Source organism: Halococcoides cellulosivorans (assembly GCF_003058365.1).
In the GTDB taxonomy this organism is placed as follows: Archaea; Halobacteriota; Halobacteria; order Halobacteriales; family Haloarculaceae; genus Halococcoides; species Halococcoides cellulosivorans.
Genome location: NZ_CP028858.1, coordinates 1,900,115 through 1,954,137 on the forward strand (window position 1 = coordinate 1,900,115; position 54,023 = coordinate 1,954,137).

Below are 54,023 nucleotides of genomic sequence, written 5' to 3' on the forward strand. Positions count from 1 at the left end.
CGCCGGCCAGGAGCCCGTGCGGACGTCCGCGAAAGCGACCGTCGGTGAGTTCGACATTCGCCAGGGCGACCCGATCGGCGCGAAGGTCACGCTGCGCGGCGAGGACGCCGAGGAGTTCCTCGAAACGACCTTCGAGTTCACCGAGCTGTCAGCGAGTCAGTTCGACGAGACCGGCAACGTCAGCTTCGGCGTGGAGGAACACACGGAGTTCCCCAGCCAGGAGTACGACCCCGAGACGGGGATCTACGGGCTCGACGTGACCGTCAACCTCGTCCGACCGGGCTATCGCGTCGCGAAACGCGAGCAGGCCAGTCGGGCGATTCCGGACGGCCACCAGTTGACGCCGGCGGACGCGATTCAGTTCGTCGAGCAGCGGTTCGACACGGAGGTTACAGATGAGTGAGAGTGAGAGTGACGCGACGGGCGAGCAAGCCGCCAAGCGCACCGGTTCGCGTGAGGCCTGCCAGCGGTGTGGCCGCGAGCAGGGCCTGGTCGGGAAGTACGACATCTGGCTCTGCCGGCAATGCTTCCGCGAGATCGCTCGTGACATGGGCTTCGAGAAGTACAGCTAACGATGACATCTAACGATCCACTCAGCGACGCGCTGTCGGCGATCGACAACGCCGAGAGCGTCGGTAAGCTGGACCAGCGAGTGACGCCCGCCTCGGACGAGATCGGGTCAGTCCTCGAAGTACTCTACGACCGCGGCTACGTCGCGGGCTTCGAGTACGTCGAGGACGGCACGAGTAGCGCCTTCGAGGTCGAACTGAACGGTGCGGTCAACGAGTGTGGCTCGGTCACGCCCCGCTATTCGGCGGGGGCCGACGAGTTCGAGCGCTGGGAGAAGCGCTTCCTCCCGGCACGTGACTACGGCACACTCGTCGTGACCACCAGCCACGGGATCATGAGCCACTACGAGGCCCGAGAGGCGGGCATCGGTGGCCAGGTGATCGCGTACGTCTACTGACAATGCCACGAATCGAATGCGAACTGCCGGACGCAGTCGACGCGACGGTCGATCACCTCGACGTGACCGTCGAGGGCCCCGAGGGGACGGTCTCGCGACGGCTCTGGTACCCCGACGTCTCGGTCTCGATCGAGGACGTTCCGACGGAGTCCGACGAGGACACCGTCGACGCGGTCGTCATCGAGTCCGAGGAGTCTGACGCCGAGACCCGCGCGACCCTGGGGACCTTCGAGAGCCACGTCGAGAACATGATCCACGGAGTGCAAGAGTCCTGGACCTACGAGATGGAGGTCTACTACTCGCACTTCCCGATGCAGGTCTCCGTCGAGGGAGACGACGTCGTCATCGAGAACTTCCTCGGTGAGGCCGCCCCGCGTCGCACCGCGATCCACGGCGACACGACGGTCGAGGTCGAGGAGGATCGAATCACCCTGTCCGGGCCCAACATCGAAGACGTGGGCCAGACCGCAGCGGACATCGAGCAGTTGACCCGCGTCACCGACAAGGACGCGCGGGTCTTCCAGGACGGGGTCTACATCACCGAGAAGCCATCCCGAGGTGAGGTCTGATGAGTACACCCGAAACGATCGACGACATCAGCGGCGTCGGTGAAGCCAAAGCCGAGGCGCTCCGCGAGGCGGGCTACGACTCCGTCGAGGCGGTCGCCGCGGCCGAACAGGAAGAACTGGCCGACATCGAGGGAGTCGGGAACGCTCTCGCAGCCCGGATCAAGGCCGATCTGGGCGACCTCGAGGTCGACAGCGATGCCGACCCATCGGACGACAGCGATGCCGACGAGGATGCCACGGCAGACGCCACGGACACCGAGTCCGACGCAGACGCCGAGGAGTCCGAACCGGACGACCAGCCCCAGACGCTCACCGACATCAGCGGCGTCAGCGACGAGCGCGCCGCCGCACTGGACGAGGCGGGCTACGAGTCCGTCGCGGACGTCGCGAGCGCCGACCAGGAGGATCTGGCCGAGGTCGAGGGCATCGGCAACGCCCTCGCGGCGCGGATCAAAGCCGACCTGGGCGATCTGGACGTCGAGGACCGCGAGGTCCCCGAACCGGAGTCCGAAACCGAGACCGAGGAGGTCGAGACCGAACTCCGAGCGCGCGGGCTGACCGAGAAGACGCCCGACCTGGACGGCGAGACCGAGCGCCTGCTGGCCCAGCGCCAGCGGGTCTCGAAACCGCAGTTCAACCGCCAGGACTACCACAAAAAACTGCGCGTCCCGACCTCCTGGCGGAGTCCCAAAGGCGACCTCTCGAAACAGCGCCGCGGGATCAAGGGCAAAGGCGACACCGTCGAAGCGGGCTTTCGATCACCGAAAGCGACGCGTGGCCTGCACCCCAGCGGCTTCGAGGAAGTCCGGGTCCACAACACCGACGACCTCGAGGGCGTCGACCCCGACACCGAGGCGGTCCGTATCGGTTCGACGGTCGGCGACCGGAAACGCGAACGCATCGAAGAGCAGGCCGAGGACGCCGAGATTCGCGTCCTGAACCCGACCTACGTCGAAGTGGAGGTATCAGAATGACTGACCTGAGCGCACAGAAGCGCCTCGCCGCGGACGTCCTCGACGTGGGCAAGAACCGACTCTGGTTCGACCCCGACGCCCAAGACGAGATCGCCGACGCGATCACCCGGGCGGACATCCGCGAGCTGATCGACGACGGGACGATCCAGGCCGACGAGCCGGAAGGCAACTCCCGTGGTCGGGTGCGCAAACGCAACGCCAAACGCGCCGAGGGCCACCGGAAAGGCCACGGTACGCGGAGCGGAACCGCCGGCGGGCGCGAGGATCCGAGTGCGGTGTGGACCTCGACGATCCGCGCGCAGCGCAACCGGCTGCAGGAACTTCGCGACGACGGCGACCTCGATCGGTCGACGTATCGCACGCTGTACGACCGGGCGAGCGGCGGCGAATTCGACAGTGTCGCTGACCTCGAACGGTATATCGACGACAACTACGGTGACTAATATGGCAACAGGACCACGCTACACGGTGCCGATGCGGCGCCGCCGCGAGGGCCGGACGGACTACCATCAGCGGTTGCGCCTGCTGAAATCCGGCAAGCCGCGGCTCGTCGCGCGGACGAGCAACGCGGCAGTCAGGGCGCAGCTGGCGACCCCGACCCCCGACGGCGACGAGACACTCGCAGCGGCCGTCTCGACCGACCTCGCGGAGTACGGCTGGGAGGCGCCGACGGGCAACCTGCCCGCGGCGTACCTCACGGGCGTCCTCCTGGGGCGGCGCGCCCAGGCGATCGGGATCGAAGAGGCCGTGCTCGACATCGGCCTCAACACCCCGACGCCGGGCAGCAAGGTGTTCGCAGTACAGGAAGGTGCAATCGACGCTGGGCTCGACGTTCCCCACAACGACGACGTCCTCGCAGACTGGTCACGCACGCGCGGCGAGCACATCGCCGCGTACGCCGACCAGCGTGAGGAGGACCTCTACAGTGGAGACTTCGACGCCACGGAGCTGCCCGCACACTTCGATTCGATGCGGGAGCAACTGCTCGAGGAGGACATCGAACTATGAGCGCAGACGGATGGGAACCACAGACGCGCCTCGGTAAGCAGGTTGCCGAGGGCGAGATCGACTCGATGCGCGAGGCCCTGAACGCCGGGCTCCCGCTGAAAGAACCGGAGATCGTCGACCAGCTCGTCCCCGGGCTGGAAGACGAAGTCCTGGACATCAACATGGTCCAGCGCATGACCGACTCCGGCCGCCGGGTGAAGTTCCGGTGTGTCATCGTCGTGGGCGACCGCGACGGGCTGGTGGGGTACGCCGAGGGGCGTGACGACCAGGTCGGCGGCGCGATCCAGAAGGCCATCGAGATCGGGAAGCTGAACCTGATCGACGTCTCCCGCGGCTGTGGGTCGTGGGAGTGTGGCTGTGGCCGACCGCACACGGTCGCGCTGCGCACGAAAGGAAAGGCCGGGTCGGTCGAGGTCGAACTCCAGCCCGCGCCGCGTGGGCTCGGACTCGCGGGCGGAGAGACCGTCCGACACGTCCTCGAACTCGCCGGCATCGAAGACGCCTGGACGCGATCCAGTGGGAACACCCGGACGACGGTCAACTTCGCGAAAGCGACGTTCGACGCGCTCCGGAAGACCGCCGAGGCGCGCGTCCCCGAGCGAACGTTCGAGAAACGCGAGGTGATCGAGTGATGGAAGCGCTCGTCCAGCTTCGCGGCGAGGTCGACATGACCGGCAAGACCCAGGACACCCTGGAGATGCTCAACCTCGGGCGCGTCAACCACGCGACGGTCGTCCCCGAGACCGACGCCTACAACGGTATGATCGCAGTCGTCAACGACTACGTCGCCCACGGCGAGCCCTCCGCGGACGTGCTCGGGACAGTCATCGAGCGCCGCGGAGCGGCCACCGAGGCCGACAGCGTCGAGGCGGCCCTCGACGCGGCCGGCTACGACGACGCGACCGCGGCTGCCGAGGCCCTCCTCGACGAGGAGACGACGCTTCGCGACCTCGGTCTCGAACCGACGCTGCGCCTGCACCCGCCGCGCGGCGGGCACGACGGCATCAAACAGCCGAAACAGACCGGCGGCCAACTCGGACCGGCCGACACCGACCGAATGGACGACCTGCTGGAGGCGATGCGATGACGTCCAAGAAACGACGCCAGCGCGGGAGTCGAACCCACGGCGGCGGATCCCAGAAGAACCGGCGCGGTGCGGGGCATCGCGGTGGCCGCGGCGACGCCGGACGGACCAAACACGAACAACTGATCCACGACCCCATCGGCAAGTCGGGCTTTACCCGCCCCGAGAAGGTCACCGACGACGTCGCGGAGGTCTCACTCCAGAAGCTGGACGAGGACGCCGCGCTGCTCGCGGCCGACGGCCTTGCCGAAGAGGTTGAGGGCGGCTACCGGATCGACGCCCGGGAGATTGCCGACGATGACGAGGCAGACTTCGTGAAGGTACTCGCCACCGGGCAACTCCGACGCGAACTCGAAGTCGTGGCCGACGCGTTCAGTGACGGGGCCGAGGAGGCCATCGAGGCCGCCGGCGGCACCGCCGAGTTGACCGACCTGGGCCAGGATCGCCAGACAGAAGACGACGGCGAGAGCGACGACTAGCGATGAGCTGGAAGGACACCGCCGAACCGGTCCTCACGCGGATGCCCACAGTGCGGCGTCCACAGCGACACGTCCCGTTCAAACGGAAGCTGATGTGGACGGCCGGGATTTTGGTGCTGTATTTCTTCCTGACGAACGTCCACCTGTTCGGCATGCCGGTCGATCCAGAGGCGGGCGACGCGTTCGGCCGGTTCCGGTCGATCCTGGCCGGTGGGGCCGGGACGATCATGCACCTCGGGATCGGGCCGATCGTCACCGCGAGCATCGTGTTGCAGTTGCTCGGCGGGGCGGACTTACTCGGCCTCGACACCGAGAACAACCCCCGCGATCAGGTGCTCTACCAGGGCCTTCAGAAGTTCCTGGTACTGGTGATGATCTGCCTGACGGGCCTGCCGATGGTGTTCGCGAGCGACTACCTGCCCGCGAGTAGAGCGGTGCAGGAACTGCTCCCCATTGGAAAAATGGGACTGAAGTGGCTCATCTTCGCCCAGATCGCACTCGGCGGTGTCCTGATCCTGTACATGGACGAGATCGTGAGCAAGTGGGGCGTCGGCAGCGGTGTCGGCCTGTTCATCATCGCTGGCGTCAGCCAGCAGCTGTTCGGTGGACTGACCATCCGGCAGTTCGGCGACGCCGGATCGTTCGCAGACCTCTCACTGGGGCTCATCCCGCGATGGGCCGGCTTCGTCTCGAACTGGCTCAATCTCGGTGTCGGAGAAGTCGAGTTCCCGACGACAGTGAGTGGGTGGCTGTTGACCGACGCCGGACTGGAGATCATCCCGATCATCACGACGATCCTGATCTTCGTGATCGTCGTCTACGCCGAATCGGTCCGCGTGGAGATCCCGCTGAGTCACGCCCGCGTGAAGGGGGCCCGTGGACGGTTCCCCGTGAAGCTGATCTACGCGAGCGTCCTGCCGATGATCCTCGTCCGGGCGCTCCAGGCCAACATTCAGTTCCTCGGCCAGATCCTCCACCAGCAGTGGGCCGGCATGCCTGGCTGGGTCGGCCAGTACGCCGACGAGGGGGCCCAGGTCACCGGTGGCGTGTTCTACTATCTCGCGCCGGTCCAGAGCCGTCAGGAGTGGATGTGGTGGCTCGGTGGTCAGGCCTCGAACATGGAGCCCTGGCAGATCTTCCTCCGGGTCGGCATCGACCTCGGAATCATGGTGTTCGCCGGTGGGCTGTTCGCGATCTTCTGGGTCGAGACGACCGGGATGGGCCCGGAATCGACCGCCCAGCAGATCCAGAACTCCGGGATGCAGATCCCCGGGTTCCGCCAGAACCCGTCGGTCCTCGAAAAGGTGCTCGAACGGTATATCCCGCAGGTGACGGTCATCGGCGGGATGCTCGTCGGGTTCCTCGCCGTGATGGCGAACCTGCTCGGCACGATCGGTGGCGTCTCGGGGACGGGACTGCTGCTGACCGTGAGCATCACCTACAAGATCTACGAGGAGATCGCCGAAGAGCAACTCATGGAGATGCACCCCATGATGCGCCAGATGTTCGGCTAACAGCGCCGGCCATCACCCCGGCCGACTACTCGACGATCGACGGCTCTTTTCCGGCGGCGACATAGTACAGCGCCCCGCACAGCGCGATCGCCCCGCCGACCGCGAGTGCGACCGGTGGCGCGACCCACGTCCAGAGCGCGCCACCGAGCGCCGCACTCGGGATGACGACGACGTTGCGCACCAGATAATAGGTTCCCGTGACGCGCCCGCCGGCGTCCGTGGCGGCCGGCCCGACGATCGCCGCCTTGTGGGCGGGCAAGCCCGCGAACCGCAGGCCCGACGCCCCGAAGACGACGATCATCGCCCACGGCTTCGCGGGCGCAACGATCAGTGCGAGTGGGATCAGCCCGTAGACGGCGAACCCACTCGCGACGACGGGCTTGTACCCGATCCGATCAGCGATCGCCGCCGCGGGTATCATGACGGCGATCGCGACGCCCATCTCCAGGCCGAACAGCAGGCCCACGAACGTCGCGGGCGCGAGATCGATCGCCCAGGTCCACTGGCCGACCGCGATCGTCTCCAGGCCGACCGCGAGCCACCGGGTGACGACGAGGACGAGAAACACGTAGACGACGCCGTTGCCGAACCGGACGAGCGTATCACCCACGAGCAGCGGGCGCAGGGACGGCGGCATCGCCCGGAGGTCCGCGACGATGCGATCGATCCCCGCGAACGCCCGCCCGATCGAATCCTGGCTCGCGTCGTACAGGCGGTGCTGGACGAGGGTCCCGAGCGCGCCGGCCCCGACCGCGAGCGCGAGCACGTATCGAAACCCCGCCTGGAAGTCCGCGCCCTGCGCGACGAGCACGGCCGCAAGCACCGGGCCGAGCAGAAAGGCCAGCCGACGGACGCTCTCGGTGCTCGCGAAGCCGGCGGCGAGTCGCCCCGGCGCGGTGGCCTGGCGGACGACCGCGAACGTCGCGCCCAGACCGAACGACTTCCAGGCCTGTGCGAGCAGGAGGCCGACGAACACCCAGATCCAGGGCTCGACGACGAATGGGCCCACCTGGATCGGCCCGAGCCAGGAGGCCCCCAGCCAGACTGCGAAGCCCAACGTTGCGACCGCGCCGAACAGCGTCAGCGCCCGCCGCGAACCGATCCGATCCGAAATCGCACCCCCGGGGTACGGATAGAGCGCGCCGATGGCGTTGCCCACCGTCCCGAACAGGCCGACGACCAGCCCCGACGCGCCCAGCACCTGGAGGTACTCCGGGAGGTATCGTGTCGTCATCTGAAAGCCCAGACTGAACGCGAACATCGCCACCGAGAGGACGAGGACGCCACGATCGAACGCGAACACAGTATCGAGTCGGTCCCGGACGGGCGAGCGGCCCATACGCCGTCTGGTCGCGCCGGTGCCAACAGTGTTCGGGACGCCGGGACCGCGTCACCCACGTTGAAAGCCTTAAACGGACCCTTCCACAACCTCGTAGTATGGATTACGACGAGATGCTCGACCGCGGCATGGACGAAACACCCGAAATCGGCGACCGGAGCGGCCGGTTCGAGGTCCCCGACCCGACCCTCCGCCAGGAGGGCAACGTCACCGTCTTCGAGAACTACCAGTCGGTGATCGACGACATCGACCGCGACGAAGAGCACGCGATGAAGTCACTCCAGAACGAACTCGGGACCAGCGGGCACATCGACGAGAGCGGGCGCGCTCGCCTCACCGGCGAGTTCAGTCAGCGCCGAATGGCCGACGCCCTCGACGCCTACGTCGAAGAGTTCGTGATCTGTCCGGAATGTAACCTTCCAGACACGCATCTCGAACGCGAACAGGGCGCGCTGCTCTTGCAGTGTGAAGCCTGTGGGGCCCGATCCTCGACGAACTCGTAGAGTCCCCCCACCGCCGGTCGTCGTGGACGCGTCGTGGAATCGGGCCCAGAAACGCGAGTTACTCGAAGTCGGATTCGAACTCGTCGTCCGAGGAACTCGACTCGGTCGATTCGACCGTCTCGGACTCGCCACGACCGGACTCCGAAGACGACGAGACCGCGCCGTCTTTGATCTCTTCGAGTTCCTGTTCGACTTCCTCGCGGCCTTTCTTGAACTCGCCCATCGCCTCGCCGGTCGAGCGAGCGAGCTTCGGAATCTTGTTCGCGCCGAAGAGCAGGACGGCGATCAGGAGGATGACGAGCAGTTCGGGCCCCCCAGCCATGCCACCCATACCCGGGATCAGGACGATCATGTCTACCATCTGTACCCCAATGTAGCCTGGTTCCGAATATAGGCTTTTTGTTCGGCCGTGTTGGACTGGCGCACGGACCGATCGACGGCTCCTCGTTTTCGAGCGCCCACGACCGGGAACCGACCGCACGAGGGCGATCGATCGAAACCTTCAATGGGGGCCACCCGATACGACTGAATGCACACCAGCGAGGGTTCGTGGTCTAGGCTGGTTATGACACCTCCTTGACATGGAGGAGGCCGGCGGTTCAAATCCGCCCGAACCCATCAGCATTTTCGCGGATCGAGGCTCCACCGAGCGAAGCGGAAACGCGCAATGGTGAGGGCGGATTCGAAACAGGGAACGACTGGGAGCGACGCGAGCGGTGAAACCGCGAGCGAAGCGAACGGGAGTGACCGAGGTTCAAATCCGCCCGAACCCACGAGACGACCTTTTTACGTCGACGGATCGCTTCCAGCGACCCGATCTGCTCACGGCCGCGAAGTCGCCGGTCGGGATCGAACAGCGGGCACACCCTGAGGCAAGGGACAGGGGCGTTCCGGGCACCCATATGGAACAGGCGAGGTAAGACATACAATGACCCAGGAACGAACGGACCCGTACGACCGATTTGCATCCCAGGCCGAAAGCTACGGGGTCGAACTGACCGAGGTGTCGCCCGAAGCGGTCGCCGGGGCGATCGCGGACGCGATCGATCCGCCGGCGATCGGAACGGCGCTCCCGTGGGACGACGTTGCACTACCAGCAGGCGTCGCGACAGAACCGACCCCGACGGACATCGAGGCGGCAGTCACGGGCGTGACGGCCGCGTCGCTGGCCATTGCCGACTACCGGAGTGTCGTCCTCCGGATGGACGAAGCCGGTAGCGAGCCGGTCAGCCTGTTCAACGACCGCCACGTCGCCGTGCTCCGCAAGGACGACCTCGTCCCCGACATGGAGGCGGCGTTCGAGTGGTTCGGTGAGCACCTCCGCGAGACACGCGACTCCGCGATCATCGCGACCGGTCCCTCGGCCACCGCCGACATGGGGGCGCTCGTCCAGGGTGCCCACGGCCCGAAAACCGTCGAGGTGATCGTGATCTCATGAGTTCGAACCGTGACGCGAAGGCAGCCCACATCCGCCACCTCATGGCGACGGAGGGCGAGGCCGTCGGGACCAACACCCGAGAGTTCAACGACGGGCGGTACGCGTCCGTCGCGAAACTCGACGACTACGAGGCACTCAAAGACGAGGCCCGCGCGATCAAAGCGGACGCCATCGAGCGGTTGCCCGCCCTCATCGACGAGCTCACCGAAACCATCGAAGACAACGGGGGCACCGTCTACGTCGCGGACGATGCTGCCGACGCGAACGCGTACATCGCGAAAGTCTGTGCCGACCGCGACGCCGACCGCCTCGTCAAGAGCAAATCGATGACCAGCGAGGAAATCGAGGTCAACGACCACCTCGAACGAGAGGGCGTCGACGTCGTCGAGACGGACCTGGGCGAGTGGGTCCTTCAGGTCGCCAACGAAGCGCCAAGCCATATCGTGGCTCCGGCGATCCACAAGTCACGGGCGGCGATCGCTGATTTGTTCACCGCGACCTTCGACCCCGACGAGGACCTGGAAACCGCCGAAGAGCTGACGATGTTCGCCCGTGAGCGTCTCGGCGAGTTGATCCAGGGCGCCGACGTGGGTATGACGGGCGCGAACTTCATTACCGCCGACTCGGGAACGATGGCGCTCGTGACGAGCGAAGGCAACGCCCGCAAGACAGTGGCCGTCCCGGAGACACAGATCGCCGTCGCGGGCGTCGAGAAGATCGTTCCGAGCGTCGAGGACCTCCAGCCGTTCGTCGAACTCATCGGCCGGTCCGGGACGGGCCAGGACATTACGAGCTACATCTCGCTGTTGACGCCCCCGCTGGACTCGCCCACCGTCGATTTCGACGACCCCGACACGCCGATCGGCGGCAGCGACGACCGGGAGTTCCACCTCGTGTTGATCGACAACGGCCGGCTGGCGATGCGCGACGACGAAGACCTCCGGGAGACGCTGTACTGCATCCGCTGTTCGGCCTGTTCGAACACGTGTGCGAACTTCCAGTCCGTCGGCGGCCACGCCTTCGGCGGCGAGACCTACTCCGGCGGGATCGCGACGGGCTGGGAGGCCGGCGTCCACGGCATGGACGCCGCGGCGGAGTTCAACGACCTCTGTACGGGCTGTTCGCGGTGTGTCGAGGCCTGTCCGGTCGGGATCGACATCCCGTGGATCAACACGGTCGTCCGCGACCGGATCAACTCCGGGACGGACCCGAACGCGGAGTTTCTCGTCGACGGCCTGACCCCCGACACGGAGTCATCGGGGCCAGGACTGCAAAAACGGCTGTTCGGCAACTTCGAGACCCTCGCGACGCTGGGATCGACGTTCGCGCCGCTGTCGAACTGGATGGCCAACGCCGGGCCGGTCTCCCGACTCCTCGAAACGGTCGCCGGCGTCGCCCACGAGCGCGACTTCCCCGCGTTCCAGCGGACGACGTTCCGCGACTGGGTCGCAGACCGCGATCGGGCCCCGCCGAGCGATCCCGACCGGACGGTCGTGCTCTACCCCGATCTGTACACGAACTACATGCTGGTCGAGCGCGGGAAGGCGGCCGTCAGGACGCTCGAAGCCCTGGGTGTCGAAGTGATCGTCCCGCCGGTCCCCGGATCGGGGCGCGCGCCACTCTCCCAGGGGATGATCGACACCGCGCGGACCAAAGCCGAGCGCGTGACCGAGACGCTCGGGCCGTACGTCGAGGACGGACACGACGTGCTCGTCATCGAGCCGAGCGACCTCGCGATGTTCCGCGAGGACTACGATCGGCTGGTGGGCGACGCCGCCGCTCCGCTCGCAGAGCACAGCTACGAGATCGTCGAGTACGTGTACGGACTGTTCGCCAACGGGGCGGACCCCGAGGCGCTGACCGTGGCCGACGAGTCGGTCGCCTACCACTCGCACTGCCAGCAGCGGACGATGGGACTCGAAGCGCCCACCGTCGCGGTCCTCGAAACGTGTGGCTACGACGTGACGACCAGCGACGTGGAGTGCTGTGGGATGGCCGGGTCGTTCGGGTACAAAGAACAGTACTACGACCTCTCGACGGACGTTGGATCGAACCTCGAAACACAGCTGCGTGACGCCGACTGTGACCACGTGATCGCGAGTGGCACCTCCTGTACCGATCAGATCGGGGATCTGCTCGGTGAAGAGCCAGCGCACGTGATCGAGCTCATCGCGCCCGAGAAGCCAGACTGACGGCGGAACGGATGGCTACTCCTCGATCGTCACGGATTCCAGGACGATATCGGCGTTCGGGTTGTCCTGGGGGTCGGTATCGACCGCACCGATCTGTTCGACGACGTCCATGCCGTCGACGACCTCACCGAAGACGGCGTGCTTGTCGTCGAGATGCGGCGTGGCGGCGAGTGTGATGAAAAACTGCGAGCCGTTGGTGTCGGGGCCACGATTGGCCATCGACAGCGTGCCCGCCGAATCGTGGCGCAGCTCGTCGTGGAACTCGTCGTCGAAGGTGTAGCCCGGGCCGCCGCGGCCGGTCCCCGTCGGATCACCAGTCTGGATCATGAAGTCGTCGATGACGCGGTGGACCTCGACGTCCTCGTACAGCGGATCGACGCGCTTCTCGCCCGATTCGGGGTCCTCCCAGGCACCCTCACCTGGGCCGACGTCGGCGTCCTCGTAGTCGGACTCGGTGGCGTGATCGACGAAGGCCTCGACGGTCCGGGGTGCGCGCTCGGCGAACAGTTCGACCTCGACGTCGCCCTCGCTGAAGTGCAGCGTGGCAGTGGGATTGTCGCTCACGTGCGCCGCGAGGAACGCTCGCCAGAAAACCGTGCCGGTCGATCCTGCTCAGCGCCCGACGTCGACGGGGATCGACCGCTCGGTCGTCTCGGGTGTCGAGAGAACGTAGATCGCCTCGGTCGCGCCCCCGAACAGGAACGCGAAAAAGTGCGCGAAGTGGGCGATCGGACTCGCGCCGGCGGCGACGGCGATCGCGAAGAGGCCACCGAGCAGCGGGACGATCGTGGCGACGATCGCCGTCTGGCGCGTCTCGACCGACTGGCGCTGCAGAGCGATCCCCACCGCGCGAACCAGCGCCGCCGCCATCACGCCAAAGGCCGCGGCGCTCGACCCGATCGCCGGGCCGACGACCGTCCCGACCCAGACGACATTCGAGAGGCCATGCGAGACGCCCACCACGAGCGCGACGTGGCGATTGCTCGTCAGCCAGGTCAACAGGACGCCGAACGGCACGAACAGAACCATGTTCCCCGAGAAGTGCGCCCAGCCGTCGTGGACGACCATGCTCAGCATGTACCACAGCGGATTCAGGAAGGTGACCAGCGAGACGTCGACCGCGGTGTCGGTCACACCACCCCACAGAAAGAGGGCACTCGTCGCGACGACCAGCCCGACCGTGATCGGAACGTACCCCAGCGCGCGCCACAGCCGGGAGGCCCAGCGGGCGGTCATGTCCACGGCGGATCGACCAGCGCAGCCATCGAATCGAGCACGTAGTCGGGTCGGCCCCCGTGATCGGAGCCATCCGACAGCCAGACGGCGTCCAGCCCCGCGGCCTGTGCGCCGGGGACGTCCGAGACCAGCGAGTTGCCGACGTGGACGGCGCGCTCGGCAGGCACGCCGAGCGCGTCGAGCGCGCGATCGAACGGTTCGGCGGCGGGCTTGGGCGCGGCGTCGGTGCCCGCGAACACGGTCGTCTCGAAGCGGTCGTCGATGCCCAGACTCGCGAGTTTCTGGGTCTGCATCTCGGGGCCGCCGTTGGTGACCAGGCCCAGGGCGTACTGCTGGGCCAGGCTCTCGATCGCGTCCTCCGCGCCAGGCAGAAATCGGACGTTCCCGTAGTCGCGCTCGGCGGCGAACGCGTCAGCGATCGCCCGGCCCGTCGCGGGGTCGTGGTCGTCCGCCCGGGCCAGACTGGCGAACGCCGCGCGGCGGATCTTCTCGACCGTCTCGCCCGCGTCCGTGTGTTCGACGAATGTCTCGTAGTACGCTCGCCCGTCGAAGAAGGGCTCGACGCCGACGCGATCGAACGCGATGGCGAGGATCGTATCGGCGCTCCGGCGGTACTCACAGATCGTATCGTCGAGATCCAACAATACGGCCTCGACACCACTCATAGACCGGCTTGGGTCGAGTGGATCAAAACGACACCGGTCGGCACACCGACGCGCACAGGCGGCGGCGCTACGTCCAGGGGACCGATCGGTCGGTGCGCTCGCCCGCGACGCTCTCCTCCATCGTCGCGGGGACGTCCGCGCGGTTCGCGAGCGCCCACATCAGTTTCACCGTCGCGGTCTCGGGCAGCGTGTCACCACCCTCGACGACGCCCGCCGCCAGCAGGTCGCGCCCGGTGTCGTACACCCGATCGCAGACCCGCCCTTCGACACACTGGCTGGTCATCACGACCGGCGTCTCGGGCGCGATCGAATCGATCCGATCGATCCACGTGCGGTTGACGTGGCCCAGGCCCGTCCCCTCGATCACGATCCCCGCGCCGTCGGCCACCGCGTCGAGCACGCTGGGGTCGCTGCCCGGCGCGAAGGTGACGCGTTCGACGCCGTCTTCGAACCCGATCGCACGGTCGATCTCGCCGCCGCGTTCGTCGACCGGGCGGCGATACTCGACGGCGCCGGTCGCGTACTCGACGGTCCCGATCGGCTTCGCCCCGACGGTCTCGAAGGCGTCGCGTCGCGAGGTGTGATTCTTCCGCGCGCGCGTGCCGCGATGCAGTGCACACCGATCGTCGCTCGACCCCTCGTGCATGCAGATCAGGACCTCCGCGGCGTCGCTTTTCGCGGCCTCGACCGCCGAGACCGCGTTCATCACGTTGTCACTCGACGGCCGATCCGCCGAGCGCTGACTGCCGGTGAAGACGATCGGGACCGGGGTGTCGAGCGCGAACGCGATCGCACTCGCGGTGTAGGCCATCGTGTCCGTGCCGTGCATCACGACGACGCCGTCCGCGCCCGCCTCGATCTCGTCAGCGATCGCCTCCGCCAACTCGGCCCAGACCTCGGGCGTCATGTTCTCCGAGAGGATATTCGCGACGACCCGGCCGCGGTAGTTCGCCCGCCCGGCGAGTTCGGGGACGGCGCGCAGGACGTCCTCGGCGTCGAACTGCGCGGTGACCGCGCCCGTGCGGTAATCGACCGTGGAGGCGATCGTGCCACCGGTCGAGATCAGCGCGATCGTCGGGAGATCGTCGTCGAACGCGACTTCGGATTCGCCAGTCTCGGCCTGGGCGCTCTCGACGTCGTGGACGTCGGTCGCGAGCACCTCCGGGTCGGCGCTCGCGCGGTCGATCCCAACGTTGTAGCCACTCTCCAGTTTGACGACGAGGTGATCGTCGGTCGAGGAAGGGAGAAGAACGCCCTCGACGGACTCGCCGGCCCGGTCGAGAGCGATTCGGTCGCCTGGGTGCATACCGGTCGGGACGATTGCGACGCCCTTGAATCGTCCGTTCCGCTGCGTCCCGGTCGGCAGAGGGTCGACCGGCATCAGCGGACTTCGTCGACGGTCTCGATCCACGCGGCCAGCGTCTCCGGGACGCGATCCCCGACGAGACGGCGGGCCTCGATCAGGGCCGTCACGCCGTCGAGACTCGCGGGATCGCTCGCACGCGCGATCAGGTCGATCGTCGTCGCGTCGTGATCGGCCGCGACGGCGCGCTCAGCGAGCGTCCGAATCGCCGGCGATGCGAGCGCGTCCGCGAAGTCGATCGGGGCGGTGAACCCGGCGTAGGCGACGCGTCCGCCGGGGGCCGGCCCGAGCACGACGTCGGCGGTCCGCAACTGGATCGTCGCCTGGTCGAGCGTGGCCCGATCGACGATCGCACCCGAAAAGACCACCCCGACACTCGACGCGCCCGCCTCTATGAGGTGCGTGACGGTGTTGCCCAGTCGCGCCGCGGGCGTCGACCCGACCTGGGGTTCGATCCGCGGGGTCGTCTCCAGGTCGCGATCGAGGGTGGCCTCGACCGCGTCGAGTGCGCGATCCGCGGCCCGATCGGCGTCGCTGTCGATCGGTGCGACGGTCACCAGCAGGTCACTCCCGCTCGCCTGGACGGCCCGACAGGCGTCGATCAACAGTGCTTCGCGAAGCGTGACGAGCGCCTCCGTGTCGAGTGCTGTCTCGGCAAAGGGGCCGTCCGAGACGGCGGCCTCGACTGGCGGCGGCGTCCGAACGACGATCGTCGGCATACACGCGCTCGGAGAGCCCCGGACAAGAGCGGTGCGGTCGCGGCCGTCCGGACGGTGAGCCGATCACACCCGCGACGCTCAGACGCCCGCGAGATCGATGAACGTCTCGATGCCCGCGTCCGACCCGACGACGATCGCGACGTCACCCGCCCGAAGCGTCGTCTCGGGATCGATCTCCGTGAGCATCTGCTCGTCGCGATCGATCGCGACGATCGAACAGCCAGTCCGCGAGCGGACGTCGAGGGCGGCGATCGTCTCGCCCGCGAGACGGCCGACCGCGACGCGCTGGATGCCGAAGCCACGGTCGTACGCCATCGGCTCCTCGCCCAGCAGCGATTCAGCGACCATCCGAGAGCTGACCGTCGAGACCGCGAGCACGTAGTCCGCGCCGGCGCGATACAGTTTCTGGACGTTCTCGGGGTCGTTCGCGCGCGCGACGATCTCGACGGTCGGTGCGAGTTCGCGCACGACGAGTGTCGTGAAAATCGAGTCGGTGTCGTCCGGCACCGCGACGACCACCGACCGGACGTCCGAGAGATCGATTCGCTCGAAGGTGTCCGGATCGGCCGCATCTCCGACGACGTCGACGCCCGATCCAGCGTCGCGATCGATCGTCGTACAGTCCAGTCCCGCCGAGGTCAGGCAGGTCACGACGGTCGACCCGACCGACCCCAGGCCACAGACGACGACCGACCCCCCGCGTCGATGTCGGCGTTCGGCCCGCGCCAGATCGCGCACCGCGCTGACCTGAGTTTCGTTGCCCGCGACCAACAGGACCGTCCGGGCGTCGATCCGCGCGTCGTTGTCGGGCGGGATCTCGAAGGCCCCCTCGAACCACGCGCCGACGACCTGTGCGCCCGTCCGCTCGCGAATCTGGCTGTCGACCACCCTCACGCCGTCGAGCGCGCTGTCGGGCTGGACGGGCACTTCCGTGAGTTCGAAATCGTCGGCAATCTCGACGTCGTCGTCGACGTCGATATCGAGCGCGGCCGTGACCTTGTGGGCGAGACTCTCCGCGACGAGCTGTCGGGGGTAGTATACTTCGTCCACGCCCGCCAGTCGGTAGTACTCCGCGAGATCCGGGTCCTCAGCGAAGGCGTACACCGGCGTTTCCCGCCCGTTCAGCGCCTGCTGAACCGCCAGGGCGATCGACGCGTCGGCCTCGGCACCGAGGTCGAGAACGACGCCACGGGCCGACCGGACGTTCGCCGCGTCGAGGACGTCGGGGTCCTCGGGGTCACCGGCGATCACCCGCTGGCCCGCTGCGAGACGGTCCTGAGCGCGTTCGAGGTCGGCTTCGATCAGCACCGTCTCGACGTCCTGTCCGTGAAGTTCGGGGACGAGGAGATCACCCCGCACGCTGTCCGAGCAGACGATGACGTGATCGTGCACCTCGACCGACCGGGGAACCGTCGTCGAGAGGCTGTCTTCGATCCAGGGGACGACGATCACCGGCAGCGCCATGAACACCGCGACGACGCCGATCACCATCATGACGACCATGAAGATCAACATTCCTGGGCTCTCCCAGGACGCCGCGTCTTCGCCGTACCCCGTCGTGGTAAAGGTCTGGACGACGACCACGAGCGCCTCCCAGATCGACCGTGACTGGCCCTCGAAGACCGCCATCGCGACCTTGTAGCCGACGCTCGCGAGCGCCAGGAGTGCGAGGAGTGCGAGCCCGTAGAGGACGACCTGCCGTCGTCGGTCCATTAGGTGGCCAGACCCTCCACAGCCGCTAATGGGTTGTGGCTTCCAGTTCAGTCACCGACCCGACAGTCCCAAAACGAGACCGTCGCCAGTCGATCGACGCCGGGCGCGCCCCGCAGCGACTCGTCGACGGTCCACGTCCAGTCGGCGAGTCGAGCGGGGATCTGGCGGTAGAAGCCGTACGGAAAGAGGAACTCGTGGTCGACGCCGGCGAGGTCGAGGTCCGCGTCCGCGAGCAGTTCACGCACCTCCGAGCGGCCGTACAGGCGTGACCCCATCGGGAGCGCCCAGGTGTACAGCGTTCGCAGACTCGGGCGATCGAACGTGTCGAACACCACCTGGTGGCGACTCACGCGCTCGATCTCGGCGAGAAAGCCCGCCGGGTCGTCGACGAGGTGGAAAAACCGCATCGCGAGGACGGCGTCGAAGTGATCGTCCGGAAAGGGGAGGCGGCCCGCGTCCCCACGGAGGAAGTCGGCGTCGTCGCGCACCCCCGCGGAGACCGCCTTGTCGTGGCCCTGGCGCAACATTGGCCCGGAGATATCCAGGCCGACCACGTCCGCACCACGTTCGGCCAGCGCGACCGAGAACCGCCCCGTCCCGCAAGCGATTTCGAGAATGCGTCGACCCTCGACCGGCGAGAGTGCATCGAGGACGGCCCCCTTCTCCGTGCGGTCGATGAGGCGACCGCCGTTGGAGAACCGCTTGGCGTCGTACGCCTCGGCAACCTCGTCGGTCTGATACCACTCCTGTCCCTTCACGGCCCTCTGGTTCGACCCCATCCCATTAAATCGTGCCGGAACGGATCGGTGCCAGGACGCGACGCCCGAAATATAAGGACTACCCATGAGTATGAATAAACATCAGGTGTACCCTATACCATATGGACAAGCTTTTCCCGCGTACTCGGCCCACGTCTGAGTATGAGCACCACGCCCCAGTCCGGGTCCGCCCCGATCGATCCGTTCGTCGACGAGTCGGTTCGGGAGTGTCTTCGTGAACTCCCGCCGAGCGCGAAACTCGTCACGAAAGTCTTAGACGACGAGGGCCCGCTCTCGAAGGCCGAACTCGTCGATCGATCCCTGCTGCCCGACCGGACGGTTCGGGACGCCCTCGACCGTCTGGAAGCCGTCGAGATGGTCGAGTCCCGCCGAGATCTACGCGACGCGCGCCGACAGGTGTACAGCCTCGTCGCGCCCGCCGAGATCTGACCGACAGGGCGAAATGCCTCGGCCACCGTGAATCGGTGTGTCCGAGGTCGAGCGAACCGTCGACGCCGTCGCCGACGCCATCGAAGCGATCGGCTTCGAGTGTACCCGGTGTGGCCACTGCTGTCAGGGCCTCGACGGCGACCACACCGCGACGGTGTTTCCCGGCGAGATCCGTACGATCGAAGAGCGGACCGACGAGGACTGGAACGGAATCGCTCGCCCGATGCCCTTTGGCCTCACCGAGGGGGCGGGTGAGACCTTCGAGTGGGCCCTCCAGATCGATTCCTGTGGCGACTGTACGTTCGGATCGTTCGAGGACGGCGAGCATCGGTGTGCGATCTACGAGGACCGACCGCTAATCTGTCAGACGTATCCCTTCTCGCTGGCCCCCGAAGCGGACGCCGACCCGCCGCCAGGCGTCGTCGACCGCGAGGGCCCCGTCCGCGCCCACGAATGTGAAGGCCTGGGCCGAGAGATTTCCCGCGAGAAGGCCGAAGCCCTGGCCGAGACGCTGATCGAACGGACCGAACGCGAGCGTGACGAGGCCACGGGCGTCGGAGACAACTACAGGCCGACCGACGCCGACGGCGTCGTCGTCTTCGACTCCGAGGGGCCGAAACGCCCGGACGGGACCCCACTCGACGACGAGTCCTGACCGCTCGGGGGTGCCTTGTACGGATCGACCGGAGTGCGATGGGTTCTTGTCCGCGGGCATCCACCCACCGCGCTGGAGGGCCAGTTATGGAAATCTCAGATCAACTCCTGTGTCTGTTCAGTGCGGACGTTCGCTCCGAAACCGATCGCTACGTCATCGAGGTGCCCCGCCGAGAGGTCGAGACGGGATCGATCGACCCCGACGAGACCTACCGCGTAGCGCTGATCGAAGCCGCGACCGAGAGTGAGACCACCTCCGAGGACGAGGGCCCCACGGGGGACGAACCGCAGCCACCGGTCGAACCCGGTGAGATCCGCTACGTCGAAATCGAGGACATCGGCAAGCAAGGCGACGGCATCGCTCGCGTCGAGCGGGGCTACGTCATCATCGTGCCCGGGGCCGAAATCAACGAGCGCGTGAAAGTCGAGGTCTCCGAAGTCAAGTCCAACTTCGCCGTCGGTGAGATCATCGAAGACGACATCTGATCTGGTCGGGGCCACCACTCGGTGACCGCGACACCCGTTTTCGTGCAGTCATCACGGCCGTTCGGCAGGCGCCGGAACGTGAGTTACGTCCTCCGACACGTCACCCCGTTCGACCGGTCGTCGGCCCCATCTCTCTGATCACGTCTCACTGTGCTTCGGCCCGCCCCGATCGTCGTACCCACCCCGTCACCGCCGCTCGCTCCAACACTCTTAAGTCGATGTACTTACTTGTACACTACAACACGCATGAGTGCATCAATGAATACACTACAGAATCAGATCGAGCGGGTGACGGCGGGGGAGGACCTGACCGTCGCGGAGGCGCGCGACGCCTCGCGGGCGGTCTTCGAGGACGCCACGGAGGCCCAGATCGGGGCCTTGCTCTCGGCGTTGCGCGCAAAGGGCGAGACCGAGGCGGAGATCGCGGGGTTCGCCCAGGGGATGCGCGAGGCCGCCCGGACGATCGACCCGGATCGCGACCCGCTGGTCGACACTTGCGGGACCGGTGGTGACGACTACGACACGATCAACGTCTCGACGACGAGTGCGATCGTCGCCGCCGGCGCGGGCGTCCCGATCGCCAAACACGGCAACTACTCGGTATCCTCGTCGTCGGGGAGTGCGGACGTCCTCGAAGAGGCAGGTGTCACCGTCGACGCCGAACCGCCGGCCGTCGAGGACACCATCGAGGCCGACGGCGTCGGGTTCATGCTCGCACCCGTGTTCCACCCCGCGATGAAGGCCGTCATCGGCCCGCGGAAGGAACTGGGCATGCGGACGATCTTCAACGTGCTCGGGCCGCTGACCAACCCCGCCGGTGCGGACGCGCAGGTACTCGGCGTGTACGACGAGTCGCTCGTCCGGCCGATTGCCGAGGCGCTCGCGCACATGCCCGTCGAACACGCGCTCGTCGTCCACGGATCGGGTCTGGACGAGGTCGCGATCCACGACGAGACGGTCGCCGCCGAGGTCGAGGGTGAACGGGTCACCGACCGGACGATCACGCCCGAGGCGATCGGCCTCGACCGCGCGCCGATCGAGGCGATCGCGGGCGGGTCACCGGAAGCGAACGCCGCCGACATGGAGGGCATCGTCACGGGCGCAGTGACCGGGCCGAAGCGAGACATCATCCTCGCGAACGCCGGCGCGGCGATCTACGTCGCCGGAAAAGCCGACTCGATCGCCGACGGCGTCGATCTGGCCCGCGAGGCGATCGACTCGGGAGCCGCCACCGAACGGCTCGACCGACTCCGTTCCGCCGCATGACGCGGGTCAAGCTCTGCGGGATGACCGATCGAAGTGCGCTCGACGCGGCCGTCGACGCGGGGGCCGACGCGGTCGGCGTGATCTGTGCGGTCGACGTCGACACGCCCCGCGAGGTCGATCGGGAGCGGGCCGCCGCGTTGCTCGCTGCCGTGCCCCCGTTCGTCACGGGCGTGCTGGTGACGATGGCCGTAGATTCGGGGCCCGTCCGCGATCTGGTCGGGACGCTCGACCCCGACGCCGTCCAGGTCCACGGGCTCGATAGCGAGGGGCTGGCGGCGCTCGACGAGTGCTCGGCGGACGTGATCGCCGTCGCTGATCCGACCGCCGACGATCTGACTGCTCGCGCCGAGGCGGCCGACGCCGTCGTGATCGACTCGCTGGACGAACAGGGTGGTGGCGGGACCGGCGAGACCCACGACTGGGCACGGACCGCCGCGCTCGTCGAGGAACTCGACACCCCGGTCGTGCTCGCGGGTGGGTTGACGCCCGCGACGGTGGGGGAGGCGGTCGCAACGGTCGATCCGTACGCCGTCGACGTCGCCAGCGGCGTCGAGTCCGCCCCCGGTGAGAAAGACCGCGCCGCGATGAATCGGTTCGTCGCGAGCGCGACGGGGGCCGCATGAGCGTCGACTGCTCGCGCGCGGCGTTTCGCGAGCGGAGCGGCGAGGGCCAGGCGGTCGTCCGCGCGACCGCGACACTCGACGCCAGCGTCGCGCCGCTGACCGCGTACGCCGCGCTCACCGATCGCGATGCGGGCTACGGATTCCTGCTCGAAAGCGCCGAGAAGGTCGCCTCCAGCGACCCCGACGGCGCGTTCGCGCCCGCGACCGACGATCGGCACGCCCGGTATTCGTTCGTGGGCTACGACCCCGCGGCAGTCGTGACCGTCGGGCCCGACGAGCGATCGGTCGAGACGCTCGCGGACCGGTACGCCGACGTGCTCGCGGTCGACGGTGGCGACGTCCTCGACGCGCTCCGCTCGGCGCTGCCCGAACTCCCCCGGCGGGGCTTTCCCGACCACGACCGCCAGCGCCTCGACGGTGGGCTCGTCGGATTTCTGGGCTACGACGCGGTGTACGACCTCTGGCTCGACGAGGTCGGCCTCGTCCGTCCGGACTCGCGATTCCCGGACGCGCAGTTCGTCCTCACGACGAAGACGCTCGTCTTCGATCACGCCGAGGACGCAATCCAGGTGATCTACACGCCGATCGTCCGCGACGGCGAGGCCGACGCCGTGTACGACCGCCTGGCCGCCGACGCCGAGCGCGTCGAGGCGGCACTCGTCGACGCCGATCAGCCCGATCTGAGCGGGTTCGAGCGCAGCGGTGAGACCGCCGGGCCACAAGACGAGTACGAAGCGGCCGTCGAGACCGCCAAAGAGCACGTCCTCGCGGGTGACATCTACCAGGGCGTCATCTCCCGGACGCGCGAGTTGCAGGGTGAGATCGACTCGCTCGGACTCTACGCCGCGCTCCGGTCGATCAACCCCTCACCGTATATGTATCACCTGGGGTTCGAGGACCGCTCGATCGTCGGTGCGAGCCCCGAGACGCTCGTCTCGGTCAGCGACGAGCGGGTCATCTCGAACCCCATCGCGGGAACGTGCCCGCGTGGGTCGAGCCCGGTCGAGGACCGCCGGCTGGCGGGCGAGATGCTCGCTGACGGGAAAGAGCGCGCCGAGCACACCATGCTGGTCGATCTGGCGCGCAACGATGTCCGCCGGGTTTCAGAGCCCGGATCCGTGCGGGTCGAGGAGTTCATGAACGTCCTGAAATACAGCCACGTCCAGCACATCGAGTCGACCGTGACGGGCACGCTCGCCGCCGATGCAGACGCGTTCGACGCCGCGCGCGCAACCTTCCCGGCGGGGACGCTCTCGGGGGCCCCGAAGATCCGTGCGATGGAGATCATCGACGCATTGGAGGCCGAACCGCGCGGCCCCTACGGCGGCGGCGTCGGCTATTTCTCGTGGACGGGCGACGTCGACATGGCGATCGTCATCCGGTCGGCGACCGTCGAGGCGGGCGATCCCGACCGGATCACCGTCCAGGCGGGCGCAGGCATCGTCGCTGACTCAGACCCCACGAGCGAGTACGAAGAGACCGAACAGAAGATGGGCGGCGTCCTCGACGCCATCGAGGCCATCGAGGCGACCGAGCGCGATCCACGGGAGGTCCGGCGATGAGCGCGAGCGAAGAGAGCGCGGAGAGCGAGCGGAGCGCGAAGAGCGAGCGGAGCGCGGAGGACGAGAGGAGCGAAGAGACCGACACGACGATCCTCGTCATCGACAACTTCGACTCGTTTACCTACAACCTGGTCGAGTATCTCAGCGAACACGGCGTCGCGACGCCGGTCTTGCGCAACACCGCGACCGTCGAGGAGGTGCGCGCTATCGACCCGGACGGGATCGTGATCAGCCCCGGCCCGGGGCATCCGAAAAACGACCGCGACGTGGGTGTCTCGACCGCGGTCCTCCGGGAGATCGCCCCGGAGATCCCGACGATGGGCGTCTGTCTCGGTCTCGAAGCCGCCGTCCACGCCTACGGCGGCACCGTCGGTCGCGCGCCCGCGCCGATCCACGGCAAGGCCGCGTCGATCACCCACGACGCGACGGGGCTGTTCGACGGGCTTGACGACCCCGTTCGTGGCGGACGCTATCACTCGCTGATCGCCGCCGACGTGCCCGACGCCTTCGCCGTGACGGCGACGGCGACCGACGACGGCGAGGAACTCGTCATGGGGATTCGCCACCGCGAGCACCCGATCCACGCCGTGCAGTTCCACCCCGAATCGGTGCTCACGGGCGTCGGCCACGACGTCGTCGCGAACTTCCTCGACATCGTGAGCGGCGTCAACCCCTGAAGTCGCGGAGACTCGTTTTCCGGCCTGGACTCGTATATCGGACAGACCGTGCCCTCCACCCGCGCCGTCTCGCCCGTCGTGGGAACGGTGTTGATGGTCGCCATCACCGTCGTGCTCGCGGCGACGATCGCAACGTTCGCGCTCGCGTTCGACGACGAGCTCCAGGAGCCAGCGCCGCCGAGTGCCTTCGAGTACGAGTACAGCGCCACTGGCGAGGGGAACGACGACAATCGCCCGTACGTGAAGCTCCGACACGCCGCCGGACGCCCGGTCGACGCCGACCGCGTCGTCATCAAAGACGAGTCGGGCAACCGAATCTACTGGAACGAGGTCTGGACCGGTGGCGAGACGCTCGTCGCAGGTGATTACGTCCACATCGACGGGTATCGCAGTGACGACGTCCTCGATCCGATCTGTGAGGCCGGCGATACCTACTGGGTGATCGTCGAGAATTCGGACGGCGAGCAGATCGCGATCGATCGCTGGGAGGCCCCGCGCGATCCGAACGTGCCGCCAGGATCGTGGATCGACAGCGACGGCGACGGGATTCCGGACGCCTGTTGATCGCGTAGCGTTTATGCCCGACGGCGGCGGAGTGGGGCGTGCGCGCGGGTAGCCAAGCCAGGCCAACGGCGCAGCGCTTAGGACGCTGTCTCGTAGGAGTCCGCCAGTTCGAATCTGGTCCCGCGCAGTGAGGAGCGAAGCGACGAACGAGCAGGCACGGATTCGAACCCTGGAAGTCGCGTGCGCACAGCGAACGCAGTGAGCGAGCACACCCGTCTTCCTCCGGTTCGAATCTGGTCCCGCGCATAGCGAGATGCGAACGGAGTGAGGGCCTCGAACATGCGAGCGGTGAACGAAGCGAACCATGAGACACCGTCAGGTCGGTCGAATCACGCCGTGCGAACCGCTCGACCCAGACCCGTCGACTCGCTCGAATCGAGCACCAGCGCTCCCCACCCCGCCCGTCCGACCCAAACACACACGTTTTATTACGACAAGTAGTGTCACACAACGAACGACGATGTCGTCAGACACCCACACATCCGGCGTAACGAGTTCGAACACCGAGACCGGCCTCGACGTGAACGTCGCCGCGGCGCTCGCCTACGTCCTGGGCCCGGTGTCGGGGCTCGTAATGTATCTCCTCGAAACCGACCACCGGACGATCCGGTACCACGGCGTCCAGAGCATCCTCGTCTTCGGCGGGGTGTTCGCTGCCCATATCGGACTCAACGTCCTGGGGAGGATCGCGAACCTGGCACTCTCGTACGTCCCGGGCGGGGTCATCCTGTCGACCCTCATCGGGCTGGTGCTGGGGCTCCTGACGCTCGCGCTCTGGCTCGGCGCGTTCGTCGCCTGGCTGTATCTCATCGTCAGGACCTACCAGGAGGCCGACCCGCACCTGCCCGTCGTCGGTGATATGGCCCAAAAGTACGCCTGAATCGCGACGCGGCCGGATCGACGACCGCGACAAACCGCCCGCAAACTGGTTCTCGCAACTCGGTCTCGACCCCCACGGAGCGATCGCTCCAGCGTCGACTCGCCCACCGATCCGAACGCCTTTTGTACTGGTAGTCTTGTACAATACATACAATGGCAGAGATCGCAATCGTCGGTGGTGGGCCCGCGGGCCTGGCCGCCGCGGTGTACACGGCACGCGCAGATCGCGAGACGATCGTCTTCGACTCGGGCGAGGGGACGACGGCGAGCGTCGACTGGATGGAGAACGTCTACGGGTTCCCGGAGGGCATCGCAGGGCCCGACATCGTCGCGCGGGGGCGCGAGCACGCCGAGCGGTTCGGTGCCGAGATCATTCGCGAGGAAGTCGTTCGGATCGCAGACGACGGCGAGGGCTACACGGTCGAGACGACCGACTCGACCTATAGCGTGACGGGCGTCGTCCTCGCGACGGGGTCGAGTTACGAGACGCCCGCGATCGCGGGGATCGACGACTACGAGGGCCAGGGCGTCTCGTACTGCGTGGAGTGTGACGCCTTCTTCTATCGGGACCAGACCGTCGGCGTCGTCGGCGCGGGCAACTACGCCGCCAAGGAGGCGACGATGTTGCTTGATTACACCGACGACGTGACGGTGTACACCAACGGCACGGATCTCACGATGGACGAGGGCCTGCGGGCCGACCTGGACGACCGCGGGATTCCGATCGTCGAAGAGTCGATCGCGGACCTCCACGGCGACGGCGTCCTGGAGGCGATCACGGTCGACGGCCGACAAGTCCCGATCGACGGCCTGTTCGTCGCGCTCGGCGCGGCGGGCGGGACCGACCTCGCGGAGATGCTCGGCGTCCCCGTCCTCGACGACGAGATCCAGGTCGAATCCGACCAATCGACGGGCGTCGACCGCGTCTACGCCGCGGGCGACGTGACCGGTGGCCAACGCCAGGTCAACGTCTCGATCGGGGAGGGAACGACCGCGGCGATCGCACTGCTCGAATCCCTGCGTGGTGGCCAGTACGTCGACTACAAGAAAGTCGAGGCCTGATCGAATCGGGGTCGGCGCAGGAATCGTGTGCGATCAAAACACTACTCTGGCGACTCGTACAGATCCGTCGAGAGGTACCGCTCGCCAGGGTCGCAGACGATCGTGACGACCGGGCCGTCCCGCTGTTTGGCGACCTCGGTCGCGACGTGGACGTTCGCGCCGGTGGAGATGCCACCCGCGATGCCCTCCGTCCGGGCGAGTTTGCGCGCGTCCGCGACGGCGTCCGCACGAGAGACCGTTCGGATCTCGTCGATCAGGTCCGTGTCGAGGACGTCCGGGACGAATCCCGCGCCGATGCCCTGGATGCCGTGACTCCCGGCGGCCCCGCCCGAGAGGACCGCCGAATCGGCGGGTTCGACCGCGATCAGGTCGGCGTCGACGCCCGCGTCGTCGACGGCTTGCCCGACGCCGGTGATCGTCCCGCCGGTGCCGACGCCGGCGACGAACGCCGCCAAATCGTCGCCCACGTCGTCGATGATCTCCGGGCCCGTGGTCGTGCGGTGGGCGGTTGCGTTCACGGGGTTCTCGAACTGCTGAGGGGAAAAGGAATCGTCGCGCTCGGCGGCGATCGCCTCGGCACGCTCGATCGCCCCGGGCATGCCGTCCTCGGCGGGCGTGAGTTCGAGTTCGGCCCCGAGCGCGGCGAGCAGCGCACGGCGCTCTTCGCTCATCGATTCTGGCATGGTCAAGACGAGATCCAGGCCGTGAGCGGCACAGACGGTCGCCAGCCCGATCCCGGTGTTGCCGCTGGTCGGTTCGATCACGGTCGTGTCGGCAGTAACCTCGCCCGCGTCGATCGCGGCTTCGATCATCTCGCGAGCGATGCGGTCCTTGACGGAATAGGGATTGAACGATTCGAGTTTGACGAGCAGGTTCTCGGCGAACGCGTCGGCACGCAGGAGTGGTGTCGCTCCGATCAGATCGGTCGCGTCGTCGGCGATCATGACTGTGCGTACGCTGACGGCCCCAATGAAAGGGTCGATGCCGACAGGAGCGCCGGCCGGGATCCGAGTCAGGCGAGATCGTAGCCAGCCTCACCGATCGCTGCGCGGACGGCCGCGGGATCGGGGTCGCCCGACACGGTGACGGTGTCGGCCTCGTGGTCGGCCGTGACGTCGGTGACGCCCTCGACGGCCTCGACGGTCTCGATCACGGTCGTCTCACAGCCGGTACACTGCATGCCCTCGACGGTGTAGGTGCGAGCCATATCGGGAGGTGCGGTCCAAGTCATTTCGGAATTGCTGTTCGGGCAGGCCACAACCAGTCGCCCAGGGGTCGGGCCCAGCGGTTCAGAACCCACCGCGATCCGGGCCGAACCCCTCTTCCATCCGTCCACACTCGCCGTTCTGATCGATCAGGACACGGCCCTGGTAGCCACACCGGCCGTTGTTGTTGTACTGACAGCGGGTGCAGCGACATTCGAGGGTGATCGAGCGATCCTGGGTAGACATACCAGGGCCATCGGTATCGACCCACTTGGTAATTGACCTTCTGAACCGAGCGATTGATTCGCCGTCCGATCGACGGGCCACCGTGTTCGACGCCGACCGGTTCGAGCGAATGGACGTGCGACTCGCCGTCGAGAGCCTCGCTGCGGGGATCCGGGCGGCCCACCCCAGGCGAGCGATCGCTGACGCGGTCACGCTGGACGGCGATCACCTGCGGGTCGGCGACGTGAGTGTGGACCTCGCGGACGTGAATCGCGTGCTCGTGCTCGGCGGCGGGAACGCCGCCGGGACCATCGGGGTAGCACTGGAAGCGGTGCTCGGCGACCGGATCGACGACGGCCTCGTCGTCACCGACGACCCCCGCGAGACCGACCGGGTGAGCGTCCGCGAGGGTGATCACCCACTCCCGACGGTACGGAACGAGCGCGCGACCGGCGACCTCCTCGATCGAGCACGCGCGGCGGGGCCCGACGATCTCGTCCTCGCGCCGATCACCGGCGGCGGGAGCGCACTCCTGTGTGCGCCCGCGGGCGATCTGAGCGTCGACGACCTCGCGGCGACGACCGACGCACTGCTCGCGGCGGGCGTTTCGATCGATCGGATCAACGCGATCCGGCGGCGCTGCTCGAAGATCAAGGGTGGCGGCCTCGCGAGCGCGCTCGCGCCGGCACGGACGATCGGCGTGCTCGTTAGCGACGTCGTCGGTGAGTCGAGCGTCATCGCGAGCGGGCCGCTCAGCCCCGATCCGGGCGTCGATCCGTCGATCCCCGACGGGGTCGACCTGCCCCAGGTGGTCCGCAAGCATCTCGCGGACGGCGGCACCGTGGGGCCAGCGACCGACCGCGCAGGCCTCGATCGCGTCGTGATCGCGGACGGCGAGCGCGCGATCGAGGCCGCCGCGACGCGGGTCCGCGAGGCCGGTGTGGAGCCGACGGTGCTGTCGACGACGATTCGGGGCGGGGCCGCCGACGCCGCCCGCACGCAGGTCGCGATCGCAGAAGAAATCGCCGCGACGGGCCGGCCGGTCGACCCGCCGGCCGTCCTGCTCTCGGGGGGCGAGACGACCGTCGACGTGACGGGCGCGGGGCGAGGCGGGCCGAACACGACGTTCGCCACCGCGGCAGCGCTCGCGGCCGCCGACGGCCCGCGGATGGCGGTCGCGAGCGTCGACACCGACGGCCAGGACGGTTCCGCAGGGGCGGCCGGCGGCGTCGTCACCGAGACGACCGTCGACGATCCGGACTGGGCGCGGGCCGCACTCCGCGACGACGATACGGCGAGCTATCTCCGGGAGCGCGGAGTACTGCTCGACTCGGGCCGGACCGGGACGAACGTCAACGACCTCCGCGCGGTCGTCGTCCTCGATCGAGACTGATCGAATCGGGGCGTGAAGATCCGCGGCGGTCCGCCAGCCGCGTTATTCGCGATCGCGGCGCATCGCGATCTCGAACCACGGACAGAGACGGAACTGGCGGTACCACTCGCGGTGCTCGACCAGGCGTTCGTACGGCACCCACGCGATGCCGCCGACCTCCGCGGGGTCGGGATCGAGCGAACGGTCGGTCAGCGTCGCCTGGAGGACGGCACAGACCTCGTGTTCGAGGCCGCGATCCTCGAAGAAACGTCGGTACTCGAATCGGTCTGTCACGCGAAGGTTCTCGTACTGGTCGGGGGTCACGCCGAGTTCCTCGGCGAGGCGTTCCTCGGTCGCGTCGACCTGAGACTGATCGGGCACGGGATGGGAGGCGACGGTGCCGTCCCAGTGGGTCGGCCAGAGGCGTTTCTCGGGGCTGCGCTGGGCGAGCAGGACGTTCCCCTCGCCGTCGAACAGGAGGGCAGTGAAGGCCCGGTGGCGAATGCCGTCGCCGGTGTGAGCCTCCAGCCGGTTGACCACGTCCTGGCGCTGATCGTCGGCGTCCACGGCCACGACGACTTGCTCGGCGTTTTCGTGGTCGCCGGCCGTCGCGGGGTCGGCGTCACTCATCGCGTCGATCAACGACCACCGGGATCAAACGTGTGTCGGATCGTCCTGCCGCGATCGCCGTCGCGTCGAAACGAAGCGGGATCGAAGAGGTGGATCCGCGGGCCCAGCGGAAAAACCAGTGTGAGCCAGTCGGGATGACCAGTCATCAGCGGGTCGCGACCGACTGGCGACGGCGTTCAGTGGGGGGACAGTGGGCCAGGGCCACCACCGCAGTTGACGGTGGACGATCACGGGTGAAAAGCGCTGGTAATAGCTCTATTGAGGCCTCCCGAGTCCTCCAACGCAGTCGCTCGGGAGCTCTCGCGAACAGCGGGCCGGCGAGTGCGTACGTGGCCGAGGTGTCAGAGTCTCGCCGGACGCCCGCGCCGGCCCCGCACCAAGCGGTGGCCGGAACTGCGTCGGCCGATCAGTCGTCGGCGGGCGTCGCGGGCGTGGTCTCCAACTCGACCGCGGGGGCCTCGACGCCGAGTTCCTCGATGGCGGCCTCGGCGGCGAGTTTCCCGGAGACGAGCATGGCACCGAACGTCGGGCCCATGCGCGGCAGGCCGTACGTCGAGGCGGTCGCCATGCCGGTCGCGATCAGGCCGTCGTGGACGACGCCGGTGTGTTCGACGACCTGGTCTTCGGACTCGGAGACCCACATCGAGTCGTGGCCCGGCGAGTCGTGGCCCGGCGCGCCGTAGGAGTTGTCGCCAGTGTCGTCCATCCCGGTCGCAGCAGCCTCGGCGTCGCCGATGCCCGGTGCGTCGAGCACGCCGCGCTCGTCGAGTTTCTTGACCGCCATCGCGTCGTGACCCGTCGCGTCGATGACGACGTCGGCCTCGACGGCGATCGGGTCGACACACGTGATCTCACGGGGCAGCGCGTGGACGGGCGTCCAGTTCATGACGATCCCGCCGACGCGGTGGTCCTCGCGGATCACGATGTCGGTGAACTCCGTCATGTTCTGGATCTTCACGCCGGCGTCACAGGCGGCCTTGATCAAACCAGAGCAGGCCTCGGGCCCGTTCGCGACGTGGAGGTCCTCGGTCTCGGATTCCTCGTAGTCGACGTCCAGATCGTCGAGGATCTGCTGGGCGGGGTCCCGCACGGTGACCTTGTTCATCAGGAAGCCACCGAGCCAGAAGCCCCCGCCGAGATAGTTGTTCTTCTCGACGATCATCGTCTTCACGCCGCGCTCGGCGAGTTCCTTCCCGGCCATCAGGCCCGAGGGCCCACCGCCGATGATGATCACGTCCGACTCGGAGAAGTCCATGAACTCCTCGCTCCACTCCTCGCCGATCGCGCGTGTGACGGCGACTTCGTCGACGTCTGCGAACTGGTCGAAGTCTTCCATACCACTCTGTGGTATCACCCGGTGGTAGAAAGGCGTTGCGATCGCGATAGGTCGGCGGTCGTCCAGCCGATCGACGAAGCATGGGCTGGCGATCGGGTCGTGTCGAATGGGTCCGGCGATCGATGGCGAGCGGCGACGAGACGTGATCAGTTGATATACGACAGCGAGGCCTCGGTCCTGTCGCCGCCCCCGTACCGATCCAGCCAGGACGCGATGCTCGACTCGGTACACTCGACCGCCGCGAGCAACCGCTCGGTCGTCACGACGCTGTCGGCGCGCAGGGCGCGCTGGGCGGCCTCGTCGGCGACGTGTGCGAGATCGCTCGCGGCGTACCCCGCCGTCGCCTCGACCAGATCGGCCCAGACGATGTCGTCGGCGATCGGACGATCGGCGAGTTGCACCTCCAGAATCGCGCGTCTGGCGTCGGCGTCCGGCGGGGGGACCTCGATCCGCTCGTCGAACCGCCCCGAGCGACGGATCGCGTCGTCGAGGTCGTCGGGCAGGTTGGTCGTCCCGACCACGATGACGCGCTCGTCGTCGATCGATTCCAGTTCGGTCAGGAGTTGATTGACCATCGTCTGGAGGCTGTCGGCGCCGACCTCGGATCGCGATCCGGCGATCGCGTCGATCTCGTCGAGGACGACCAGACAGGGCTGATTCGCCCGCGCGATCGCGAACAGATCCGCGACGCGCTGGGCGGGTTCGCCCATGGTCTCGCCGGTGAGTGTCGCCGGCCCGACCTGAACGAAATACTGGTCGAGTTCACCCGCGAGCGCGCGACTCACGTAGGATTTCCCACAGCCGGGCGGGCCGTACAGCAAGATTCCCGAGGTCGGGTCGAGGCCGTATCGCTCGTAGGTCGCCCGATCGCGGAGGGGGTCGAGCACCGTGCGTCCCATGGTCTCCAGGAGGTCGTCCATCCCGCCGACGTCATCGAACGAGCGTTTCACCTCGCGCTGGACGATCGAACCCGCGGAGAGATACTCGGCGTCGTCGGGGTCGACGATCCGACCGGTCCCGTCGGTCTCCCGAGCCAGGAACTCGTAGCGGCCGACCCAGCCGTCGATCGACGTCTCGGCGTCCCGGGCGACGCTGGCGAGGTCGTCGCCCGTGATCGGACGGTCGGCGGCCATCGCGCGCCGGGCGGCGCTCTCGACGAGGCGTTCGAGGTCGCTCCCGGCGAACCCCGCGGACACCTCCACCGCCGGTTCGAGGTCCAGATCCTCGGCAGTCGGTCGATCGCGGAGGTGAACTTCGAGGATCGCACGTCTGGCGTCGGCGTCCGGTGGGGGAACCTCGATGCGCTCGTCGAACCGGCCAGAGCGGCGGATCGCGTCGTCGACGTCGTCGAGGTGGTTGGTCGCGCCGACCACGATCACGTCTTCGCCGTCGATGGCTTCGAGTTCGACGAGCAACTGGGTGACGAGTTGGCGCTCGCTCTGGTTCGCGTTGGATCCGTCGCGCGCGGCGGTGATGCCGTCGATCTCGTCGAGAAAGACCAGACAGGGCTGGTTCGCCCGCGCGATCGCGAACAGGTCCTCGACGCGGACCGCGGGTTCGCCCATGTACTTGCTCATCAGATCGGCCGGCCGGGCGTCGAGGTAGTCGAAGCCGAGTTCGCCCGCGAGCGCGCCCGCGACGTGAGTCTTCCCACACCCCGGCGGACCGTGGAGGAGGACACCGTTGACGACGCTCAGCCCGTAGGACGCGTAGCGATCGGCGTGAGTCAGCGGGTCGACGATCGTCCGCCGGAGCGTCGACAGGAGTTCGGCGTTCCCGCCGACGTCGGAGAAATCCCGATCCGGCGTCGGCGTGAGTACCGACGCCGCGTCGAGTTCGCGGACGCTGTCTGGCTCTCGAATCCCCTCGCTCCCGCGCGTGCCCGACCGGACCGACGCCCGGTCGGCGGACGCGTCGTGGTCACCGACGATCGTCCCGAGGGCTTCGAACGAGTCGACCTCGTCGATCGCATCGGTCAGGACGTCGGCGGGCCACTCCAGGCCGGGCGTCCAGGTCTCCGGATCGGCGTCGGGATCGGGTCGCCCGGCGACATAGCAGTACCCACCGCTGTCGTCGGTCAGTTCGACGACGTAGGTCGGAAGATACAGTGCGGTACAGCCGTGGACGACCAGATCCGCGGTCTGATCGACGGCCTCGGTGAGGCCCGTCTCGGCGCGAAGGTCCTTCAGCAGATCCACCCCACGGTGGTCGTCGATCTTGCGCTGAAGGCGACGCGCTTCGGCGTCGTCGGAGGTCGTCTGCTGGCGCTCACGCCAGCGATCACGGCGGCGTTCGATCGCGGTCGCGACGTCGTCGAGGCGGTCGGGCAGCCAGGATTCGGCGCGCTCGCGGTCGATCGTCCGGTCGAGGACGAGCGTCGACTCGCGGAGGTCGGCGTAGGCCGCCCGCGGATCGACGGTCTCGGGATCGCACGCGGAGGCGGCGTACTGGCCGAGCGGAGCGTCGGCGATATCGGAGCGGCCGGGCACGATCGCACAGGATCGCTCCCGAGAGCCGTCGTCCCAGGGGAGGAGACTCTCGACGGCGTACGAGTAGGTAACGGCGTAGACGGGAAAGAGAACGCGCAAGACGACCGAACAGTCGTCGTGGCCGTCACACCAGGATTCGGCTCCGTCTTCGACGCGGTGGACGAACGCCGCTGGATCCGCGAGTCGCGTGTCGACGGACAGGTCCGACGGCGTCATGACTGGCGGACCGTCACGTCGGCGTTCAATCTGTCGAGCATAGCCAGGAATCGGACGGGGCGGGAATTTCCGTTTCGGTTCGGGCGCTTCGAGGGCGGCCACGGCCTGCCACCCCGCCGATCGGCGCACGATCGGCGCGAGAGCTACGGGACGAACTCCTCGGAGGCGGTCGTGTCCGTACCGACGTCGGTCTCCAGATCGATGGCCTGGATCAACTCCACGAGTTCGACCACGCGCGGGAGCGTGTAGACCGTCAACTCCACGTCGGCCTCCGGCGAAACGATGGTGGAGTCGACGACGAAGGCGATGTCCTCGTCGGGCCACCCGCCCATCGTCTCGACGACCTGGTTCGCGGGCCCGTAGGCAAACGATGGCGTCGAGATGTCGATCGTCGTATCGAGGACGTTCGCCAGGCCGTCGACGTACCCCGAGGTCATGATGTTCCCGATCTCCTGGAGTGCCGACCGTTCCATGTCGGTAAAGCCACCGCGCTGTTCGTCGGCGTCCATCCCGCCGACCATGGATTCGGCCAGCGACTTGCTCGCCGCCGGATCCATCACGAACAGGACGTAGCCGTGTGGTGGCTCGATCAACTCCACGAAGATCCCCACGGCGTCGTCGGTCCCGATGTGCGCATCGAGGTCCGAACTCTGGAGGAAGTTGATCTTCGAGACGTCCATCGTCGCCTCGATCCCTGCGAGCGTCTCCAGGTTCTCGGCAACGGTCTGAGAGCCCTCGCGAGCGATATCGTTGAAGAGGTCGAGTTTCCGGACGTCGACCTTGAGACTCATACCCACGGTACGAGCGATGGGCACCTAAGGACTCCGGCCGGACCGATCACCACACACTCAGTCCGCGAGCGACCCCTCGCGAATCGTCCGCTCGGCGTCGGCCAGCGCCGCGTCGGCGTCGAACTCAGCGATCACGCCGTCGAGGTCGGCCCCGGCCTCGCTCAACTCCCGAGCGTGGGCGGCCATCGTCGGCAGTGCGCGGACGACGTTGTCGACGATCGGGACGTCCGCGACCTGGGCCGAGCGTGAGAGCGGGTTGAGGTCGATCACGATCTCGGATTTCCCCAACTCCGCGAGCGCCGCGGCTCTGTCCCCGTCTTCGAGCGGGACCACGACGACGTCCGCGCGTTCGATCCCGTCGGCGTCACAGATCCCGCGGTCGTGGTCCAGCCCGGGAATGCGGCCGTCGCCCGCGAGGCCGTGCACGTCGGTCGCCCCGTGGGCCCGGAGGTGGTCCGCGATCGCCTCGATGCGCTCGGCCGAGCGGTGAAACAGGTTCACCTCGATGGCGGCGTCGGTCGCATCGGCCAGATCGACGACGCGCTCTGGCGCGAGCGCGGCGACGTTGCCGTTGACCGAGATGACAGGGTGGTCGGCGGCGAGGAGGTGCGCGGCGGCGGCGCGGGCGGCCCGATCGGCCGACGGGATCGTCCGCTCGCCGAGCAGGTAATCGAACGCCTCGCCACGCCCGTGGGCGATCAGGCCAGTGCGGCTCGTGAGCCCGTTTTCGAGACCCTCGACGAGGCGGTCGCGCGTTCGGAGCGACGCAGCACGTGGGTGGGAATCGGGAACGTCTGCGGTCACGGGCCGGCTTCGCCGCGCCCGATCAAAAGTCCCGCGAGGTCCGTCGCCGGACGAGCGACCGCGCGTTAGGCTCCGTCGCGGTCGTCGGGGACCTCACGCAGCGCGGCCCCCGCGGGATCGATCTGGACGCGACGAACGTCGTAGCCCGCCGCCGAGAGCCCGCCGTCGGGCGAGATGACGGTCTCACCGAGCATCGCGACGATCGCGGTCCCACCCGCGCGCTCCACGTCCGCGAGCACGTCAGCGACCGGGTGGTCCAGTCCCGCCGCAGTCCCGAACCGCCGGCTCGCCCGATAGAAGGTCGCGGGCCGGGGATCGTCGAGCAGGGTGGCGAGCGCGCGCTCGCCCGCCGCGCTCAGGCGGTCGGTCTCGCCGCCGACGATGTCCGCAGTCGAGCGCTCGCCACGGCTGAACACCTCGACCGATCCCGCGACGGGGATCGCGTCGACCCGACCGATCGACGGTTCGCCCGCGGCGGTCCGGACGACCAGTCCACCGGTCGCCTGCGCGACGACGTCACCCAGGCCCGTGCCGGCCGCGACCTCCGCACGGTGGGCCAGGCCGACCAGTTCCGAGCGCGGCCGCGGGCAGTCGAGTGCGGCCGCACCCGCGAGCGCCGTCCCGAGCGCGACCGCCCCCGAGACGCCGAACCCCGCGCCGAGCGGGAGGTCGGTCGCGACGGCGACCGCCCGATCGAGGCCCAGCGCCTGGCGGACCTGCTCGGCGGCCGCGATGTCGATCGGCTCGCCGTCGAGGGTGATCGGGCCCGACGCCTCGCGGACGGCGACGGTGACGCCGCTGGCGAGCGCGAGGCCCGCGCCGCGTGAGCCGGTGTGGGCCGGGTCGGGCCCGCGCTCGACGGTGAAAAAGCCGGTCACGTGACCGGGGACGAACGCGCGAGCCCTGACAGTCATCGACGGGCGATCGGCCCGGAATGGCGAAAACGCTGGCGGTTCGGGGCCGAATCGGACATCAGCTTCAAGATGGGCGTGGCCGAACACCGTTCACATGCCCGAGTTGACCGCCGACGTGCCCCAAGACCTCCTCACGGAGGTCGCGGCGGTGTCGAACCTGCTCGAAGAGGACCGCGAGCGGACCGTCGAACGGGCGCTCCGTGAGGGTCTGACCCGGTTGCGTGTCCAGACGGCCGTCCACCGCTACCAGAACGACGAGATCTCGATCGCCGCGGCCGCCGACATCGCTGACTGCTCGGTGGCCGACTGGCTGGAGATCGCCAACGAGCGCAACCTGACCACCCATCTCGACGTGGCCGACCTCGCTGACGACGCCGCGCGAGCCACCCAGCGATGACGTTCGCGTACGTCGGCCCGACGGTCTGTTACGATCTTGGCCAGGTCGGAGAACTCGACTTGCTCGAACACCTCGATGCGGCGATCGTCGTCCCCGAGTCGGTCGTCGAGGAGATCACCGTCGAACCCGCTCGGCTCAACCTCGATACGTTTCTAGACGAGCGGTCGGTCATCACCGACGTCCGATCGAACCCGCTCGATCGGGCCGCCGACGCGCTCGGACTCGATCGGGCGGGCTACGAGGCAGCGCTGTTCTCGGGGCTGTTCGACGACGACGCGGACGACGACATCGTGGTGGTCTCGGACGATCCACGCCTCCGTGCGATCGCTGCGGGGCTGGGCGCGGAGACGATCGGCAGTTTCGGCGTCGTCGTCGGCGCGGCTCAGGCGGACAAATACCTCACGCGCGCACAGGCCAAACGCATCGTCACGCGGATGGACGCGGTCGGCCTCCAGATGACTGGCGCGCTGCGTGGACGGGCCGTCGGCGAGTTCTCCGCATAAGGACGCGTGTCGTCGGCTTTATTTGCTCGGTGGGCGTATATGTATTCGTGTCGTCGCCAGCGGACGCGATCGAAGCGGTCCTCGACGAATCCGGCCCCGACTACGACGAGTACTCGTTCGAGCGCTCGTCCAGCGGGACGCGCGCCGACGTGTTTTTCGTCACCGTCGTCGTCGACGGGTCGGAGTACGAGGTAGTCGTCAAGTTCGAACCCGACGACGACCGACATTTCGATCTCGAACCGTACATTCAGGAGTACGTCGGAGAGCGAACGGACATTCCCGTGCCGGGAATTTTGGTCTTCCGTGACGACCCCGAGCAGGCAGTCGATCCCTACTTCATCACCGCGCGGATCCAGGGCGACTCGCTGACCGATCGGCTCGACCGCATCGACCCCGACGCTCAGAACCGCGTGCTCGCCCAGGCCGGCCGAATGTTGGGCGATCTGCACGATTCGATCGCTTTCGAGGGGTTCGGCCGGTTCGAACTCGACGACGGCCACCTCGCGATCCGAGACCTCTCCTGGGACTGGCAGACGTATTTCAAAGAATTGACCGAATCGCGGATCGAACACCTCGACGGGACTCCGTTCGAGGACGCTGCCGGCCGGGCCCAGGAGGCCCTCGACGCGGCCATCGAGGCCATACCGAGCGAGGGGACCCCACGACTCGTCCACGACGACTTCCGCCCGGGGAACCTTTTGGTCGATCCGGATCGCGAGGACCCGATCACCGTCGTCCTCGACTGGCAGGAGTTGATCGCCGCGCCGGAGGCGTACAACGTCGCTCAGGCCGAGTTCCTGTTCGTCGACTCGGTGATTCAAGATCCGGACCGGCAGGACGAACTCCGGGACCGATTTCGGGAGGCCTACCAGAGCGAGCACGATCTGGCCTTCGACGAGGCCTACGACGCGGTCGCACCACTGTATCAGCTCTCGACGCTGCTCTGGCGGATGGGCGCGTTCGAGGACTCACTCGACGACGACGCCACCGAACTCAAGCGAGCGCGCGCGGAGGCGTACTATCGCGGGCAGTTCGAGCAGTTGATCGACCGACTGCCGGATTAGATCAGGCGTCGATCGGCTCCAGGCGAATCCGATCTGCGACGTAGTCTTCGACGATCGCTCCGGAGCCACCGACACTGAATCGTCGATCGTTGGCCGCCAGCGCGAGGCTCGTCTCGACGGGGAAGGTGTTCGTCGCAGGCACGAGCAGGCTCTGTCTGACGTTGACCAGCCGCCCCGTTCGAGGCGTCGGCTCACGATCGGTCACCGCAGGGATGGTCTGGGGCGGGTAGGTGTCGACGGTCACCCTGAGCGTGCGTCGCCGCTGGAGCGCCTGGGTCGCCCGGACGACGGCCCGAAAAAACGATTCGTACCGTGCGGGCAGCGGGTCGGGGTCGGTCACGAACAGTTCGGCAGCACGCATCCAGTAGTTACCCAACAGCGACCCGAACATCAGGCGGGCCAACCTGAGATCCTCGACCATCGTGAGCGATCCCTGCCCGGAGTCGTCGATCGCACCGGGCGGACCGATCACGCCGACCTGCTCGTCGGCGGTACAGATCGCCGGCTCGACGCTCCGGGAGTGGCGAACGATCGTCGCGAACTCGGCCCACTCGGTGGGCTGGGACTGGTCGTGGACGAGAACGAGAGCGAGCACGCCGCGATCGACCGCCGCAGCCAGCGACTCACGAAAGGTCTCGATCGTCCCCGCCGGCACCGAGACACACACCCGACGCTCGGCCCGATCGATCAGCTCCCGGACCGCCGCCGCCCCGTCGGCGGCGTCGATCGACCGGACCGAAGACATACCACCGACCGACGCGGCGACGGCTGAAAAGTCTCCCGGCGAGACTGGACCGGCGAGCGAACCGGGACACCCACAGCGGGTTTTTTGACACCTCCCAGCGACAGTCAGGGGTATGGCCACCAGGCCGTCGGTGTTGTTCGTCGACGACCGAGACGGCTCCGACGCCGTCGAGCGCCTGCAGTCGACCGACTTGACCGTCGATCGGGTCCCCGATGCGGAGGCGGTCACCGATCGGATCGGACACGGCACGTACGACTGTGTCGTCTCCAGGCTCGAAGTGCCCGATCGGCGCGGCCTGACCTATCTCGGGGCGTTCGACGTCCACCAGGTCGTCCGCTCGGTCGACGCGGACGTCCCCTTTGTGTTGTTCACCGACGTCGAGAACTACGACGTGATCCGGCGAGTCTCCGAGCGCGACATCTTCGCGTTCGTCCCGGATCGCGGCGACGAGGACTCACGCGACCGCCTCGCTACGGTCGTCGATCGCGCGATCGGCCACCTGCCCGCGCGCCGTCGCGCCAGCCAGCAGACCGCGATCAACCGGACGATCCGCCGGGTGAACGAGGCGCTCGTCCGCGCGCCGACCCGCGAGCAGATCGAACAGGCCGTCGTGACCGTCCTCGCGGAGTCGACGCGGTTCAACGCCGCGCTCGTCTTCGAGGTCGACGAGGCGAACGCGCTGGTCGTCCCGCGCGCGGTCGGCGGCGTGGATGGCGGCCAGTCCGCGGTCGGCACCCGGACCGCCAGAGAGGCCGACCCGCTGGTCACGGCGATCACCGAGGACCGCACCGTGATCGCGCGCCGAGACGAGGCCCCCGGGGCGTTCGACGGTATCTGTGAGCGCGCGCGACTCCTCTGTGCGATGCCGCTGATCTACGAGACCGACCGGTTCGGCGTCCTCGCGGTGTACACCGACCGCGCGGACGCCTTTCGCACCGACGAGCGCCGCGCGTTCGAAGAACTCGCGCGCAACGTCGCGCTGGCGATCGACGCCGCCGAGACTCGCCACGCGCTTCGCGAACGCACACAGGCACTCGGCCGGCAGAACGACCGCCTCGAAGAGTTCGCCACCGTGATCTCACACGAACTCCGGCACCCCTTGCAGGTCGCGATGGGCCGCCTGGAGATCGTGGCCGACGCCGTCGACGACCCGAGCGTGAGTGACGAGATTCGGACGATCGAGCGCAATCACGCTCAGATCGCCTCGCTCATCGAGGATCTCGTCGCACTCGCCCGCGAGAACGCCCGCGAGCAGACGCGCGAACCGACGAGTCTCGAAGCGATCGCCCGCGAAGCCCGCGAGTACGTCGACCCGCCGCGCCCGGACGTCGTCGTCAACACGACCGCCGTGGTCCGGGTCGATCCCCACCGATTGCGCCACCTCTTCGAGATGCTCTATCGCCAGAGTGTCGAACGCGCCGGGCCGGACGTCGACATCGAGGTCCGCTCGATCGACGAGGGGTTCGAACTCGTCACCGATGCCGACGCGCTCCCGCCCGATCCCGACAGCGAGCGCTTCGAGGCCGATCTGGGCAACTCGACGGAGAGCCGACTGTCGATGCGACTCGTCACCAACATCGTCGAATCACACGGGTGGACGCTCACGACCGAACCGATCGACGGACAGGTCAGGTACGCCTTCGAAGGCGTCGAGTTCATGTAAGCGGCCGCGACGAGTCCCGCCGACGGCCGCGACGATCAGTCCGCGTCTGCGACGTGTCGGTCGGGCAGATCGAGGTCCCGATCGGTCGCCTCGCCGGCGATTTCGTACGGGTACTCACCGGTGACACAGCCCAGACAGAGGTCATCACGGTCGAACCCGATGGCGTCAGCGACGGCGTCGACCGAGAGGTAGGCGAGGCTATCGGCCCCGATGGTCTCGCGGATCTCGTCGACCGACCGATCGGCGGCGATGAGTTCCTCGCGACTCGCCATGTCGATCCCGAGATAGCAGGGCGCGACGATCGGCGGCGCGCCGATCCTGACGTGGACCGACTCCGCGCCGGCGTCACGTAGCAACTCGACCAACTGCGTCGAGGTCGTCCCGCGCACGATCGAGTCGTCGATGATCGTCACGTCCTTGCCGTCGATCGTGTTCGAGATCGGGTTGAGTTTCAGGCGGACGGCCTGTTCGCGCTCGTCCTGGGTGGGCATGATGAAGGTCCGCCCGACGTAGCGGTTTTTCATCAGCCCCTCGGCGAATTCCGCTTCGTCGGCGGCCTCGGCGTAGCCCGAGGCGAACGCGCGCCCGGAGTCGGGGACGGGCATCACCACGTCGCTCTCGACGCCCGACTCCTCGTACAGCGCCCGACCCAGATCCCGGCGCACGTCGTAGACCAACCGATCGTCGATGATCGAGTCCGGCCGGGCGAAATACACCCACTCGAAAAAGCAGTGGCCGGTCCGCTCGCGCTCGACCAACTGGTGGGCGGTGTAGTCGGTGCCGTCGGGATCGAGAACGATCGCTTCCCCCGGGCGGACGTCCCGCACCAACTCGCCGCCGAGCGTGTCGATCGCCGCCGATTCGGAGGCCAGCACGTAGCCGTCCTCCAGGCGGCCGAGCACGAGCGGGCGATTGCCCTCGGGGTCGCGCACCCCGAGCACGCGGTCGTCGTGAGCGATCGTGAGCGCGTACGAGCCGTGAATCCGCCCCATCGTCGTCTCGACGGCCTCGACGAGGTCTTCCTCCAGGAGGTTGCGCGCGAGGTCGTGCGCGATGACTTCGGTGTCGCCGTCGCTCGTGAAGGCGTGTCCGAGATCGGCCAACTCCGAGCGCAGCACGTCGGTGTTGACGAGATTGCCGTTGTGACTCAGGCCGAGCGACCCGCTCTTGAACGAAACAGAGAACGGCTGGGCACACGCCGAGTCGACGCTGCCCGCCGTCGGGTAGCGGACGTGGCCGATGCCGACCTGGCCCGCGAGATCCGCAATATCGCCCTCGTCGAACGCCTCACCGACGAGGCCCATCTCGACGTGGCCGTGCTGTTGAAAGCCGTCGTGGGTGACGATGCCCGCGGACTCCTGGCCGCGGTGCTGGAGAGCGTACAGCGCGTAATAGATCGGGCGCGCAGCGGGGCGATCCTCCAGCGCGACGCCGACGACGCCGCACTTCTCGTGCATCCTACTCGCCGGCTTTGTCCTGCCACTCGTAGCTTCGGCGCTTGGCCGACTTGCCGAACCCACAGGACGCACAGACGCCCTTGGAGACGTGGTAGGACTTGTTCCCACAGCGACGGCAGTTCACGTGGACCGTCTTGTTTTTCTTGCCTTGACTCGGGGTTCCAGCTCCAACCATGATTGTATCGTTGGGAGGGTTGGATCGCCTTTAACCGTTGTGTTCGGGCCCGACGCCGATCGCAACGGAGAGCCCGATCGCGACGCGCAGACCGATCGAGGCCGATCGCAACGCGTAGGGCCGCCAGCCGCCTCCGTGCAGTATGGCCGACCCGTCGCGCCGATCCGTCCGGGCGACCTACGACCGGATCGGCACGCACTTCGCGAAAACCCGTGCGCATCCCTGGCCCGCCGTCGAGGCCTTTCTCGCGGATCGGGACCCCGTCGAACGGGCCCTCGACGCCGGGTGTGGCAACGGTCGCCACGCCGAACTCCTCGCCGGGATTGCCGACACGACGATCTGTCTCGACGCGAGTCTCGCGATGCTCGCGACCGCCGCCGAGCGCGGTGTGGGCCCGCTGGTCGCCGGCGACATCGCTCGCCTCCCGCTCGGAGCGGGGACGATCGATCTCGCCGTCTCGATCGCGACGGTTCATCACCTCCCAGAGCGATCGGGCCGGATCGCCGCGCTCGACGACCTCGCGCGCGTGCTCGCGCCCGAGGGCCGCGCGCTCGTGAGCGTCTGGTCGACCGCCCACGACCGATTCGATGCGAGCGCCGACGACCAAAGCGGGATGGACACCACCGTCGACTGGACGCTCCCCGACGACACCGTCGTCGAGCGGTTCTATCACGTCTATTCGCCCCGCGAGTTCGATCGGGATCTGGCCGACGCCGCAGTTCGCGTCCTCGATCGGTTCGACGAGGCCGGCAACTGCTGGGCCGTGATCGGGCCGTCCGACGAGTCCTGAACTCAGAGCACGCCCTGCGCCCGGAGCATCCAGAAGATGACGACGGGGACGACGACGAAACTGTGCCCCCAGTCGAACAACCAGCGCGCGGCCTGGAGGCCGCGCCGACCCACCGCACTCTCGGGGGTGGCGTGCGGTGGCGGCGAGAGGTCGGTGTCGGAGGGCGCGGCCTGGGCGAGGAGTGCGACAGTGAGATACGCCGTCAAAAGCCAGACCGGGAACGGCACCTGCGTCGTGACCCAGGCGAGCGCGACCGCCAGCGGCGTCAGCAAGATCCACGGCGCGAGCGCCATCAGGATCCACGTCGTCGGATCGACCGGGCGATCGGGCCGGACGTAACTGCCGCGCCGGTCCGCGAACAGATCGAACAGCGTCATCTCGACGGTGTAGCCCCGCGCCTCGAACGCGAGCGCGTGGGCGTACTCGTGGGCGACCGTCCCCGGGAAAAAGAGCACGGAGAGCCCGTTGTCGAGGCGGGTCCAGACCGACGCAGTCATCGGTGAACGTAGGCGACGACCCGCATTTAGGCGTTCCCGTTCGACGCGGGAGCGGCGTGGCCGCCATCCTCATTTTTCGTCCGGTCTTACTGGCGGCGTGGCCCGGCGTCGCCCGAACTGTCGCGCCCTTTCGCCGGTCGTCGGAGACGTCATGCTGGTGGCCGTCGTGCTCGTACTCGGAGCGGTCAGCGCGGGTGCACTGTTCGGCGTCGCCGAGACGGGCGACCCCGCGCCGACGGTGACACTCGATCTCGATCCGATCGAGGACCGCCCGACCACGCGGCTCCGGCACACCCACGGGGCCGTCCTCGACGGCGACCGCCTCCGACTCCGCGGGGTCGCCGACCCGGACGCGGCGACCGGTCGCAAGATCGCCGCCGGCGACGCGATCACCGTCGCCCCCGTCGCCGACCGGATCGTGGTGGTCTGGAGCGGTGATCGCGACACCAGCCACGTCCTCAGCCGCCTCGCAGTCGCGGACCCACTCCCCGTGCCCGACCGGCGGTGTGGGTTCGTCGACAGCGAGACGAACGGGGGCGTCGACGCCATCACCGTCGACGGGATCGTCGTGGCGTGTGACGTCGTGACCGACGAGCAGGTGACCGTCCAGAACGGCGGCGTCGTGATCGGCGACGCGATCAGCGACGCGAAGGCGTTCGACGGCGACGACGCGACGGTCTACGGGGACCTCGACGTCGCGGCGGTCGCGAACCTCCAGACCGGGACGATCACCGGCGACGTCACCTCGCAGACGGCCGACGTCAAACTCGACGACGCGACCGTCGAGGGCGCGGTGAACGCCGAGAAGGTCGCCGAAGCGACGGGCGGCACCGTCGTCGGGGGCGACGTCGTGAGCCAGACCGCAGACGCGAAAGTCATCGACAGCACCGTCGAGGGGTCGGTGACTGCCGACGACACCGTCAAGCTCGACGGCGCGACGGTGACCGGGCACGTCTACGCCGATCCCGCCGACCTGGACTGTACCGATTCGACGATCGCCGGGCGGGACTGTGGAGCGTACTCGCCGCGGCCTCGATCGGAGTGGTGACAGTCCCGAAACGCTGATCGGATCGGTCTGAGTATCGCGAGTGGCATGACCGCCACCGACAGAGTCGGTCCAGAACGCGGTCCCGCCGCCGTGGGAATTTTCGCGGCCCTCCCCGGGGCAGGACTGGTCGTCCTCTATCCGCTGACCGTTGCTGGCCTCGTGCCAGGGACCGAGCAGTTTGGATCGACCCACCCGTCTGCCACGCATCCGATCATCGTCTCCCTCGGCGTCATCGCCGGGTCGGTCTCGCTGACCTGGGGGACCTTCGCGGTCCGCGACGACGATATCGCTCCGCTCACTTCACGGCGGGCACTCACGGCGCTGGGCCCGGCGCTCGTGAGTGCCGGTCTCGGCGTCGCGTGGTTCTCGGTCAAGTGGACCGGCGCGACCCCGACGAACATCGAAGGGGAGCCGACCACCCCGCTCGCGCTCGTGGAGGTTCTCCGCCTCGAACTCACTGCCGTCCAGTTCGTCGCGCTCGCGGCCGTGTCCGCGACGGTCGTCGGCACCGTCGCGGCCACCCGGGACCGACAGAGGGCGCTCGTGGCGACGGCCCTGCCGATCGGGCTCAGCGCGGTCGGATTCGGGTGGGGCCCACAGCACCTCACGCTCTCCGCAGTCCTCGCCATCGCGGCCATCACGGCGATTCCGTTCGCTGTCGGATACGCAACGGCGCGGTGAAAGTGAGTTTCGACGCGCCGCCGGTCCTTACGACGGGATCGACATTCAACTCCCGCTCCAGGACGCAGCCGATTGAGACATCGCACAGACGTGGCTGCCCTTTTGTTGCAAAAATACGAACTTATTTATATTCGTTTCGCATAGACGCAACACAGTGTATACGGAAGCAGAGCTTCGTGCGCTGGACGCGATCCGACGTGGGTCGACGGTCTCCGAGCTTGCCGAAGAACTCGATCGGAGCACGAGTTACGTGTCCGAACTCGTCGATCGAATGGAGTCGAAGGGGCTGGTCACGACCGCCCGAGACGGGAAACGGAAGCAGATTCGTCGCTCGGATGCCCACGCCGCCGAACTGTTCGAGAGTTTCGTCCACCAGTACTCCCATATCCCGTTTCCCGAACTGCTGGGCGGCACGACGCTTCGCGTGCTGTACTATCTCGAGTCGCCGGCGACTGCATCGGACCTCACCGACCGGGTGGACGTTCACCGAAGCACGATCCATCGTTCGCTCTCCCCACTGGAGGACCGCGGGATGGTATACCGATCGGACGGGGAGTACGCACTCAACGACGAATTCACGGAGTTATCGACGCTCGCTCGTGAGTTCGCTCACCTTCGGCATCGACAACGAATCGCAGACCAGACCGCGTCGTTCACACTCCTCTGGGAGTCGCCGGACGAGTGTCTCGTCCAGACGCCCGACGAGATCGATGCTGAGCCGTTCCATCTGACAGGACCGGAACTGTTCCAGTCGTATGGCCTGCCGCTGCTGGCCCGTGAGCGCCGGTACTACCTGTATTCGGAGTCGATCGACGACGTCTCTCCCGCGGAGTTGTGCTGTCACATGCTCGTGATCGACGAGGGGACGCGAACGCAGTCGTACTGTCTCCTCTTGCTCAGTGAGACGGCGATCGACCGTGAGGAACTCCTCGATGTCGCGAGTACGTACGACGTCGCGGACCAGGTCTCCACCCTCATCGAGTATCTCGATACGGCGGGTGAGCACCGCACGGAACGACTCCCGAGGTGGACGGAGTTCCGTGATCTGGCGGACGAATACGGGGTGTCACTGTGAGACAGCGGTTCGACAGCGAGTACATCGAATCCGAGTTGCGGCGGATCGGCAGTGCACTCGAAAGCGATCTGACGGCCTCTCTCATCGGTGGTGGGGCGATGGCGTTCCGTGACCTCAAGTCCACGACCAAGGACATCGATCTGATCGTTACCGACGGCGACGACCTCCGAATGTTACAGGCCGTCTTGCTCGACCACGGGTACAGTGTCGTCGAGGATCCAAACGAAGAATACGACGACCTCGGAGCGCAGCGAATCCTGGAAAACGACGACGGGTGTCGAATCGACGACTTCAACCAGCAAGTGATCGACAAGCTCGTTCTTTCGAAGGGAATGTGCGATCGAAGTGTCGTCCACCTCGAAGCCGGTGGGCTGACCGTGAAGCTGCTCAGTTCAGAGGACATCTTCCTGTTCAAATCGGTCGCGGGCCGAACGGACGACATCGAGGACATGTTCGCACTCGTGCAGACAGATCTGAACGACGATGTCATCGAGGACGAGTTGGACCATCAGATCGATTTGCTGGGCCAGGAACTGTTCGTTACCTACGTGAACGAGGCACTGCTCGAACTCGAAGACCGACACAACGTCTCGCCGTCTATAGCCGATCGAGTCTCTGAAATTACCCAACGCGTGTATCGGGAACTCGACGTGCTACAGGCGATCGAGGGGGATACGTCTCGATCAGAGCTGGACGCTGTAGTCGATCTTCCAGGTGACGCCATCGACGAGGCCATCCACAGTCTCGTCGAAAAGGAGATCATTTCGATCGACGATGACCGGATCGTCCAGCATTCGACGAAACTCTGATTGAGATGGTGACGTGAGCCAATCTCCTCTAAATTAGCCCTCAAAGAGTGATGGAGTTCGCATACGGCGGCCGCGAGGCGGCTCTGGCGACTCGAACTCGCGGCGTGTAGCGCCGCGCAAGCGACCCGTTTCACTCCTGGCGAAGCCTGCGAGACGTGACTGAAAGGAGCGTCTCGAATACGCGAACGGCAACGCCGTGAACCGAAGGCTGAGCCAGCAGGTCTTTTTAATCCAGATTTTTCGAGGAGTGGGTTGCGGGCCGTCCGGCCCGCAACCGATTCCGTGGCGTGGGAGACGGGAAGCCGTCTCCAATCGAGGCGGTGGAACCGCCTCGCAGCCGCCACGCAGTTCGCGCGGAGCGCGAACCCGACGACGAAAAAGGTGGTCGGATGGGCCCTGGCGGATTCGAACCACGGTCACTCCCGCTCGCTTCGCTCGCGGTCGTTCCCAGGTTCGATCCGCGGGCCATCTCCCTCGCTGCGCTCGGTCGATGGGCCCTGGCGGATTCGAACCACCGACCACTCGGTGTCCCAGTCCGCCGCATCGCGACGAACCTATGAGCCGAGCGCTCTCACCAGACTGAGCTAAGGGCCCTCACTCGCAGTTCTCACCCGTGGCCTTTGAGGGTACCGAATCGCCGCGAAAAACGACGCCACCGCCAGGGCTCGAACCTGGGACAACCTCGTTAACAGCGAGGTGCTCTACCAGCTGAGCTACGGCGGCGCGCACTCACCGATATACGGCAGGGGAAAAAGGGGCTTTCGTTTTGGGACCGATATCCTTTCGGGCGCGGCCGCCCCCGCCGACGTATGGACGACGACGTTCGTGACGTTCTCGATACCGTTCGCGAGCGGGTGACGCCCGACCCCGACCAGCGCGAGCGGCTGGAAGCCGTCCGGGACGACATCGTCGAGCGCACGAGACGCGCCCTGGCGGAGCAAGCGGTCGACGGCGACGTCGTACTCGTCGGGTCGACGGCCCGCGGCACCTGGCTCCCGGGCGATCGCGATATCGACGTGTTCGTGCGTGTTCCGGCCGATATCGATCGAGCAGAACTGGAACGCCAGGGCCTCGCGATCGGGCGAACGGTCCTGCCCGACGGACGCGAAGAGTACGCCGAACACCCCTACGTGACCGGAACGATCGACGGGTTCGACGTCGACATCGTCCCGTGTTACGACGTGCCATCCGCCAGTGCGATCCGCTCGGCGGTCGACCGCACGCCGTTTCACACCACGTATCTGCGCGACCGACTGGACGATCGACTCGCGACCGACGTTCGCGTCTGCAAACAGTTTCTCCGTGCGATCGGCGCGTACGGGAGTGACCTCCGCACGCAGGGCTTCTCGGGATATCTGACCGAGTTGCTCGTCCTGGAGTACGACGGCGTCGACGGACTGTTCGCGGCGGCAGCAGACTGGCACCCACCCGAACGGTTCGACCCCGTCGGTCACGGCCGTTTCGAGGGGACCGATCCGCTCGTCGTAATCGACCCGACCGACCCGGAGCGCAACGTCGCGGCCGCGACGACCGCCGAGAACGTCGCGCGGTTTCAGCATTACGTCCGCCGACTGCTGGCCGATCCCGACCCCGCGCACTTCGAGGTCGCGGTCCGCGATCCGATGGATCGGTCCGCGGTGGCCGAGGCCTTCGAACGACGCGGGACGACACCGGTCGCGCTCCAGGCGCCCCGCCCCGACGTCGTCGAAGACACACTCTACCCCCAACTGGAGAAATCCCGGACGAATCTGGCCGACGAACTCGATCGTCGCGGGTTCGAACTCGTCCGCTCGATGGCCGTCGCCGACGCCGACGTGATCGCACTCATCTTCGAGGTGGCCGTCGAGAAGCGGCCCGCGGTCGAGCGCCACGTCGGCCCGCCGGTCGCGGTGCGTGAACACGCCGAGCGGTTCGTCGCGGCCTATCGCGATCGAGACGTGACGGGGCCGTTTCTCGACGGCGATCGCTACGTCGTGGAGCGCGAGCGAGAGTATCGCACCGCCGCAGCACTGCTGGACAGTGACGCGATCGCGGACGTGGGCCTCGGAAGTGACGTCGCGGCTGCGCTCTCGGATCGGTCAGTCCTGGTCGGGCCCGACCCCGTCGCCGGACTGGCCGATCGGTTCGGCGCGGAGCTCGCGGCCTACCTCGACCCGAGACCCTGACACAGCGAATCAGACACTCAACTCGGTCCCTGAACGAAGCCGACATCGCGGAGTCGATCGACGACCTGACGGGAGTGAGGGTCGGCCTCGGCGTCGATCGGGTCGGGCACATCCCCGTTACAGGCGGCGTTGATCGCGTCGACGCTGTCCGAGAGCGTCTCCAGGCCGTAGCCACCTTCGAGGACGAATCCGAGCCCGGCGTCGATCCGGCCGGCAAGATCAAGCAGGCGCGCCGCCATCCGGCCGTACCCCTCCGTCGAGACGGTCATCCGCGAGATGGGGTCGCGTCGGTGGGCGTCGAAACCCGCGCTGACGAGCACGAGATCGGGATCGAACGCCGCGATCGTCGGTTCGATCGCCGTGTCGAGCACGTGTTCGTACTCGGGGTCGCCACTGCCGGGCCGGAAGGGGACGTTCAGCGTGCGCCCGACGCCCGGGCCCGTGCCGGTCTCCGAGAGCGCGCCCGTGCCGGGGAACAGGCCCTCCTCGTGGATCGAGACGTAGAGGACGTCACCGCGGTCGTAGAAGATATCCTGGGTGCCGTTGCCGTGGTGGACGTCCCAGTCGACGATGGCGATCCGATCGGCCCGGCCCCGTCGGAGCAGCGTCTCGGCAGCGATCGCGACGTTGTTGAGAAAGCAAAACCCCATTGCGTCGTCGGTGACGGCGTGATGGCCCGGCGGCCGACCGATCGCGAAGGGTGTCGCCGGACGGTCTGGGTGGCCGAGTGCTGCGCGAGCGGCCCAGAGCGCGATGCCCGCGCTCGCGAGCGCGGCCTCGTAAGTCGCTTCGACGGCGATCGTGTCGGCGTCCCAACTGCCACCGCCGCTGGCACAGAAGTCCTCGAAGCTCGCGATGTAGCCCGGATCGTGGACGGCGGTGATCTCCGAGAGCGTCGCCGTCTCGGGGGTGGCGTACTCGACGGCCTCGGCGTCCGCGAGCGTCCGTCGGATCGCACGGATCCGGTCGGGGCTCTCGGGGTGGCGCTGACCGGTGTCGTGATCCAGACAGACCTCGCGGTGGCCAACGTTCATTCGAAGTATGCTTCGATGGCGAAGTACCGCTCGACGTCGGCTTCCGTGACGGTGCGCCGATCGGCGTGATGCGTGAGTTCGACGGCGACGCTCGCGATCCGGTCGGCTTCGCGTTCGAGTTGGGTCGCGAGCGCGACGCGCGCGTCGGCGGCCACCCGAAAGCGGTCGTCGATGTCCAATCGAGCGATGCGATCGATCGGCGCGATCGGGAGTTCCAGGCTGTCACGATCGTCCGGCTCGACCGCGAAGTCGTCGACCATCAGCGTCTTCCGCCCCTCTGCAGCGGCACGCTCGGCGGCAGCAGTGGCCAGCTTGGCACCCGACTGCTGGACGTGTCGAGTCAGTCGTTCGGTCGCCGCCGACCCCACCCGAAGATCACCCGCGTGTCGCCGGATGATCGAGTCGACGGGGGCGAACGGTAGCTCGACGCTCATACACCACAACGGGAGTGAAGCTGGCTTAAGGATTTTCACCGATCGGTACCGTCGAAGGAGCTAGAACACGTCCTCGGCGTCGATGTGATCCTCGGTGCGGGGCCCCCGAACGGTTATCTCTTCACCGAGATGGAGGTCCGCGTCGGTCGCGACCGTGACCGTCTCCTGGCCGTCGTCGAGGATCACCGGATCGCCCGTCTGGACGACCGTCCCGGTGTACTCGGTCGTCTCGGCAGCGTCAGCCGTCTCGGTGTCTGCGTCCGTCGTCGCAGTCGACCCCCCGGACTCGTCGTCGGCGTAGGCGGCGAGCGTCCCCCCGGTGTCGCTGCCCCCGCGCGTGCGAGAGGACTCTGCACTGGCGCTCGCGGTCTCGCCAGTCGACCCACCAGCGCCGGCGCTCACCGACCCGTCGAGCACCGCGACCGTCGACTGCCACCCCGCCGACGCTTCGAGGTCGTCCTGCCAGCCGTCCTGGATCTCGACGTCGCCGCAGTACAGCTTCTCGCCCGGGCCGACGTCGGTGTCGGCGTGGTCGCCCCAGAGCGCGACCCGGATGTCGCCCGACTCGTCCTGCAGGCGGACGTTTTTCACCTGGCCCTCCGAGCCGTCGTCCCGATCGAACGTGCGGATCGGGTCGGTCGAGCGGACGACACCCGCCAGATCGACGGTCGTGCCGATCTCGACGGAGTCGATCGGCGTCGCATCGGGGTCGAAGGTGACCTCCTCGTCGACGGTCTCGACCGCACCGCGGTCACCGATCTGGAGTTCGAGCCCACCGTCGCGCTCGCGGACGTACCCGTCGATCACCGCGATCGTCTCGCCCGGAGCGACCGTCTCGACGGCCGCGGTGCGATCGCCCCACAGCGTCACCCGAATGCGGCCGGTCTCGTCACCGATCGCGAGGTTCGCGACCCGGCCTTCCGAGCCGTCGTCTCGATCGAACGTGCGGACCTCCCCGACCGAGAGGACCTGTCCCTGGACGGTGACGTCGGACTGACCCATCCGCAGCGCGTCGATCGTCTCTTCGCCGTCGGGGTCGACGTCGATTTCGGTCTCCTCGTCGACCTGGGCTTTCGAGACGCTGATCTCCAGGCCGTCGTAGCCCTCTTTCGGGCGACCGCGCACCATGATCACGTCACCGACCTCGATCTCACCGTCCGCGACCGCCGTCGCGCGGCCGTCCCAGAACGCCAGTCGAACGCCGCCGGTCTCGTCGGCCGCGCGGACGTTGATCACCTGGCCCTCGCCCTCCTCGTCGTCGCGCTCGAAGGTGCGGATCTCGCCGATCGAGCAGACCTTGAGTGGCAACTCGACCTCGTCCATGCCCGCTTCGAGGTCCGCGACCGCCTCGACTTCGCCGTCTTCGAGTTCGTGGGCGACCAACATCGCCGCCGTGCGCTCGTCCGCGAGCCCACCCATCTGCTCGACTTTGGCCTCGACGGCCTCCCGAAAGTCCTCTTCGGAGACCTCTGCGTCGAGATCTGCGTGGACCTCTTCGATCGCTCCCATCGTTGTCAGTCGCACGTGCGCGGGTCGCTTCAGCGTGCCGGTTCGGTCATCGCGTGTTCACTGCGCCAGATCGAACGGTTCGGCCCGCCGGTACGCGATCGCCATCGGGAGGCCGCGGTCGTCGCGCGGCAGGTCATCCGTCGATTCAGCGGACGCATCGCGCGATGGCAGTCGGTGAAATTCGTCGTCGGGCGCGCACGCGACGATCGCCAGCGCGAGCGCGTCGAGCAGGTCGTCCAGTCCGGCGTCGTGGCCCTCGGCCGCCAACTCGCGTGCGAGACGCCGCCAGGGCACCTCGTCGCGGACGGTCCCGAGGCGGTCGAGACGCTCGGCGACGCCCGGCGCGGTGTGTTTCGAGTGGTCGAGTGGGCCCTCGTCGAACGCGCGAAAGGCGACCTCTGGGTGGCCCTCGATCAGCACCGATGGATCGGCCGTGTCGCGAAGCAACTCGTCGACCTCCCCGATCACGTCAGCGATCGATGCCGCCTGGATCGAGAGGCCCTTGCCGGTCGCCAGTTCATTGAGTCGGGAGAGCGTGGCATGACCAGCGTCAGTCTCGGCGGCCGCCCGAACGGTCGGTCGCGCAGGTGGCGTGAACACCGACGCCGATCGTGAGTCGACGACCTCGCGGGCGCGGCCGTCGCACTCCCGTTCCAGATCGCCGTCCACGATCGACCCCGCCGGATCGTCGGCTGCCAGATCGCCGACCAGTCCGATCGGCACGTCGACGACGATCCGCTCGGCATCCGCATGGTCGTCCCACAGGTCGTCGATCGAGTCGTACGGATAGGCCTCGATGCGGTCGGCGGTGATCCCCACCGCAAGCCACGTGTCGCCGTCTCGGTCCACCCCGACGTGCGTCCAATCGCGAACCATGACGACGCGTCGTCGGGCAAGGACATCAACCAGCCGTCGTGGATCGAAACCCCTATTGCCGCGTCCCCGATTGGTTAGGATGAGTCCTGATAGGGTAGTGGACTATCCTCTTGGCTTGCGGAGCCAGGGACCGGAGTTCAAATCTCCGTCAGGACGTTTCTGCCGGCCCAAACTGCCGAGCGATAGCGAGGCGTGCAGCGTCGGCAGAAACGTCCGCGGAGATTTGAGCAGACGAGTCACAGCCCGGGAAGCGACCGCAGGGAGCGACCCGGAATGTCTCGGCGAGTTCAAATCTCCGTCAGGACGTTCACTCGGTTCCTGCGGAACCTCGTTCACGACCTGACGTGCCCGCGCTCACTGGGCTCGCGGTTGCAC

At 67.5% G+C, this 54,023-nt stretch carries 61 protein-coding genes and 5 tRNA genes (1 of these 66 cut by a window edge); 38 read left to right on the forward strand and 28 right to left on the reverse strand.

The genetic code is table 11. From position 1 onward, the window contains the following. The 11 genes in view from HARCEL1_RS09420 to secY are tightly spaced (at most 2 nt apart) and all read left to right on the forward strand, a layout consistent with a single transcriptional unit that may run on beyond the window. Positions 1 to 403, forward strand: partial view of a 50S ribosomal protein L5 gene (locus HARCEL1_RS09420; RefSeq protein ID WP_108382791.1) — the 3' portion only. It extends 125 nt beyond the left edge of the window; only the last 403 of its 528 coding nucleotides appear in the window; the start codon falls outside the window, past its left edge; it ends in the stop codon at positions 401 to 403. Beyond that, entirely contained in the window at positions 396 to 572 is a 177-nt protein-coding gene (locus tag HARCEL1_RS09425; RefSeq protein ID WP_108382794.1) for a 30S ribosomal protein S14, read from the forward strand. The genes HARCEL1_RS09420 and HARCEL1_RS09425 overlap by 8 nt, the downstream gene beginning before the upstream one ends. Positions 573 to 574: 2 nt before the next feature. Then, positions 575 to 967 carry a 30S ribosomal protein S8 gene (locus tag HARCEL1_RS09430; protein ID WP_108382796.1) on the forward strand — a complete coding sequence of 131 codons (393 nt, stop codon included), beginning with the start codon at positions 575 to 577 and terminating at the stop codon, positions 965 to 967. 2 nt (positions 968 to 969) lie between these two features. Further along, positions 970 to 1,536, forward strand: coding sequence for a 50S ribosomal protein L6 (locus tag HARCEL1_RS09435; protein ID WP_108382798.1), 567 nt, complete (start codon positions 970 to 972; stop codon positions 1,534 to 1,536). Next, positions 1,536 to 2,510, forward strand: a complete 975-nt coding sequence (locus HARCEL1_RS09440; protein WP_108382801.1) for a 50S ribosomal protein L32e — start codon at positions 1,536 to 1,538, stop codon at positions 2,508 to 2,510. Before HARCEL1_RS09435 ends, HARCEL1_RS09440 begins: the two co-directional genes overlap by 1 nt. Beyond that, positions 2,507 to 2,953, forward strand: a complete 447-nt coding sequence (locus HARCEL1_RS09445) for a 50S ribosomal protein L19e (protein WP_108382803.1) — start codon at positions 2,507 to 2,509, stop codon at positions 2,951 to 2,953. The genes HARCEL1_RS09440 and HARCEL1_RS09445 overlap by 4 nt, the downstream gene beginning before the upstream one ends. 1 nt (position 2,954) lies before the next feature. Further along, positions 2,955 to 3,518, forward strand: coding sequence for a 50S ribosomal protein L18 (locus tag HARCEL1_RS09450; RefSeq protein WP_108382805.1), 564 nt, complete (start codon positions 2,955 to 2,957; stop codon positions 3,516 to 3,518). Next, on the forward strand, positions 3,515 to 4,150 hold the full coding sequence (locus HARCEL1_RS09455; RefSeq protein ID WP_108382807.1) for a 30S ribosomal protein S5: 636 nt from the start codon (positions 3,515 to 3,517) through the stop codon (positions 4,148 to 4,150). Before HARCEL1_RS09450 ends, HARCEL1_RS09455 begins: the two co-directional genes overlap by 4 nt. After that, a complete protein-coding gene (locus HARCEL1_RS09460; protein WP_108382810.1) occupies positions 4,150 to 4,605 on the forward strand; it encodes a 50S ribosomal protein L30 in 456 nt (151 codons plus the stop codon). Before HARCEL1_RS09455 ends, HARCEL1_RS09460 begins: the two co-directional genes overlap by 1 nt. Next, on the forward strand, positions 4,602 to 5,081 hold the full coding sequence (locus tag HARCEL1_RS09465) for an uL15m family ribosomal protein (protein ID WP_108382813.1): 480 nt from the start codon (positions 4,602 to 4,604) through the stop codon (positions 5,079 to 5,081). The genes HARCEL1_RS09460 and HARCEL1_RS09465 overlap by 4 nt, the downstream gene beginning before the upstream one ends. Before the next feature lie 2 nt (positions 5,082 to 5,083). Next, positions 5,084 to 6,595 carry a preprotein translocase subunit SecY gene (gene secY / locus HARCEL1_RS09470; RefSeq protein ID WP_108382815.1) on the forward strand — a complete coding sequence of 504 codons (1,512 nt, stop codon included), beginning with the start codon at positions 5,084 to 5,086 and terminating at the stop codon, positions 6,593 to 6,595. Positions 6,596 to 6,620: 25 nt separating this feature from the next. Here the strand turns inward: secY and HARCEL1_RS09475 are convergent, their stop codons facing one another. Then, complete coding sequence (locus HARCEL1_RS09475; RefSeq protein WP_108382818.1) at positions 6,621 to 7,934, reverse strand: MFS transporter; 1,314 nt, start codon at positions 7,932 to 7,934, stop codon at positions 6,621 to 6,623. A 98-nt stretch (positions 7,935 to 8,032) separates the two neighbouring features. On the opposite strand from HARCEL1_RS09475, the gene HARCEL1_RS09480 reads away from it, so the two are divergent. Next, positions 8,033 to 8,437: a translation initiation factor IF-2 subunit beta gene (locus HARCEL1_RS09480; RefSeq protein WP_108382821.1), complete on the forward strand. Its 405-nt coding sequence runs from the start codon at positions 8,033 to 8,035 to the stop codon at positions 8,435 to 8,437. Positions 8,438 to 8,495: 58 nt separating this feature from the next. On the opposite strand, the gene tatA is transcribed toward HARCEL1_RS09480, so the two are convergent. Next, positions 8,496 to 8,789 carry a twin-arginine translocase TatA/TatE family subunit gene (tatA, locus tag HARCEL1_RS09485; protein ID WP_108384202.1) on the reverse strand — a complete coding sequence of 98 codons (294 nt, stop codon included), beginning with the start codon at positions 8,787 to 8,789 and terminating at the stop codon, positions 8,496 to 8,498. A 191-nt stretch (positions 8,790 to 8,980) separates the two neighbouring features. Here tatA and HARCEL1_RS09490 point away from each other — a divergent pair. The 3 genes from HARCEL1_RS09490 to HARCEL1_RS09500 all read left to right on the forward strand — a co-directional run bounded on the left by HARCEL1_RS09490 (position 8,981) and on the right by HARCEL1_RS09500 (position 12,067). After that, a tRNA-Val gene (locus HARCEL1_RS09490) sits at positions 8,981 to 9,055 on the forward strand. A gap of 310 nt (positions 9,056 to 9,365) precedes the next feature. Then, positions 9,366 to 9,875, forward strand: a complete 510-nt coding sequence (locus HARCEL1_RS09495) for an LUD domain-containing protein (protein ID WP_108382824.1) — start codon at positions 9,366 to 9,368, stop codon at positions 9,873 to 9,875. Next, a complete protein-coding gene (locus tag HARCEL1_RS09500) occupies positions 9,872 to 12,067 on the forward strand; it encodes an LUD domain-containing protein (RefSeq protein WP_108382827.1) in 2,196 nt (731 codons plus the stop codon). The genes HARCEL1_RS09495 and HARCEL1_RS09500 overlap by 4 nt, the downstream gene beginning before the upstream one ends. Positions 12,068 to 12,082: 15 nt before the next feature. Here the strand turns inward: HARCEL1_RS09500 and HARCEL1_RS09505 are convergent, their stop codons facing one another. From HARCEL1_RS09505 to HARCEL1_RS09535, 7 genes are all read right to left on the reverse strand, one after another. Continuing rightward, positions 12,083 to 12,631, reverse strand: coding sequence for a peptidylprolyl isomerase (locus HARCEL1_RS09505; RefSeq protein WP_108382830.1), 549 nt, complete (start codon positions 12,629 to 12,631; stop codon positions 12,083 to 12,085). 48 nt (positions 12,632 to 12,679) lie between these two features. Continuing rightward, a complete protein-coding gene (locus HARCEL1_RS09510) occupies positions 12,680 to 13,303 on the reverse strand; it encodes a rhomboid family intramembrane serine protease (RefSeq protein ID WP_108382833.1) in 624 nt (207 codons plus the stop codon). Next, on the reverse strand, positions 13,300 to 13,968 hold the full coding sequence (locus HARCEL1_RS09515) for an HAD family hydrolase (RefSeq protein ID WP_108382835.1): 669 nt from the start codon (positions 13,966 to 13,968) through the stop codon (positions 13,300 to 13,302). Before HARCEL1_RS09515 ends, HARCEL1_RS09510 begins: the two co-directional genes overlap by 4 nt. A 67-nt stretch (positions 13,969 to 14,035) precedes the next feature. Beyond that, complete coding sequence (gene gatD / locus HARCEL1_RS09520; protein WP_108384204.1) at positions 14,036 to 15,274, reverse strand: Glu-tRNA(Gln) amidotransferase subunit GatD; 1,239 nt, start codon at positions 15,272 to 15,274, stop codon at positions 14,036 to 14,038. A 74-nt stretch (positions 15,275 to 15,348) separates the two neighbouring features. Further along, positions 15,349 to 16,050 carry a hypothetical protein gene (locus HARCEL1_RS09525; RefSeq protein WP_108382838.1) on the reverse strand — a complete coding sequence of 234 codons (702 nt, stop codon included), beginning with the start codon at positions 16,048 to 16,050 and terminating at the stop codon, positions 15,349 to 15,351. Positions 16,051 to 16,128: 78 nt separating this feature from the next. After that, positions 16,129 to 17,763, reverse strand: coding sequence for a potassium channel family protein (locus HARCEL1_RS09530; protein ID WP_108382840.1), 1,635 nt, complete (start codon positions 17,761 to 17,763; stop codon positions 16,129 to 16,131). A gap of 47 nt (positions 17,764 to 17,810) precedes the next feature. Continuing rightward, positions 17,811 to 18,521, reverse strand: coding sequence for a class I SAM-dependent methyltransferase (locus HARCEL1_RS09535; RefSeq protein ID WP_108384207.1), 711 nt, complete (start codon positions 18,519 to 18,521; stop codon positions 17,811 to 17,813). Between the two features lie 162 nt (positions 18,522 to 18,683). Between HARCEL1_RS09535 and HARCEL1_RS09540 the strand changes: the two genes are divergently transcribed. From HARCEL1_RS09540 to HARCEL1_RS09590, 11 genes are all read left to right on the forward strand, one after another. After that, entirely contained in the window at positions 18,684 to 18,971 is a 288-nt protein-coding gene (locus HARCEL1_RS09540; protein ID WP_108382843.1) for a MarR family transcriptional regulator, read from the forward strand. A 37-nt stretch (positions 18,972 to 19,008) separates the two neighbouring features. Further along, positions 19,009 to 19,626 (forward strand): YkgJ family cysteine cluster protein, encoded by a 618-nt coding sequence (locus HARCEL1_RS09545; protein WP_233357323.1) that lies wholly within the window; start codon positions 19,009 to 19,011, stop codon positions 19,624 to 19,626. A gap of 86 nt (positions 19,627 to 19,712) precedes the next feature. Continuing rightward, positions 19,713 to 20,111, forward strand: coding sequence for a TRAM domain-containing protein (locus HARCEL1_RS09550; protein ID WP_108382849.1), 399 nt, complete (start codon positions 19,713 to 19,715; stop codon positions 20,109 to 20,111). Positions 20,112 to 20,369: 258 nt separating this feature from the next. Then, positions 20,370 to 21,377 carry an anthranilate phosphoribosyltransferase gene (gene trpD, locus HARCEL1_RS09555; protein WP_108382852.1) on the forward strand — a complete coding sequence of 336 codons (1,008 nt, stop codon included), beginning with the start codon at positions 20,370 to 20,372 and terminating at the stop codon, positions 21,375 to 21,377. Further along, on the forward strand, positions 21,374 to 22,000 hold the full coding sequence (locus HARCEL1_RS09560) for a phosphoribosylanthranilate isomerase (protein WP_108382855.1): 627 nt from the start codon (positions 21,374 to 21,376) through the stop codon (positions 21,998 to 22,000). The genes trpD and HARCEL1_RS09560 overlap by 4 nt, the downstream gene beginning before the upstream one ends. Next, positions 21,997 to 23,562 (forward strand): anthranilate synthase component I, encoded by a 1,566-nt coding sequence (gene trpE, locus HARCEL1_RS09565; RefSeq protein ID WP_108382858.1) that lies wholly within the window; start codon positions 21,997 to 21,999, stop codon positions 23,560 to 23,562. The genes HARCEL1_RS09560 and trpE overlap by 4 nt, the downstream gene beginning before the upstream one ends. Further along, positions 23,559 to 24,239 (forward strand): anthranilate synthase component II, encoded by a 681-nt coding sequence (trpG, locus tag HARCEL1_RS09570; RefSeq protein ID WP_108382861.1) that lies wholly within the window; start codon positions 23,559 to 23,561, stop codon positions 24,237 to 24,239. Before trpE ends, trpG begins: the two co-directional genes overlap by 4 nt. Positions 24,240 to 24,287: 48 nt before the next feature. Further along, a complete protein-coding gene (locus HARCEL1_RS09575; RefSeq protein ID WP_159077079.1) occupies positions 24,288 to 24,803 on the forward strand; it encodes a type IV pilin in 516 nt (171 codons plus the stop codon). 42 nt (positions 24,804 to 24,845) lie between these two features. Next, a tRNA-Leu gene (locus HARCEL1_RS09580) sits at positions 24,846 to 24,930 on the forward strand. A gap of 333 nt (positions 24,931 to 25,263) precedes the next feature. After that, entirely contained in the window at positions 25,264 to 25,683 is a 420-nt protein-coding gene (locus tag HARCEL1_RS09585) for a DUF4870 domain-containing protein (protein WP_108382867.1), read from the forward strand. Between the two features lie 152 nt (positions 25,684 to 25,835). Then, the gene (locus HARCEL1_RS09590) at positions 25,836 to 26,744 is read left to right on the forward strand and encodes an NAD(P)/FAD-dependent oxidoreductase (protein WP_108382870.1); all 909 of its coding nucleotides are present in this window, start codon (positions 25,836 to 25,838) and stop codon (positions 26,742 to 26,744) included. 41 nt (positions 26,745 to 26,785) lie between these two features. On the opposite strand, the gene cysK is transcribed toward HARCEL1_RS09590, so the two are convergent. From cysK to HARCEL1_RS13630, 3 genes are all read right to left on the reverse strand, one after another. After that, on the reverse strand, positions 26,786 to 27,688 hold the full coding sequence (gene cysK, locus HARCEL1_RS09595) for a cysteine synthase A (RefSeq protein WP_108382872.1): 903 nt from the start codon (positions 27,686 to 27,688) through the stop codon (positions 26,786 to 26,788). A gap of 68 nt (positions 27,689 to 27,756) precedes the next feature. Then, positions 27,757 to 27,951: a heavy-metal-associated domain-containing protein gene (locus HARCEL1_RS09600; protein WP_108382875.1), complete on the reverse strand. Its 195-nt coding sequence runs from the start codon at positions 27,949 to 27,951 to the stop codon at positions 27,757 to 27,759. 82 nt (positions 27,952 to 28,033) lie between these two features. Next, positions 28,034 to 28,195: a hypothetical protein gene (locus HARCEL1_RS13630; protein ID WP_174182929.1), complete on the reverse strand. Its 162-nt coding sequence runs from the start codon at positions 28,193 to 28,195 to the stop codon at positions 28,034 to 28,036. A 109-nt stretch (positions 28,196 to 28,304) separates the two neighbouring features. On the opposite strand from HARCEL1_RS13630, the gene HARCEL1_RS09605 reads away from it, so the two are divergent. Next, positions 28,305 to 29,567: a glycerate kinase type-2 family protein gene (locus HARCEL1_RS09605; protein WP_108384210.1), complete on the forward strand. Its 1,263-nt coding sequence runs from the start codon at positions 28,305 to 28,307 to the stop codon at positions 29,565 to 29,567. A gap of 42 nt (positions 29,568 to 29,609) precedes the next feature. On the opposite strand, the gene HARCEL1_RS09610 is transcribed toward HARCEL1_RS09605, so the two are convergent. The 6 genes from HARCEL1_RS09610 to HARCEL1_RS09635 form a co-directional block, all read right to left on the reverse strand. Continuing rightward, positions 29,610 to 30,176, reverse strand: a complete 567-nt coding sequence (locus HARCEL1_RS09610) for an NUDIX hydrolase (RefSeq protein ID WP_108384212.1) — start codon at positions 30,174 to 30,176, stop codon at positions 29,610 to 29,612. Positions 30,177 to 30,582: 406 nt separating this feature from the next. Then, positions 30,583 to 31,512: a sulfide-dependent adenosine diphosphate thiazole synthase gene (locus HARCEL1_RS09615; protein WP_108382878.1), complete on the reverse strand. Its 930-nt coding sequence runs from the start codon at positions 31,510 to 31,512 to the stop codon at positions 30,583 to 30,585. Positions 31,513 to 31,658: 146 nt separating this feature from the next. Then, complete coding sequence (locus tag HARCEL1_RS09620; protein ID WP_108382881.1) at positions 31,659 to 34,217, reverse strand: AAA family ATPase; 2,559 nt, start codon at positions 34,215 to 34,217, stop codon at positions 31,659 to 31,661. A gap of 143 nt (positions 34,218 to 34,360) precedes the next feature. Further along, on the reverse strand, positions 34,361 to 35,008 hold the full coding sequence (locus tag HARCEL1_RS09625; RefSeq protein ID WP_108382884.1) for a chemotaxis protein CheC: 648 nt from the start codon (positions 35,006 to 35,008) through the stop codon (positions 34,361 to 34,363). Positions 35,009 to 35,065: 57 nt separating this feature from the next. Beyond that, positions 35,066 to 35,812: a 4-phosphopantoate--beta-alanine ligase gene (locus HARCEL1_RS09630; protein WP_108382887.1), complete on the reverse strand. Its 747-nt coding sequence runs from the start codon at positions 35,810 to 35,812 to the stop codon at positions 35,066 to 35,068. A gap of 65 nt (positions 35,813 to 35,877) precedes the next feature. Continuing rightward, entirely contained in the window at positions 35,878 to 36,726 is an 849-nt protein-coding gene (locus HARCEL1_RS09635) for a pantoate kinase (protein WP_108382889.1), read from the reverse strand. A gap of 94 nt (positions 36,727 to 36,820) precedes the next feature. Here HARCEL1_RS09635 and HARCEL1_RS09640 point away from each other — a divergent pair, with 94 nt between their 5' ends. From HARCEL1_RS09640 to HARCEL1_RS09650, 3 genes are read left to right on the forward strand one after another with little or no spacing between them, the layout of a single operon-like run. Continuing rightward, entirely contained in the window at positions 36,821 to 37,123 is a 303-nt protein-coding gene (locus tag HARCEL1_RS09640) for a UPF0175 family protein (RefSeq protein WP_108382892.1), read from the forward strand. Then, positions 37,120 to 37,626 carry a hypothetical protein gene (locus HARCEL1_RS09645; protein WP_108382895.1) on the forward strand — a complete coding sequence of 169 codons (507 nt, stop codon included), beginning with the start codon at positions 37,120 to 37,122 and terminating at the stop codon, positions 37,624 to 37,626. Before HARCEL1_RS09640 ends, HARCEL1_RS09645 begins: the two co-directional genes overlap by 4 nt. A gap of 47 nt (positions 37,627 to 37,673) precedes the next feature. Further along, positions 37,674 to 38,690 (forward strand): phosphotransferase family protein, encoded by a 1,017-nt coding sequence (locus tag HARCEL1_RS09650; RefSeq protein WP_108382897.1) that lies wholly within the window; start codon positions 37,674 to 37,676, stop codon positions 38,688 to 38,690. A gap of 1 nt (position 38,691) precedes the next feature. Here the strand turns inward: HARCEL1_RS09650 and HARCEL1_RS09655 are convergent, their stop codons facing one another. Next, positions 38,692 to 39,435, reverse strand: coding sequence for a TrmB family transcriptional regulator sugar-binding domain-containing protein (locus HARCEL1_RS09655; RefSeq protein WP_108382899.1), 744 nt, complete (start codon positions 39,433 to 39,435; stop codon positions 38,692 to 38,694). 112 nt (positions 39,436 to 39,547) lie between these two features. On the opposite strand from HARCEL1_RS09655, the gene HARCEL1_RS09660 reads away from it, so the two are divergent. Continuing rightward, the gene (locus HARCEL1_RS09660) at positions 39,548 to 41,098 is read left to right on the forward strand and encodes a GAF domain-containing protein (protein ID WP_108382902.1); all 1,551 of its coding nucleotides are present in this window, start codon (positions 39,548 to 39,550) and stop codon (positions 41,096 to 41,098) included. A gap of 35 nt (positions 41,099 to 41,133) precedes the next feature. Here the strand turns inward: HARCEL1_RS09660 and purF are convergent, their stop codons facing one another. Further along, a complete protein-coding gene (purF, locus tag HARCEL1_RS09665; protein ID WP_108382905.1) occupies positions 41,134 to 42,555 on the reverse strand; it encodes an amidophosphoribosyltransferase in 1,422 nt (473 codons plus the stop codon). 1 nt (position 42,556) lies between these two features. After that, positions 42,557 to 42,730 carry a 50S ribosomal protein L37e gene (locus HARCEL1_RS09670; protein ID WP_108382908.1) on the reverse strand — a complete coding sequence of 58 codons (174 nt, stop codon included), beginning with the start codon at positions 42,728 to 42,730 and terminating at the stop codon, positions 42,557 to 42,559. 142 nt (positions 42,731 to 42,872) lie between these two features. Between HARCEL1_RS09670 and HARCEL1_RS09675 the strand changes: the two genes are divergently transcribed. After that, positions 42,873 to 43,520: a class I SAM-dependent methyltransferase gene (locus tag HARCEL1_RS09675; protein WP_108382911.1), complete on the forward strand. Its 648-nt coding sequence runs from the start codon at positions 42,873 to 42,875 to the stop codon at positions 43,518 to 43,520. 2 nt (positions 43,521 to 43,522) lie between these two features. Here the strand turns inward: HARCEL1_RS09675 and HARCEL1_RS09680 are convergent, their stop codons facing one another. After that, positions 43,523 to 44,017, reverse strand: a complete 495-nt coding sequence (locus HARCEL1_RS09680; protein WP_108382914.1) for a metalloprotease family protein — start codon at positions 44,015 to 44,017, stop codon at positions 43,523 to 43,525. 97 nt (positions 44,018 to 44,114) lie between these two features. Here HARCEL1_RS09680 and HARCEL1_RS09685 point away from each other — a divergent pair, with 97 nt between their 5' ends. From HARCEL1_RS09685 to HARCEL1_RS09700, 4 genes are all read left to right on the forward strand, one after another. Next, positions 44,115 to 45,065: a type IV pilin gene (locus HARCEL1_RS09685; RefSeq protein WP_267894694.1), complete on the forward strand. Its 951-nt coding sequence runs from the start codon at positions 44,115 to 44,117 to the stop codon at positions 45,063 to 45,065. A gap of 45 nt (positions 45,066 to 45,110) precedes the next feature. After that, positions 45,111 to 45,746, forward strand: a complete 636-nt coding sequence (locus HARCEL1_RS09690; RefSeq protein WP_108382916.1) for a hypothetical protein — start codon at positions 45,111 to 45,113, stop codon at positions 45,744 to 45,746. 154 nt (positions 45,747 to 45,900) lie between these two features. Next, positions 45,901 to 46,821, forward strand: coding sequence for an ArsR family transcriptional regulator (locus HARCEL1_RS09695; protein WP_108382919.1), 921 nt, complete (start codon positions 45,901 to 45,903; stop codon positions 46,819 to 46,821). Next, positions 46,818 to 47,630 carry a DUF6036 family nucleotidyltransferase gene (locus tag HARCEL1_RS09700; RefSeq protein WP_108382921.1) on the forward strand — a complete coding sequence of 271 codons (813 nt, stop codon included), beginning with the start codon at positions 46,818 to 46,820 and terminating at the stop codon, positions 47,628 to 47,630. Before HARCEL1_RS09695 ends, HARCEL1_RS09700 begins: the two co-directional genes overlap by 4 nt. A gap of 491 nt (positions 47,631 to 48,121) precedes the next feature. Here the strand turns inward: HARCEL1_RS09700 and HARCEL1_RS09705 are convergent. Both HARCEL1_RS09705 and HARCEL1_RS09710 read right to left on the reverse strand, forming a co-directional pair. Beyond that, positions 48,122 to 48,224: transfer RNA gene (locus tag HARCEL1_RS09705), tRNA-Ile, on the reverse strand. Between the two features lie 56 nt (positions 48,225 to 48,280). Then, positions 48,281 to 48,353: transfer RNA gene (locus HARCEL1_RS09710), tRNA-Asn, on the reverse strand. Between the two features lie 86 nt (positions 48,354 to 48,439). On the opposite strand from HARCEL1_RS09710, the gene cca reads away from it, so the two are divergent. Next, entirely contained in the window at positions 48,440 to 49,795 is a 1,356-nt protein-coding gene (gene cca / locus HARCEL1_RS09715) for a CCA tRNA nucleotidyltransferase (protein WP_108382924.1), read from the forward strand. Positions 49,796 to 49,812: 17 nt separating this feature from the next. Here cca and HARCEL1_RS09720 read toward each other — a convergent pair whose 3' ends face one another. From HARCEL1_RS09720 to HARCEL1_RS09735, 4 genes are read right to left on the reverse strand one after another with little or no spacing between them, the layout of a single operon-like run. Further along, positions 49,813 to 50,829, reverse strand: a complete 1,017-nt coding sequence (locus HARCEL1_RS09720) for a histone deacetylase family protein (protein WP_108382927.1) — start codon at positions 50,827 to 50,829, stop codon at positions 49,813 to 49,815. Beyond that, entirely contained in the window at positions 50,826 to 51,263 is a 438-nt protein-coding gene (locus HARCEL1_RS09725) for a histone family protein (protein WP_108382930.1), read from the reverse strand. The genes HARCEL1_RS09720 and HARCEL1_RS09725 overlap by 4 nt, the downstream gene beginning before the upstream one ends. Positions 51,264 to 51,323: 60 nt before the next feature. After that, entirely contained in the window at positions 51,324 to 52,772 is a 1,449-nt protein-coding gene (locus HARCEL1_RS09730) for a single-stranded DNA binding protein (RefSeq protein WP_108382932.1), read from the reverse strand. Positions 52,773 to 52,829: 57 nt separating this feature from the next. Beyond that, complete coding sequence (locus HARCEL1_RS09735; RefSeq protein ID WP_108382934.1) at positions 52,830 to 53,648, reverse strand: DUF429 domain-containing protein; 819 nt, start codon at positions 53,646 to 53,648, stop codon at positions 52,830 to 52,832. An 83-nt stretch (positions 53,649 to 53,731) separates the two neighbouring features. On the opposite strand from HARCEL1_RS09735, the gene HARCEL1_RS09740 reads away from it, so the two are divergent. Further along, positions 53,732 to 53,804, forward strand: a tRNA-Arg gene (locus HARCEL1_RS09740). Positions 53,805 to 54,023: the final 219 nt, after the last annotated feature.

Bases quoted from the DNA above. Each gene is read 5' to 3' on its own strand.
- HARCEL1_RS09655 (WP_108382899.1), bottom strand. From the start codon at position 39,435: ATGTCTTCGGTCCGGTCGATCGACGCCGCCGACGGGGCGGCGGCGGTC.
- HARCEL1_RS09495 (WP_108382824.1), top strand. From the start codon at position 9,366: ATGACCCAGGAACGAACGGACCCGTACGACCGATTTGCATCCCAGGCC.
- HARCEL1_RS09475 (WP_108382818.1), bottom strand. From the start codon at position 7,934: ATGGGCCGCTCGCCCGTCCGGGACCGACTCGATACTGTGTTCGCGTTC.
- HARCEL1_RS09480 (WP_108382821.1), top strand. From the start codon at position 8,033: ATGGATTACGACGAGATGCTCGACCGCGGCATGGACGAAACACCCGAA.
- HARCEL1_RS09730 (WP_108382932.1), bottom strand. From the start codon at position 52,772: ATGGGAGCGATCGAAGAGGTCCACGCAGATCTCGACGCAGAGGTCTCC.
- HARCEL1_RS09440 (WP_108382801.1), top strand. From the start codon at position 1,536: ATGAGTACACCCGAAACGATCGACGACATCAGCGGCGTCGGTGAAGCC.
- trpD (WP_108382852.1), top strand. From the start codon at position 20,370: ATGAATACACTACAGAATCAGATCGAGCGGGTGACGGCGGGGGAGGAC.
- HARCEL1_RS09690 (WP_108382916.1), top strand. From the start codon at position 45,111: ATGACCGCCACCGACAGAGTCGGTCCAGAACGCGGTCCCGCCGCCGTG.
- HARCEL1_RS09660 (WP_108382902.1), top strand. From the start codon at position 39,548: ATGGCCACCAGGCCGTCGGTGTTGTTCGTCGACGACCGAGACGGCTCC.
- purF (WP_108382905.1), bottom strand. From the start codon at position 42,555: ATGCACGAGAAGTGCGGCGTCGTCGGCGTCGCGCTGGAGGATCGCCCC.
- HARCEL1_RS09680 (WP_108382914.1), bottom strand. From the start codon at position 44,017: ATGACTGCGTCGGTCTGGACCCGCCTCGACAACGGGCTCTCCGTGCTC.
- HARCEL1_RS09635 (WP_108382889.1), bottom strand. From the start codon at position 36,726: ATGACTGTCAGGGCTCGCGCGTTCGTCCCCGGTCACGTGACCGGCTTT.
- HARCEL1_RS09640 (WP_108382892.1), top strand. From the start codon at position 36,821: ATGCCCGAGTTGACCGCCGACGTGCCCCAAGACCTCCTCACGGAGGTC.
- HARCEL1_RS09460 (WP_108382810.1), top strand. From the start codon at position 4,150: ATGGAAGCGCTCGTCCAGCTTCGCGGCGAGGTCGACATGACCGGCAAG.
- HARCEL1_RS09625 (WP_108382884.1), bottom strand. From the start codon at position 35,008: ATGAGTCTCAAGGTCGACGTCCGGAAACTCGACCTCTTCAACGATATC.
- tatA (WP_108384202.1), bottom strand. From the start codon at position 8,789: ATGATCGTCCTGATCCCGGGTATGGGTGGCATGGCTGGGGGGCCCGAA.
- HARCEL1_RS09465 (WP_108382813.1), top strand. From the start codon at position 4,602: ATGACGTCCAAGAAACGACGCCAGCGCGGGAGTCGAACCCACGGCGGC.
- HARCEL1_RS09430 (WP_108382796.1), top strand. From the start codon at position 575: ATGACATCTAACGATCCACTCAGCGACGCGCTGTCGGCGATCGACAAC.
- trpG (WP_108382861.1), top strand. From the start codon at position 23,559: ATGAGCGCGAGCGAAGAGAGCGCGGAGAGCGAGCGGAGCGCGAAGAGC.
- HARCEL1_RS09455 (WP_108382807.1), top strand. From the start codon at position 3,515: ATGAGCGCAGACGGATGGGAACCACAGACGCGCCTCGGTAAGCAGGTT.
- HARCEL1_RS09735 (WP_108382934.1), bottom strand. From the start codon at position 53,648: ATGGTTCGCGATTGGACGCACGTCGGGGTGGACCGAGACGGCGACACG.
- HARCEL1_RS09550 (WP_108382849.1), top strand. From the start codon at position 19,713: ATGGAAATCTCAGATCAACTCCTGTGTCTGTTCAGTGCGGACGTTCGC.
- HARCEL1_RS09425 (WP_108382794.1), top strand. From the start codon at position 396: ATGAGTGAGAGTGAGAGTGACGCGACGGGCGAGCAAGCCGCCAAGCGC.
- HARCEL1_RS09620 (WP_108382881.1), bottom strand. From the start codon at position 34,217: ATGACGCCGTCGGACCTGTCCGTCGACACGCGACTCGCGGATCCAGCG.
- HARCEL1_RS09610 (WP_108384212.1), bottom strand. From the start codon at position 30,176: ATGAGTGACGCCGACCCCGCGACGGCCGGCGACCACGAAAACGCCGAG.
- secY (WP_108382815.1), top strand. From the start codon at position 5,084: ATGAGCTGGAAGGACACCGCCGAACCGGTCCTCACGCGGATGCCCACA.
- HARCEL1_RS09615 (WP_108382878.1), bottom strand. From the start codon at position 31,512: ATGGAAGACTTCGACCAGTTCGCAGACGTCGACGAAGTCGCCGTCACA.
- HARCEL1_RS09675 (WP_108382911.1), top strand. From the start codon at position 42,873: ATGGCCGACCCGTCGCGCCGATCCGTCCGGGCGACCTACGACCGGATC.
- HARCEL1_RS09585 (WP_108382867.1), top strand. From the start codon at position 25,264: ATGTCGTCAGACACCCACACATCCGGCGTAACGAGTTCGAACACCGAG.
- HARCEL1_RS09525 (WP_108382838.1), bottom strand. From the start codon at position 16,050: ATGCCGACGATCGTCGTTCGGACGCCGCCGCCAGTCGAGGCCGCCGTC.
- HARCEL1_RS09560 (WP_108382855.1), top strand. From the start codon at position 21,374: ATGACGCGGGTCAAGCTCTGCGGGATGACCGATCGAAGTGCGCTCGAC.
- HARCEL1_RS09670 (WP_108382908.1), bottom strand. From the start codon at position 42,730: ATGGTTGGAGCTGGAACCCCGAGTCAAGGCAAGAAAAACAAGACGGTC.
- HARCEL1_RS09445 (WP_108382803.1), top strand. From the start codon at position 2,507: ATGACTGACCTGAGCGCACAGAAGCGCCTCGCCGCGGACGTCCTCGAC.
- gatD (WP_108384204.1), bottom strand. From the start codon at position 15,274: ATGCACCCAGGCGACCGAATCGCTCTCGACCGGGCCGGCGAGTCCGTC.
- HARCEL1_RS09510 (WP_108382833.1), bottom strand. From the start codon at position 13,303: ATGACCGCCCGCTGGGCCTCCCGGCTGTGGCGCGCGCTGGGGTACGTT.
- cca (WP_108382924.1), top strand. From the start codon at position 48,440: ATGGACGACGACGTTCGTGACGTTCTCGATACCGTTCGCGAGCGGGTG.
- HARCEL1_RS09720 (WP_108382927.1), bottom strand. From the start codon at position 50,829: ATGAACGTTGGCCACCGCGAGGTCTGTCTGGATCACGACACCGGTCAG.
- HARCEL1_RS09605 (WP_108384210.1), top strand. From the start codon at position 28,305: ATGGACGTGCGACTCGCCGTCGAGAGCCTCGCTGCGGGGATCCGGGCG.
- HARCEL1_RS09725 (WP_108382930.1), bottom strand. From the start codon at position 51,263: ATGAGCGTCGAGCTACCGTTCGCCCCCGTCGACTCGATCATCCGGCGA.
- HARCEL1_RS13630 (WP_174182929.1), bottom strand. From the start codon at position 28,195: ATGTCTACCCAGGATCGCTCGATCACCCTCGAATGTCGCTGCACCCGC.
- HARCEL1_RS09600 (WP_108382875.1), bottom strand. From the start codon at position 27,951: ATGGCTCGCACCTACACCGTCGAGGGCATGCAGTGTACCGGCTGTGAG.
- HARCEL1_RS09435 (WP_108382798.1), top strand. From the start codon at position 970: ATGCCACGAATCGAATGCGAACTGCCGGACGCAGTCGACGCGACGGTC.
- cysK (WP_108382872.1), bottom strand. From the start codon at position 27,688: ATGATCGCCGACGACGCGACCGATCTGATCGGAGCGACACCACTCCTG.
- HARCEL1_RS09450 (WP_108382805.1), top strand. From the start codon at position 2,955: ATGGCAACAGGACCACGCTACACGGTGCCGATGCGGCGCCGCCGCGAG.
- HARCEL1_RS09500 (WP_108382827.1), top strand. From the start codon at position 9,872: ATGAGTTCGAACCGTGACGCGAAGGCAGCCCACATCCGCCACCTCATG.
- HARCEL1_RS09540 (WP_108382843.1), top strand. From the start codon at position 18,684: ATGAGCACCACGCCCCAGTCCGGGTCCGCCCCGATCGATCCGTTCGTC.
- HARCEL1_RS09645 (WP_108382895.1), top strand. From the start codon at position 37,120: ATGACGTTCGCGTACGTCGGCCCGACGGTCTGTTACGATCTTGGCCAG.
- HARCEL1_RS09530 (WP_108382840.1), bottom strand. From the start codon at position 17,763: ATGGACCGACGACGGCAGGTCGTCCTCTACGGGCTCGCACTCCTCGCA.
- HARCEL1_RS09590 (WP_108382870.1), top strand. From the start codon at position 25,836: ATGGCAGAGATCGCAATCGTCGGTGGTGGGCCCGCGGGCCTGGCCGCC.
- HARCEL1_RS09515 (WP_108382835.1), bottom strand. From the start codon at position 13,968: ATGAGTGGTGTCGAGGCCGTATTGTTGGATCTCGACGATACGATCTGT.
- trpE (WP_108382858.1), top strand. From the start codon at position 21,997: ATGAGCGTCGACTGCTCGCGCGCGGCGTTTCGCGAGCGGAGCGGCGAG.